Annotated in this window: 49 protein-coding genes and 2 pseudogenes (1 of these 51 only partly in view); 17 read left to right on the forward strand and 34 right to left on the reverse strand. The window is 75.5% G+C overall.

The genetic code is table 11. From position 1 onward, the window contains the following. Window positions 1–9: 9 nt before the first annotated feature. Window positions 10–1,350, reverse strand: a complete 1,341-nt coding sequence (locus tag LPA42_RS22985) for a hypothetical protein (protein WP_228986846.1) — start codon at window positions 1,348–1,350, stop codon at window positions 10–12. A gap of 209 nt (window positions 1,351–1,559) precedes the next feature. Here LPA42_RS22985 and LPA42_RS22990 point away from each other — a divergent pair, with 209 nt between their 5' ends. The 5 genes from LPA42_RS22990 to LPA42_RS23010 all read left to right on the forward strand — a co-directional run bounded on the left by LPA42_RS22990 (window position 1,560) and on the right by LPA42_RS23010 (window position 7,090). Continuing rightward, complete coding sequence (locus tag LPA42_RS22990) at window positions 1,560–1,919, forward strand: YraN family protein (RefSeq protein WP_043962354.1); 360 nt, start codon at window positions 1,560–1,562, stop codon at window positions 1,917–1,919. 13 nt (window positions 1,920–1,932) lie between these two features. Next, the gene (locus tag LPA42_RS22995; protein WP_077936641.1) at window positions 1,933–3,453 is read left to right on the forward strand and encodes a YifB family Mg chelatase-like AAA ATPase; all 1,521 of its coding nucleotides are present in this window, start codon (window positions 1,933–1,935) and stop codon (window positions 3,451–3,453) included. Then, entirely contained in the window at window positions 3,450–4,640 is a 1,191-nt protein-coding gene (locus LPA42_RS23000; protein WP_077936640.1) for a DNA-processing protein DprA, read from the forward strand. Before LPA42_RS22995 ends, LPA42_RS23000 begins: the two co-directional genes overlap by 4 nt. Before the next feature lie 142 nt (window positions 4,641–4,782). Then, on the forward strand, window positions 4,783–5,811 hold the full coding sequence (locus tag LPA42_RS23005) for a tyrosine recombinase XerC (protein WP_077936639.1): 1,029 nt from the start codon (window positions 4,783–4,785) through the stop codon (window positions 5,809–5,811). Window positions 5,812–5,908: 97 nt separating this feature from the next. Next, window positions 5,909–7,090: an aminotransferase class V-fold PLP-dependent enzyme gene (locus LPA42_RS23010; protein ID WP_077936638.1), complete on the forward strand. Its 1,182-nt coding sequence runs from the start codon at window positions 5,909–5,911 to the stop codon at window positions 7,088–7,090. Window positions 7,091–7,261: 171 nt separating this feature from the next. Here LPA42_RS23010 and LPA42_RS23015 read toward each other — a convergent pair whose 3' ends face one another. From LPA42_RS23015 to LPA42_RS23070, 12 genes are all read right to left on the reverse strand, one after another. Then, the gene (locus LPA42_RS23015) at window positions 7,262–7,954 is read right to left on the reverse strand and encodes a murein hydrolase activator EnvC (protein ID WP_077936637.1); all 693 of its coding nucleotides are present in this window, start codon (window positions 7,952–7,954) and stop codon (window positions 7,262–7,264) included. 304 nt (window positions 7,955–8,258) lie between these two features. Continuing rightward, window positions 8,259–8,582 carry a DUF2469 domain-containing protein gene (locus LPA42_RS23020; protein WP_007075222.1) on the reverse strand — a complete coding sequence of 108 codons (324 nt, stop codon included), beginning with the start codon at window positions 8,580–8,582 and terminating at the stop codon, window positions 8,259–8,261. Then, the gene (locus tag LPA42_RS23025) at window positions 8,579–9,391 is read right to left on the reverse strand and encodes a ribonuclease HII (protein WP_077936636.1); all 813 of its coding nucleotides are present in this window, start codon (window positions 9,389–9,391) and stop codon (window positions 8,579–8,581) included. The genes LPA42_RS23020 and LPA42_RS23025 overlap by 4 nt, the downstream gene beginning before the upstream one ends. After that, window positions 9,385–9,927 carry an NUDIX hydrolase gene (locus tag LPA42_RS23030; RefSeq protein ID WP_077936648.1) on the reverse strand — a complete coding sequence of 181 codons (543 nt, stop codon included), beginning with the start codon at window positions 9,925–9,927 and terminating at the stop codon, window positions 9,385–9,387. The genes LPA42_RS23025 and LPA42_RS23030 overlap by 7 nt, the downstream gene beginning before the upstream one ends. A gap of 71 nt (window positions 9,928–9,998) precedes the next feature. After that, on the reverse strand, window positions 9,999–10,634 hold the full coding sequence (gene lepB, locus LPA42_RS23035; RefSeq protein ID WP_043962347.1) for a signal peptidase I: 636 nt from the start codon (window positions 10,632–10,634) through the stop codon (window positions 9,999–10,001). After that, window positions 10,631–11,515: a signal peptidase I gene (gene lepB, locus LPA42_RS23040; protein ID WP_077936635.1), complete on the reverse strand. Its 885-nt coding sequence runs from the start codon at window positions 11,513–11,515 to the stop codon at window positions 10,631–10,633. The genes lepB (LPA42_RS23035) and lepB (LPA42_RS23040) overlap by 4 nt, the downstream gene beginning before the upstream one ends. 193 nt (window positions 11,516–11,708) lie before the next feature. After that, window positions 11,709–12,065 (reverse strand): 50S ribosomal protein L19, encoded by a 357-nt coding sequence (gene rplS, locus LPA42_RS23045; protein WP_043962345.1) that lies wholly within the window; start codon window positions 12,063–12,065, stop codon window positions 11,709–11,711. Between the two features lie 140 nt (window positions 12,066–12,205). Further along, window positions 12,206–12,994, reverse strand: coding sequence for a tRNA (guanosine(37)-N1)-methyltransferase TrmD (gene trmD / locus LPA42_RS23050; protein WP_043962344.1), 789 nt, complete (start codon window positions 12,992–12,994; stop codon window positions 12,206–12,208). A 19-nt stretch (window positions 12,995–13,013) separates the two neighbouring features. Continuing rightward, window positions 13,014–13,571, reverse strand: a complete 558-nt coding sequence (gene rimM / locus LPA42_RS23055) for a ribosome maturation factor RimM (RefSeq protein ID WP_043962343.1) — start codon at window positions 13,569–13,571, stop codon at window positions 13,014–13,016. Continuing rightward, complete coding sequence (locus tag LPA42_RS23060; protein WP_036374728.1) at window positions 13,571–13,804, reverse strand: RNA-binding protein; 234 nt, start codon at window positions 13,802–13,804, stop codon at window positions 13,571–13,573. The genes rimM and LPA42_RS23060 overlap by 1 nt, the downstream gene beginning before the upstream one ends. Before the next feature lies 1 nt (window position 13,805). Further along, complete coding sequence (gene rpsP, locus LPA42_RS23065) at window positions 13,806–14,267, reverse strand: 30S ribosomal protein S16 (protein WP_043962341.1); 462 nt, start codon at window positions 14,265–14,267, stop codon at window positions 13,806–13,808. A gap of 253 nt (window positions 14,268–14,520) precedes the next feature. Continuing rightward, window positions 14,521–15,168: a DUF402 domain-containing protein gene (locus LPA42_RS23070; RefSeq protein ID WP_077936634.1), complete on the reverse strand. Its 648-nt coding sequence runs from the start codon at window positions 15,166–15,168 to the stop codon at window positions 14,521–14,523. Between the two features lie 307 nt (window positions 15,169–15,475). On the opposite strand from LPA42_RS23070, the gene LPA42_RS23075 reads away from it, so the two are divergent. From LPA42_RS23075 to fxsT, 6 genes are all read left to right on the forward strand, one after another. Then, window positions 15,476–17,395, forward strand: a complete 1,920-nt coding sequence (locus LPA42_RS23075; RefSeq protein WP_158229387.1) for a trypsin-like peptidase domain-containing protein — start codon at window positions 15,476–15,478, stop codon at window positions 17,393–17,395. A 35-nt stretch (window positions 17,396–17,430) separates the two neighbouring features. Continuing rightward, window positions 17,431–18,441, forward strand: coding sequence for a MoxR family ATPase (locus LPA42_RS23080; RefSeq protein WP_077936632.1), 1,011 nt, complete (start codon window positions 17,431–17,433; stop codon window positions 18,439–18,441). Then, entirely contained in the window at window positions 18,441–21,830 is a 3,390-nt protein-coding gene (locus LPA42_RS23085; protein ID WP_228986847.1) for a tetratricopeptide repeat protein, read from the forward strand. The genes LPA42_RS23080 and LPA42_RS23085 overlap by 1 nt, the downstream gene beginning before the upstream one ends. Window positions 21,831–21,985: 155 nt before the next feature. Beyond that, window positions 21,986–22,222, forward strand: coding sequence for a hypothetical protein (locus LPA42_RS23090; protein ID WP_077936630.1), 237 nt, complete (start codon window positions 21,986–21,988; stop codon window positions 22,220–22,222). Further along, the gene (locus LPA42_RS23095) at window positions 22,219–23,553 is read left to right on the forward strand and encodes an FxsB family cyclophane-forming radical SAM/SPASM peptide maturase (RefSeq protein WP_077936629.1); all 1,335 of its coding nucleotides are present in this window, start codon (window positions 22,219–22,221) and stop codon (window positions 23,551–23,553) included. Before LPA42_RS23090 ends, LPA42_RS23095 begins: the two co-directional genes overlap by 4 nt. Beyond that, window positions 23,550–26,540 (forward strand): FxSxx-COOH system tetratricopeptide repeat protein, encoded by a 2,991-nt coding sequence (gene fxsT, locus LPA42_RS23100; protein ID WP_077936628.1) that lies wholly within the window; start codon window positions 23,550–23,552, stop codon window positions 26,538–26,540. The genes LPA42_RS23095 and fxsT overlap by 4 nt, the downstream gene beginning before the upstream one ends. A gap of 45 nt (window positions 26,541–26,585) precedes the next feature. On the opposite strand, the gene LPA42_RS23105 is transcribed toward fxsT, so the two are convergent. Together LPA42_RS23105 and proS are read right to left on the reverse strand one after the other, a co-directional pair. After that, a complete protein-coding gene (locus LPA42_RS23105; protein WP_077936627.1) occupies window positions 26,586–28,160 on the reverse strand; it encodes a chloride channel protein in 1,575 nt (524 codons plus the stop codon). A 284-nt stretch (window positions 28,161–28,444) separates the two neighbouring features. Then, window positions 28,445–29,851, reverse strand: a complete 1,407-nt coding sequence (gene proS / locus LPA42_RS23110) for a proline--tRNA ligase (RefSeq protein WP_077936626.1) — start codon at window positions 29,849–29,851, stop codon at window positions 28,445–28,447. A 405-nt stretch (window positions 29,852–30,256) separates the two neighbouring features. On the opposite strand from proS, the gene LPA42_RS23115 reads away from it, so the two are divergent. Continuing rightward, window positions 30,257–30,847, forward strand: a complete 591-nt coding sequence (locus LPA42_RS23115; RefSeq protein WP_077936625.1) for a TetR/AcrR family transcriptional regulator — start codon at window positions 30,257–30,259, stop codon at window positions 30,845–30,847. Window positions 30,848–30,887: 40 nt separating this feature from the next. Here the strand turns inward: LPA42_RS23115 and LPA42_RS23120 are convergent, their stop codons facing one another. From LPA42_RS23120 to ftsY, 8 genes are all read right to left on the reverse strand, one after another. Further along, on the reverse strand, window positions 30,888–31,967 hold the full coding sequence (locus tag LPA42_RS23120) for an amidohydrolase family protein (protein ID WP_043962330.1): 1,080 nt from the start codon (window positions 31,965–31,967) through the stop codon (window positions 30,888–30,890). A gap of 18 nt (window positions 31,968–31,985) precedes the next feature. After that, window positions 31,986–32,564, reverse strand: coding sequence for a Uma2 family endonuclease (locus LPA42_RS23125; protein ID WP_077936624.1), 579 nt, complete (start codon window positions 32,562–32,564; stop codon window positions 31,986–31,988). Window positions 32,565–32,633: 69 nt separating this feature from the next. Next, entirely contained in the window at window positions 32,634–34,190 is a 1,557-nt protein-coding gene (ffh, locus tag LPA42_RS23130; protein ID WP_077936623.1) for a signal recognition particle protein, read from the reverse strand. Between the two features lie 182 nt (window positions 34,191–34,372). Then, the gene (locus LPA42_RS23135) at window positions 34,373–36,694 is read right to left on the reverse strand and encodes a [protein-PII] uridylyltransferase (RefSeq protein ID WP_228986848.1); all 2,322 of its coding nucleotides are present in this window, start codon (window positions 36,692–36,694) and stop codon (window positions 34,373–34,375) included. Between the two features lie 14 nt (window positions 36,695–36,708). Further along, window positions 36,709–37,047 carry a P-II family nitrogen regulator gene (locus LPA42_RS23140; RefSeq protein WP_176734061.1) on the reverse strand — a complete coding sequence of 113 codons (339 nt, stop codon included), beginning with the start codon at window positions 37,045–37,047 and terminating at the stop codon, window positions 36,709–36,711. 25 nt (window positions 37,048–37,072) lie between these two features. Beyond that, window positions 37,073–38,482 carry an ammonium transporter gene (locus LPA42_RS23145; RefSeq protein WP_077936617.1) on the reverse strand — a complete coding sequence of 470 codons (1,410 nt, stop codon included), beginning with the start codon at window positions 38,480–38,482 and terminating at the stop codon, window positions 37,073–37,075. Window positions 38,483–38,664: 182 nt separating this feature from the next. Continuing rightward, window positions 38,665–39,528, reverse strand: a complete 864-nt coding sequence (locus tag LPA42_RS23150; protein ID WP_176734053.1) for an aminoglycoside phosphotransferase family protein — start codon at window positions 39,526–39,528, stop codon at window positions 38,665–38,667. Between the two features lie 7 nt (window positions 39,529–39,535). After that, the gene (gene ftsY, locus LPA42_RS23155; protein WP_077936616.1) at window positions 39,536–40,723 is read right to left on the reverse strand and encodes a signal recognition particle-docking protein FtsY; all 1,188 of its coding nucleotides are present in this window, start codon (window positions 40,721–40,723) and stop codon (window positions 39,536–39,538) included. Between the two features lie 149 nt (window positions 40,724–40,872). Here ftsY and LPA42_RS23160 point away from each other — a divergent pair, with 149 nt between their 5' ends. From LPA42_RS23160 to LPA42_RS23170, 3 genes are all read left to right on the forward strand, one after another. Next, a complete protein-coding gene (locus tag LPA42_RS23160) occupies window positions 40,873–42,591 on the forward strand; it encodes an alkaline phosphatase D family protein (protein ID WP_077936615.1) in 1,719 nt (572 codons plus the stop codon). Window positions 42,592–42,617: 26 nt separating this feature from the next. Beyond that, a complete protein-coding gene (locus LPA42_RS23165; RefSeq protein ID WP_052503669.1) occupies window positions 42,618–43,058 on the forward strand; it encodes a MarR family winged helix-turn-helix transcriptional regulator in 441 nt (146 codons plus the stop codon). Between the two features lie 127 nt (window positions 43,059–43,185). Further along, window positions 43,186–43,707 (forward strand): DinB family protein, encoded by a 522-nt coding sequence (locus tag LPA42_RS23170; protein ID WP_077936614.1) that lies wholly within the window; start codon window positions 43,186–43,188, stop codon window positions 43,705–43,707. Between the two features lie 65 nt (window positions 43,708–43,772). Here LPA42_RS23170 and LPA42_RS23175 read toward each other — a convergent pair whose 3' ends face one another. The 3 genes and pseudogenes from LPA42_RS23175 to LPA42_RS23185 all read right to left on the reverse strand — a co-directional run bounded on the left by LPA42_RS23175 (window position 43,773) and on the right by LPA42_RS23185 (window position 48,570). After that, window positions 43,773–44,393, reverse strand: coding sequence for an HAD family hydrolase (locus LPA42_RS23175; RefSeq protein ID WP_043962320.1), 621 nt, complete (start codon window positions 44,391–44,393; stop codon window positions 43,773–43,775). A gap of 101 nt (window positions 44,394–44,494) precedes the next feature. Then, window positions 44,495–48,064: pseudogene (gene smc, locus LPA42_RS23180) on the reverse strand (chromosome segregation protein SMC); the annotation flags it as partial. 311 nt (window positions 48,065–48,375) lie between these two features. Further along, complete coding sequence (locus LPA42_RS23185) at window positions 48,376–48,570, reverse strand: hypothetical protein (protein ID WP_036374707.1); 195 nt, start codon at window positions 48,568–48,570, stop codon at window positions 48,376–48,378. Window positions 48,571–48,926: 356 nt separating this feature from the next. On the opposite strand from LPA42_RS23185, the gene LPA42_RS23190 reads away from it, so the two are divergent. Together LPA42_RS23190 and LPA42_RS23195 are read left to right on the forward strand one after the other, a co-directional pair. Next, complete coding sequence (locus tag LPA42_RS23190) at window positions 48,927–50,219, forward strand: CAP domain-containing protein (protein WP_077936613.1); 1,293 nt, start codon at window positions 48,927–48,929, stop codon at window positions 50,217–50,219. A gap of 203 nt (window positions 50,220–50,422) precedes the next feature. Continuing rightward, window positions 50,423–51,301, forward strand: a complete 879-nt coding sequence (locus LPA42_RS23195) for an endo alpha-1,4 polygalactosaminidase (protein ID WP_077936612.1) — start codon at window positions 50,423–50,425, stop codon at window positions 51,299–51,301. A gap of 5 nt (window positions 51,302–51,306) precedes the next feature. Here LPA42_RS23195 and mutM read toward each other — a convergent pair whose 3' ends face one another. The 8 genes and pseudogenes from mutM to rsmD form a co-directional block, all read right to left on the reverse strand. Beyond that, window positions 51,307–52,164, reverse strand: coding sequence for a bifunctional DNA-formamidopyrimidine glycosylase/DNA-(apurinic or apyrimidinic site) lyase (gene mutM, locus LPA42_RS23200; protein ID WP_077936611.1), 858 nt, complete (start codon window positions 52,162–52,164; stop codon window positions 51,307–51,309). A 238-nt stretch (window positions 52,165–52,402) separates the two neighbouring features. Further along, a pseudogene (gene rnc, locus LPA42_RS23205) lies at window positions 52,403–53,122 on the reverse strand (ribonuclease III); the annotation flags it as partial. A 97-nt stretch (window positions 53,123–53,219) separates the two neighbouring features. Beyond that, entirely contained in the window at window positions 53,220–54,245 is a 1,026-nt protein-coding gene (locus LPA42_RS23210) for a phosphate acyltransferase PlsX (protein ID WP_077936622.1), read from the reverse strand. A 114-nt stretch (window positions 54,246–54,359) separates the two neighbouring features. Next, window positions 54,360–54,533, reverse strand: coding sequence for a 50S ribosomal protein L32 (gene rpmF, locus LPA42_RS23215; protein ID WP_043962315.1), 174 nt, complete (start codon window positions 54,531–54,533; stop codon window positions 54,360–54,362). A 5-nt stretch (window positions 54,534–54,538) separates the two neighbouring features. Then, window positions 54,539–55,102 carry a DUF177 domain-containing protein gene (locus LPA42_RS23220; protein ID WP_043962314.1) on the reverse strand — a complete coding sequence of 188 codons (564 nt, stop codon included), beginning with the start codon at window positions 55,100–55,102 and terminating at the stop codon, window positions 54,539–54,541. 109 nt (window positions 55,103–55,211) lie between these two features. Then, a complete protein-coding gene (locus LPA42_RS23225) occupies window positions 55,212–55,709 on the reverse strand; it encodes a hypothetical protein (protein ID WP_043962313.1) in 498 nt (165 codons plus the stop codon). A 270-nt stretch (window positions 55,710–55,979) separates the two neighbouring features. Then, a complete protein-coding gene (gene coaD, locus LPA42_RS23230; RefSeq protein ID WP_043962312.1) occupies window positions 55,980–56,468 on the reverse strand; it encodes a pantetheine-phosphate adenylyltransferase in 489 nt (162 codons plus the stop codon). After that, a protein-coding gene (gene rsmD / locus LPA42_RS23235) for a 16S rRNA (guanine(966)-N(2))-methyltransferase RsmD (protein ID WP_077936609.1) crosses the window boundary here: on the reverse strand, window positions 56,465–57,002 show its 3' portion. The gene runs 26 nt beyond the window's last position; only the last 538 of its 564 coding nucleotides appear in the window; its start codon lies beyond the right edge, outside the window; its stop codon occupies window positions 56,465–56,467. Before rsmD ends, coaD begins: the two co-directional genes overlap by 4 nt.

Below are 57,002 nucleotides of genomic sequence, written 5' to 3' on the forward strand. Positions count from 1 at the left end.
GGCGGCGGCTCAGCGGGCGGCGAGGGCGGCGGCGAGGAACAGCACCAGGCCCACCGTCAGGTACGCCGTCGGCGGGCGGAGCCAGCCCCGGCCGCCGTCGGTGAGCGCGAGACCGCCCGTGCGCAGCCCGTAGAGCCCGATGCCGAAGATCGGCAGCCCGCCGACCAGGAAGGTGCCCACCACGACGTCGGCCGCCGACAGCGGGTCACCGAGCAGGCCGTGGCGCAGCACCCGCAGGGCCGGGACCTCGAAGACCACCACCAGCACCGCGATCAGCACGGCGAGCGCCGGGCGGCGGGTGCGGTAGACGCCGTCGGAGGGCGCCGGGCCGGGTCGCCGCAGCCCGTCCGGGGCGTACGCCGGGTCCAGGCCTGCCGGCGGCAGGTCCGGACGGGGCGCCACCGGGGGCATGGGCCCGGTCGGCAGGTCCAGCGGATGCGGCGGCTCGGCGGGGCGGCCCGGCTCGGCGGCGCGCGCCGGCTCCGCCGCGCTGGCGGCGACCGCGGCCCGGTCGAGCGGGCCCCACTCCCCCGCGCCCCGGTCCGCCGGCCCGTCCGGGCGGCCGGGCTCGGCGTAGCGGCCCGACTCGCCGGTGCGACCCGGCTCGATGATCGGGTATCCGCCGAGCGGCTCCGGCCCGCGCCCCACCTGGTCGACGCCGAGCGGGTCCGCGTCGAGCGGGGCGTCCCGGGGACCCGCCTCGCGCGGCGGACCGGACAGCAGAGCGCCCTCGCGCGCCGGACCGGGCAGCGACCGGTCATCGCGCCCCGGAGCGGACAGAGCCCGGTCCTCGGGCGCCAGGCCGGGCAGCGACCGGTCGTCGCGCGCCGGGCCGGACGGGGAGCGGTCGTCGTGCCCCGGGGCGGAGACCGGCGTGGGGCGCTGGCCGATGGTCAGCGGGAACTCCACGGCCCGCTGGGCGGGCGGCAGCGGGAACTCGACGGAGTGCTGACCGGCCGGCAGCGCCGCGTCGGCGGACGGGGCCGGTTCGGCGGCCCGCGCCGCCCGGCGCGCCTCCCGCTCGGCGGCGAGTTCGTCCATCGACACCCCGAACGAGCCCGTGTCGGACCGGCGGGACCGCGCGGGACGGTAACTGTCCGTGTCGGGGTCGGTGGCCCCGAACGCGTCGTCCGCGCCGTGCCGCCCGGTCTCGCCGTACCGGCCCACGGGCGGGTCGGTCAACTCGTCGTAACGCCGCTCGCCCGTGTCGCCGCGCTGGTCAGGGACGCGGAACTCGTCCGCTCGATAGCGGTCGTCGCCCGCCGGACGCCAGTCCGACTCGCCGTACCCGCGCTCGCCGGGGTACCAACGCGACTCCTGATCTTCGGGAAAGCTCCGTCGTGCGTTCACGATCGGCACCGTATGTGACAGGCGCACCCCCGCGCCATCCGGACGGACGGCGCGTCGGCGGCGACAAACCGCAGGAGTACGCGGAAACGGACACCGCCCGGCCGTCCGCACATAGCACAGCAAGGGCATGATCGTCCGTTCGTCCACAACCGCCTCCGTCGTCCACAGGCGTACGGCGGAGGCGGCCCCGGTTCGGCATGGTGCCGCCCATGACGAAGCGGAACCAGGCCGTCGGCGCGTACGGGGAACGATGCGCCGTCCGGCACCTGATCGGAGCCGGGCTGCGCCCGGTCGCCCGCAACTGGCGCTGCCCCGCCGGTGAGATCGACATCATCGCCTGGGACGGCCCCGTGCTCGCCTTCTGCGAGGTGAAGACCCGACGCACCACCCACTACGGGACGCCGGCCGAGGCGGTCGTGCCGGCGAAGGCTCGGCGGCTGCGGGGGCTGGCGGCCCGCTGGCTCGCCGAGACCGGCACCACGGCCGGCGAGGTGCGCTTCGACGTCCTCTCCGTCGAGCTGCCCGACGCCGGCGCGGCCCGGGTCGAGCACCTCAAGGGCGCGTTCTGATGGGCGGCCGGGCGTGAGCTACGCGAAGGTGCTCTGCGTCGGCCTGGTCGGGGTGACCGGGCACGTGGTGGAGGTGGAGGCGGACCTCGCCCCGGGGCTGCCGGCCGTGGCGATCTCCGGGCTGCCGGACACCGCCCTGCACGAGGCCCGCGACCGGGTCCGCGCCGCGATCGTCAACTCCGGCCAGCGCTGGCCCAACCGGCGGATCACCCTCAACCTGCTGCCGGCCACGCTGCCGAAGTTCGGTTCGGCCTTCGATTTGGCGATCGCGGTGGCGCTGCTCGGCGGCTCCGGCGAGCTGCCGCTGCTGCCGCTGGAACGGGTGGTCGTGCTCGGGGAGCTGGGGCTCGACGGCACCGTCCGGCCGGTGCGCGGGGTGCTGCCCATGGTGGCCGCCGCCGCGCGGGCCGGGCTGCACCGGGTGGTCGTCCCGGTGGGCAACGCCGCCGAGGCGGCGGTCGTCCCGGGCGTCCGGGTGCGCGCCGTGGACACGCTGCACCGGATGGTCGACTTCGTCCGGGACGGCACGCCGCTGATCGAGCCGCCCGGCCCCGCCCCGGTGGAGGGGCCGGACGGGCCGGACCTGTCGGAGGTGGCCGGGCAGGCGCTGGGCCGGCGGGCTCTGGAGGTGGCCGCCGCCGGCGGGCACCACCTGGCGTTGTTCGGGCCGCCCGGCGCGGGCAAGACCATGCTCGCCGAGCGCCTGCCGTCGATCCTGCCCGCGCTGGACGACGACGCGGCGCTGGAGGTCACCGCGCTGCACTCGATCGCCGGGCTGCTGCCAGCCGGCGGTCGCCTGCTGCGCCGCCCGCCGTTCCAGGCCCCGCACCACACCGCCACGGTGGCCTCCCTGGTCGGCGGCGGGTCCGGGCTGGCCCGCCCCGGCGCGGTGTCGCTCGCCCACCGTGGGGTGCTGTTCCTCGACGAGGCGCCGGAGTTCGGCAAGGGTGCCCTGGAGGCGCTGCGGCAGCCACTGGAGCACGGCCGGGTGCAGCTCGCCCGCAGTCGGGGCGGCACCGAATACCCGGCCCGGACGCAGCTCGTGCTGGCGGCCAACCCGTGCCCCTGCGCGCGGCCGGCCGGCGACGCGTACTGCGAGTGCGCGCCGCTGGTCCGCCGGCGCTACCTCGGCCGGCTCTCGGGCCCGCTGCTGGACCGCATCGACGTGCAGGTGACCCTGCCGCCGCTGCGGGCGGCGGAGCTGATGGAGGCGGGGGCGACCGGCGAGTCGTCGGCCACGGTCGCGGCCCGGGTGGCGGCCGCCCGCCGGGCCGCGGCCGACCGCTGGGCAGGCAGCGGCTGGCGGGTCAACGCGGAGGTGCCCGGCCCCTGGCTGCGCCGGCCGCCGTGGCGGCTGCCCGGGCGGGACACCCGGGAGCTGCGCGGGCGGCTCGACTCCGGGTCGCTGTCGGCGCGCGGCTTCGACCGGGTCGTCCGGATGGCGTGGACGATCGCCGACCTCGACGGGCGGGACCGCCCGCACGCCGACGACGTCCGGGAGGCGATGCAGCTGAGGATGGGGGACGGGGCGTGAACGGCGACGACGACCGGCTGGCCCGGGTGGCGTTGACCTGGTTGGCCGAGCCGGGCACCCGCTCGGTGCACCGGCTGGTCGACGAGCTCGGCGCGGCCGGCGCACTGGATCTGCTGCTGCGCGGCGGGGCACCGGACGACCGGCTGCGCGCCGCCGTGGCCGCCCGCTGCCGGGACGGGGACGCCCGGGCGGTGGCGGCCGACGCCCTGGCCCGCGCGGAACGGCTGGGCGCCCGGCTCGTCACCCCCGGCGACGGGGAGTGGCCCGTCACCGTCGAGCACCTGCGCCGGCTGGCCCTGCCCGGCACCACCCGCCGGGTGGACGTCGAGACCGCGCCCCCGCTCTGCTTCTGGGTGCGCGGCGGGTGGCCGCTCGGCGACGCGCTGGACCGGGCGGTCTCGGTGGTCGGCGCGCGGGCCGCCACCCCGTACGGGGTGCACGTCGCCACCGAGCTGGGCTACGGGCTGGCCGACCGGGACTGGACGGTGGTCTCCGGCGGCGCGTTCGGCATCGACGCGGCGGCGCACCGGGGCGCGCTCAACGCGGGCGGGCTGACGGTGGCGGTGCTCGCCTGCGGGATCGACCGGCCGTACCCGATGGGCAACACCGCGCTGTTCGACCGCATCGGCGAGACCGGGCTGCTGGTCAGCGAGTGGCCGCCCGGGTCGGAGCCGCTGCGGCCCCGGTTCCTCATCCGCAACCGGGTGATCGCGGCGGCGACCCGGGGCACGGTGCTGGTGGAGGCGTCGGCCCGCAGCGGCGCGACGCAGACCGTCAACCGGGCCCTCGCCGCCGGCCGGCGCGCCATGGTGGTGCCGGGGCCGGTCACCTCCGCGATGTCGGTCGGTGCCCACGAGCTGCTCCGCGAGCACCCGTCGGCCCGGCTGGTCACCGGCGTGGCGCACGTGCTGGAGGAGGTCGGCCGGATCGGCGCCGACCTCGCCCCGCCCGCACGCGCCCCGCAGCGTCCCCGGGACCTGCTCGACGACGAGGCGACGCAGGTGCTGGAGTCGATGCCCCGCCGCGGGGCGGTCGGCGTCGACCGGTTGGCCGCCCGCGCCGGTGTGGACGTCCGGACCGCCCTGCGCAAGCTCTCCCTGCTGGAGGAGCTGGGCCTGGTGCGCCGGCGCGACGACGGGTACGCGCTGGCCACCAGCCCCGCCCGCGCCCCGGCGAGGCCCCGGTGAGCCGCCGGCGCCAGGTGCCGCCCGCCGCACCGACCCGGCCGCGTCGGTGCCCGGCCGGGCTCGCCGCGCGCTCGTAAGCTGAGCCGGTGCGAGGCCATGGACGGGTGCGGCGGCGGGTGGCGGGCGCGCGGGGCGGTCCCCGGTGAGCCGGGCCGGTCCCGACAGCAGGGCGACGCACGCGGCGCTGCCGACGCCGATGCGGGAGGCGGTCGACGACTTCGCCGACCACCTGGCCCGGGTGCGCAACCGCTCGGCGCACACCGTCCGCGCGTACGTCGGCGACCTGGTCTCCCTGCTCGACCACGCCGCCCGGATGGGCTGCGCCGAGGTGGCGGGCCTCGACCTGGGCGTGGTGCGCAGCTGGCTGGCGAAGCAGCGCACGACCGGGGCGGCCCGCACCACGATGGCGCGCCGGGCCGCCGCGGCGCGCGCCTTCAGCGCGTGGGCCCACCGCGCCGGGCTGATGCCGACCGACGTGGCCGCGCCGCTGGCAAGCCCCCGTGCCCACCGGGAGCTGCCGACCGTGCTCCGCGCCGACCAGGCGGCCGCCCTGATGCGGGCACCGGCCGGCCCCGGGGACCCGGGAGGCGGAGTGCCCCCGCAGGGGCCCGGTTCCGCCGACGTCCACCCGGCCGGCGGCGGGGAGCGGGAGGCGGCGGTGGCGCGCGGGGTGCTGCTGCGCGACCGGGTCCTGCTCGAACTGCTCTACGCCACCGGCGTACGGATCAGCGAGGCGTGCGGCCTGGACACCGCCGACGTGGACCACGGCCGCCGCGTGGTGCGGGTGCTCGGCAAGGGCTCCCGGGAGCGGTCCGTGCCGTACGGGGCGCCGGCGCAACGCGCCCTCGACGAGTGGCTGCGGGCCGGGCGGCCCGCGCTGGCCGGCCCGGGTTCCGGGGACGCGCTGCTGCTGGGGGCGCGGGGTGGGCGGCTGCACCCGACGACGGCGCGGCGGGTCGTCGCCGGGTACGCCGAGGCCGCCGGCCTGCCCCGGACCACCCCGCACGGCCTGCGCCACTCGGCCGCCACCCACCTGCTGGAGGGCGGCGCGGACCTGCGGGCGGTGCAGGAGCTGCTGGGGCACTCGTCGCTGGGCAGCACGCAGATCTACACCCACGTGTCGGTCGAGCGGCTGCGGGCCGCGTACCGGCAGGCCCACCCGCGCGCCTGAGCCGGACGGTCCCCACCCCGGCCGACGGGGGCCGACCCCGCGGCGGTCCGGTCCTCGTCGCAGGGCGCGGCCCACCGTGCCGGGCTACGATCATGCGATGAGCGCGCCGCAGCCGCCCGAACCCATCCCCGGCGCCCGGCTGCTCTTCTCGCTGGACCCGGCGGTGAGCCACCTCAACCACGGCTCGTTCGGCGCGGTGCCGGTCAACGTGCAGCGCGTCCAGCAGCGGCTGCGCGACGAGATGGAGGCGAACCCGCTGCGCTTCTTCGGGCTCAGCCTGGTGGACCGGATCACCCACACCCGCCGGCACCTGGCCGCCTTCCTCGGCGCCGACCCGGACGGCACCGCCCTGGTCGGCAACGCCACCACCGGCGTCGCCGTGGTGCTGCAGTCGCTGGGCCTGCGCCCCGGCGACGAGGTGCTCACCACCGACCACGGCTACGGCGCGGTCGGCTTCTCCGTCGACCGCGAGTGCCGGCGCACCGGGGCGACCCGGCGGACCCTGCCGGTGCCGTTGACCGCGACCGACGAGCAGGTCGTCGAGATCGTCCGCGCCGGGCTGCGCCCCGGCCGCACCAAGCTGCTCGTCGTCGACCAGCTCACCTCCGCCACCGCCCGCCTGTTCCCGGTCGCGGCGATCGTCGCGGCGGCCCGCACCCACGGGGTGCCGGTGCTCGTCGACGCCGCCCACGCGCCGGGCATGCTGGCGACCCCCGTGGCGAGCATCGGCGCGGACTTCTGGGTGGGCAACCTGCACAAGTGGGGGTACGCCCCGCGCGGCACCGCCGCGCTGGTGGTGGCGCCGCCGTGGCGGGACCGGATGGAGCCGCTGGTGGTCTCCTGGGAGCAGGATGCCGGCTTCCCGGGCAACGTCGAGTGGCAGGCGACCCTGGACTACACGTCGTGGCTCGCCGCGCCGGCCGGCGTCTGGACCCTGCGCAGCCTCGGCGTCGAGCGGGTACGCGCGCACAACGCCGCGCTGGCCGCGTACGGGCAGCGGGTGCTGGGGGACGCGCTGGGGGTGGCGCCGGCCGACCTGCCGGAGCCCGGCGGGCCGACGGTGGCCATGCGGATCGTCCCGCTGCCGGCCGGGCTGGCCACCACGATCGAGGCCGCCCGCGCGCTGCGCGAGCGGATCGCCGAGGAGCTGTCGGCCGAGGTGGCGGTGATGTCCTGGGACGGTCGCGGCTGGCTGCGGGTGTGCGGCCAGGTCTACAACGCGCCGCACGAGTACGAACGCCTCGCCGCCCGGCTGCCGGCGCTGCTCGCCCAGCGCTGACGACCGGCACGTGCTGGCCCCTGCCCCGCCAGGCCGGCGACATGGGGGGCATCGTGGGGCCGGGATGCCACCATGTGCAGCGGTGAGACGCCACCCGCAGGCGCGTGGCGTCGACTCGCCGACCGGGTGAGCGCGCCCGGGGCAGCCGAGCGGCCCGGGCCGGGGCGACGGTCAGAGCGGCAGCAGCCGGACGGGGCCGAGGCCGAGCAGGGCCGTCGGGTCCAGGTATTCCTCGCCCCGGCGCAGGCCCCAGTGCAGGCAGGCCCGGTCCGGGCAGCCCACGTGCCCGGGTTGCAGCCGGCCCAGCGGCGCCCCCGCCGCCACCGGGTCACCGGCCCGGACGCCGGGTGCCACCGGCTCGTAGGTGGTCCGCAGCCCGGCGCTGTGCCCGATGGTGATCACGGGACGCCCGGCGACCTGCCCGGCGAAGAGCACCACCCCGGTCCCGGCGGCGCGGACCACGGCCCCCGGCTCGGCGCTCAGGTCGACACCCCGGTGCCCGGGCAGCCATGGCTGCGGCGGCGGCTCGAAGCGGCGGGTGAGGCGCGGCGCCCCGTCGAGCGGCCACCGGAAGGCAGGTGATCCGGAACCGGAGTCGGAACCGACCGGGCCGGGACCGACCGGGCCGGGAACAGCCGAGCCGGGAGCGACCGGGCCGGGAGCGACCGGGCCGAAGCCGGAGGTGGCGGAAGCGACCGACGTGAAGCCGGAGGTGGCGGCGAGGAGGAACCCGCACAGGACGGTCCCGGCCGCCGCAGCCGAACGTGACCGGCTCAGGCCCGGCGAGCCACCGCCCGTGCCAGGGCCACCCGCGCCGGTGCTCCTGCCCAGGCCGGGTTCGCCCGGCGCGTGCCTCGTCCACATGCCAGGCAGCGTGCCGGAATCCCGGGGTGCCCGCCACCGCCCGCGGCTCGCCTGTGGACGACCGGCGTCGTTGTGGACAACCCCCGCCCGGCCCGATGATCTGCTATGCGCCGGTGGGCGCGGAACGCCTCCACACGGCGCCGGTGGAGGTGACCACCGTCGGCGGGCGACGTGAGGGCTGGATCCGGCGGGCGGTGGGCGGGGCGGCGGTGGCGCTTCGCGGGGCTGGCGCAGCCGGGAGGACACGTGCTGGGCGAGCCCGGGTGCCGGGCGGTGCGGTGCGGTGCCGGTGCGGGCCGGGCCGTCAGCCGCCGAAGCCGGAGTCGGCCGGCAGGGAAATGTCGGGCTTCTCCAGCTCCTCGACGTTGACGTCCTTGAACGTCATCACCCGGACATTCTTGACGAACCGGGCCGGACGGTACATGTCCCACACCCAGGCGTCGTGCATCTCGACCTCGAAGTAGACCTCGCCGTCGGAGTTGCGCACGTGCAGGTCCACCTGGTTGGCCAGGTAGAAGCGGCGCTCCGTCTCCACCACGTACGAGAACTGACGGACGATGTCGCGGTATTCCCGGTAGAGCTGGAGCTCCATCTCGGTCTCGTACTTCTCGAGATCTTCCGCGCTCATCGCACTCCGCCTTCCATGACCACATCCTCCCCCACCGGCGCGGGAGGTCGGGGCTGCTCGCCCAACGCCACGCCGACGGTACCCCTTGACGCCTCGAAACGCTCCATCGGCTCGACCGGCCGCGCACCCACCGGTCGGCGGGATCTGGGTGGCCGCCCGTCCAGGCCGGAAACGGCGGCCACATTGACGTACGAGAACCTGTGCTCCCGGCACGGGCCGCGCTCCCGCAGGGCCGCCGTGTGCTCCGCGGTGATGTAGCCCTTGTGCTCGGCGAAGCCGTAGCCGGGGAACGCCGCGTCCAGCTCGACCATCATCCGGTCCCGGGTGACCTTGGCGAGCACGCTGGCCGCCGCGACGCAGGCCGCCACCCGGTCGCCCTTCCACACCGCCAGCCCCGGCACGTCCAGGCCGTCGACGCCGAAGCCGTCGGTCAGCACGTAGTCGGGGCGGGTGGCCAGCGAAGCGAGGGCCCGGCGCATCGCGGCGAGGTTGCACACGTGCAGGCCACGGGCGTCGACCTCGTCGGCCGGGATCACCACCACCGCGTACGCGAGGGCGCGGGCGACCACCTGTTCGTAGACGCGCTCCCGGCTGGCCGGGGTGAGCAGCTTCGAGTCGGCCAGCCCGTCGATCTCGCCGCGTCGCCCCTCGGGCAGCACCGCCGCCGCGGCGACGAGCGGGCCCGCGCAGGCGCCCCGCCCGGCCTCGTCGGCGCCGGCCACGTGCCGGAAGCCCCGGCGTTGCAGGGCGCGCTCCAGCGCGTACAGCCCGGCCTCGCGGCGTACGACGGTGCGCGGTGGGGTCAGCACGGCGTACCCCCGGTGGTGGACCCGACGCCGGCGGACCCGGCGGGCGCGTCGGCCGGGGCCGGCGGGCCGGACGCCTCGGGGCGCGCGGCGAGCGCCCGGCGCAGCAGCGCCGGCAGGTCGGCCGGGTAGTAGCGCTCGGTCGTGGCCGCCAGCTCGTCGAGCGGCCACCAGCGGTGCCCGGTGATGCTGGCCCGCTCGACGGCGTCGAAGCCCGCCGTGTCGACCTCCCACCCGGGGACCCGGGCCAGGAAGAACTGCTGCTCCTGCTCGTAGTGGGCGGCGCCGAACGGGAACCGGATCCGCTCCTGCGCCACGGGCTCGCCCAGCTCTGCCGGGGTCAGCCGCAGGCCCGTCTCCTCGGCCAGCTCCCGGGCGGCGGCGGCCGCCGGGGACTCGCCCGGCTCCAGCCCGCCGCCGGGGGTCAGCCAGTATCGGTGGTCGGGCCGCGCCGGGTCGTGCCCGGCGAGGAGCAGCACCCGGCCGGCGGCGTCGACGAGCAGCACGCGCGCCGCGCGTCGGGGGGTGTAGACCGTCACCGTCCCAGCCTGCCAGACGCGGCTCCCGACGCCCACGCCCACCCGGGAGCCGCTGGGGTCGCGCGGGCGGGTCAGGGGTTCGGCACGTCGTCGAACGACTTCGGCACGGTGAGCCACGTGGCCCGGTCGACCGGCCAGAAGACGGTGAACGCCCGCCCGACCACCTGGTCCTCGGGGATGGTGGCGCTGTCGATGTTCTGGCCCGACTGCTGCCAGTGCTCCAGCGAGTCGCCGGACGCCGAGCGGTGGTCGCCCATCACCCACAGCCGCCCCTGCGGCACGGTGATGTCGAACTCCTGGTCGGCCGCCTTGTCCTGCTGGCCGTTGGCGGAGTAGATGTACGGCTCGTCGATCGGCTTGCCGTTGATCATGATCCGCTCCTGCGGGTCGCAGCAGACCACGTGGTCGCCGCCGACGCCGATCACCCGCTTGATGAAGTCCTCGCCGTCGGGGTTGCCGCTCCACTCGGTCGGTGCCTTGAACACCACGACCTCGCCCCGGTGCGGTGACCGGAAGTCGTAGACCAGCTTGTTGACCAGCACCCGATCGTTGATCTGGAGGGTGTTCTCCATGGACGGCGACGGGATGTAGAAGGTCTGGAGCACGAAGGCCCGCACCAGCACCGCTACCAGGATCGCCACGCCCAGGAGGATGGGCAGCTCTTTCCAGAAGGAGCCGCTCTTCTTGTCGGTCTGCTCGTCAATCACGGGTGGAGCCTACGTCGCCGCGAGCGCACCGGCCGACCGGAACGCGCGAGAACGGACAGCGCAGCCGACACCGGGACGAGCAGCAGCACACCACCCGTGCCGCTGGGCCGCACCGGGGCCAGGGGCTGCCCGGCCGCCGGGGTGGGCCCGGTGACCGTCGCGAAGGTCTCCGGCACCGGCAGCGACGCCCACCGCGACGACGGCCAGACCACCGCGAACGCCCGGCCGACGACGTTGTCGATCGGGACCGGGCCCTGGCAGCGGGCGTCCTGGGAGACGAGCCGGTGGTCGCCCATGACGAAGATCTGGCCGGGCGGTACGACCACCTCGTCGAAGCGCCGCGACCGGCACTCGCCGGGGTTGGGCGGCAGGTCCAGCGGCGAGTCGCGGACCACGTACGGCTCGTCGAGCGGGATGTCGTTGACGGTGACCCGGCCCTGGGCGTCGCAGCAGCGCACCCGGTCCCCGGGCAGGCCGATCACCCGCTTGATGAAGTCCTTCTCGCCGGGGCGGCTCACCCCGACCAGGTCGCCGACGGTGCGGCCGAACTTGCCGACGATCCCGGGCTCGGGCTCCTGGACCTCCTGGGCGACCCACTTGTCGGTGCCCCGGAAGACCACCACCTCGCCGCGCTGCGGGTCGCGGACGTCGTAGACGACCTTGTTGACCAGCACCCGGTCGTTGATGAGCAGCGTGTCCTCCATGGAGCCGGAGGGGATGAAGAACGCCTGGAGCAGGAACGTGCGGATCAACACCGCCAGGCAGAAGGCGACGATCAGCAGCAGCGGCAGCTCCTGCCACAGCGGCATCTGCCGGCGGGAACGTCTTTCCCGCCGACGCCACGGATCGACCGCGTCGCCCTCGTCAAGCGTGCGCACCATGCCACTCCCCGGTTCGCAGAAACGCCACTACCGCCCGGGAGCCTCGACGAGGCCCCACGGGCGGTAGTGGGACGATCCGCGACCGCGGCTCACGCCGCGACGCATCGATGCCCGCCTGCGCCCGTGCGACCAGCGTAACCGGGCCGGGCCCGTACGACATCCGCGCAGCTCAGGCGGCGTGGCGAGCGGGAAGTCAGCTCGGCTGCTTCTCGCGGCGCTCCTTGATCTTGGCCTTCTTGCCCCGCAGCTCGCGCAGGTAGTAGAGCTTGGCGCGGCGCACGGCGCCACGGGTCACGATCTCGATCCGGTCGATCGCCGGGCTGTTCACCGGGTAGGTCCGCTCGACACCCACGCCGAAGCTCATCTTGCGGACCGAGAAGGTCTCGCGCAGGCCGTCACCCTGGCGGCGGATGACGACGCCCTGGAAGATCTGGACCCGGGACCGGCTGCCCTCGACGACCCGCGCGTGCACCTTGACGGTGTCACCGGCGCGGAACTGGGGGATGTCGACCCGCTTCGACTGGGCGTCAAGGGCGTCCAGGATGTTCATCGCTGCGTCCTCGTGAGGCTCACGGCGCACCGTCAGTCGGTGCGCGAATGGGTGATTCTGATCCCCGGGTGGCGACCGCGGACGGCCCCGGTCGAGGATCCTCGCAGCCGCCCGCGGCGCGGGCGGTCACGGCAACCTCCCTACTTTGCCACATCCCCCGCCGGCAGCGGAAATCCGGCCCGGTCCAGGGCCGCCCGGTCCCGTTTGTCCAGGCTGGCCGGGTCGAGCGCGGCGAGCAGGTCGGGCCGGCGGGCGGCGGTACGGGTCAGCGCCTCGTCGCGCCGCCAGCGGGCGATCCGGCCGTGGTCGCCGGAGCGCAGCACCTCCGGAACCTCGTGCCCGCGCCAGGTCGCCGGCTTGGTGTACATCGGCGCCTCCAGCAGCCCGTGGGCGTGCGACTCCTCGTCCAGCGAGCCGGCGTTGCCGAGCACCCCGGGCAGCAGCCGGGTCACGGCCTCCAGGATCACCAGCACGGCCACCTCGCCGCCGAAGAGCACGTAGTCACCGAGGGAGACCTCGGTGACCCGCATCCGGGTCGCGGCGTGGTCGAGCACCCGCTGGTCGATGCCCTCGTACCGGCCGCAGGCGAAGAGCAGGTGCGACTCGGCGGCCAGCTCGTGCGCCATGGCCTGGGTGAACGGCTCACCGGCCGGCGACGGCACCAGCAGCCGGGGCAGGGTGACGCCGTCCGGGGCCAGCTCGGCCGGGGCGAGGGCGTCGAGCGCCTCGCCCCACGGCTCGGGCCGCATCACCATGCCGGGCCCACCCCCGTAGGGGGTGTCGTCGACCGTGCGGTGCACGTCGTGGGTCCAGCTCCGCAGGTCGTGTACGGCCAGCCGCAGCGTCCCGGCGGCCCGGGCCCTGCCGATCAGCGACAGGTCGAGCGGGGCGAGGTACTCGGGGAAGATCGACACGACGTCGACGCGCATGCGCGGGTGCTCCAGGGGCCTAGAGGTCGAGCAGGCCGCCGGGCGGGTCGACGACGACGCGACCGCCGGCGAGGTCGACCTCGGGCACGATCGCCCTGACGAACGGGATCAGCGCCGTGCGCCCCTCGGGGCGGCGCAGCACCAGCAGGTCGGACGCGGGCGCATGGTCGATCTTGACCACCTCGCCGAGGTGTTCGCCGGCCGGGGTGACCGCCGCCAGCCCGACGAGCTGGTGGTCGTGGAACTCCTCCGGGTCCTCCGGCGGGGCGACGTCGGCGCTGTCCACCCCCAGCAGGGTGCCGCGCAGCGCCTCGGCGACGTCGCGCTCTCCGATGCCCTCGAAGGCGACCAGCATCCGCCCCTGGTGCCAGCGGGCGGACTCCACGGTCAGCGCGGCCGGGACCCGGAACGGCACGCCGGGGCCGGGAGCGGGGTTGGCCGGCGGCGCCGCGCCCGGCTCGGTAGCGAGTACCGAACCGGGCGCGAAGCGTGCCTCGGGCTCGTCGGTGCGCACCTCGACGGTGACCTCACCGCGGATGCCGTGCGGCTTGCCGATCCGGCCGACGATGAGCCGCATCAGTACGAGTCGACGATGTCGACGCGCACGCCGCGCCCACCGATGGAGCCGATCACCTGGCGCAGCGCCTTGGCGGTCCGGCCGGACCGCCCGATCACCGTGCCGAGGTCCTCCGGGTGCACGCGGACTTCCAGCCGCTTGCCCCGACGGTTGTCGACCAGCCGGACCCGGACGTCGTCCGGGTGGTCGACGATGCCCTTGACCAGGTGCTCAAGCGCCGGACGCAGTGCCATGTCAGGCCTGCTCGCCGGCCGCGTCCGCGGCGGGCTGCTCCTCGGCCTTCGGCGCCTGCTCGGCGGCCGGGGCCTCGGCCTTGGCGGCCTTCTTGGCCGGCTTCGCCGGGGCGTCGGCCAGGCCGGCGGCGGCCTTCGCCTCGGCCTCGTACGCCGCCTTGCGGTCGGCGCGCTCGGCGGCGACCTTCAGCGGCGGCGGGGCCGGCAGGCCCTTGAACTTCTGCCAGTCACCGGTCAGCTCCAGCAGGCGCTGCACGGCGTCGCTCGGCTGCGCGCCGACGGACAGCCAGTACTGGACCCGCTCCGACTTGACCTCGATCACCGAAGGGTCCTCCTTCGGCTGGTACACACCGACGAACTCGATCGCGCGACCGTCACGCTTGGAGCGCGAGTCGGCGACGACGATGCGGTACTGCGGGTTGCGGATCTTGCCCATCCGCAGGAGCCGGATCTTTACGGCCACAGTTGTTTCGCTCCTGTTGCGATCTCACCGGCCCGGTCCGGGCGGTGCACGGGTGAGTGTCGACCGGCACAGTGGGGTTGGGCCGGAGACTGCTCGGTGGACTGGCGACGCGCCCGGGGTAGAGGGCGCCGGACGCGCGCCGGATACCAGCGACCCATTCTGCCAGATCGGGCCGGGATTCCTCACATCGGCCGGCCGGGCCGCCGCCCGACGGCGCCGAAAAGAGCACTTCGCGCCGTTTGGGTGATTCGTGTCAGCGGGCGGGCGGGCGGTCCCAGCCGGGCGGCAGCGCCCCGGGCACGTCCCACCCGGACGGCGGGACGAAGTCGCACCAGGTGCCGTCGAACGGGAACTCACCGGCCTCGGCGCGGGCGATCACCCGCTTCCCCTCGGCCCGGACCGCGGCCTCGTCGGCCACCCAGTAGTCGGCGGGGAAGGCCAGCCGCTCGGCGAACTCCTCCTCGTCCTTCCACTCCCAGGTGCGGTCGGGCCGGATCACCACGTCGAGGTCCTGGTCGACCATGTCCACCCCGGCCAGGTCACCGTCGTCCCAGCGCACGCCGGGCTCCTCCAGGTTGACGTACCAGTGGCTGAACCGGCCGGCGGCGTCGGAGAACCACCAGACGGAGTGCGCCTCGCCCACGGGCAGGAACTTCAGCAGCGCCGGCCCGTTCCACCGCCCGCGGGCCAGCCGGTACGACGAGGTGGCCCACTCGGTGAACGGCACCGCCCGCAGGCCGAGCCCCGCCGCGGTCACCTCGTTGGCCACCGGCGAATCGCGGGCGACGTAGACCAGCAGGCCGCGCTCGTCGTCGCTGACCACCCGCCCCGTCCGGGCCCAGCCGATCCGGCCGCGCCGGACGTTGCGGTGCACGATCAACCGGCCGGGCGCGAACCTCATGGCACCGACCCTATCGGGCGACGCTCCCGGCCCGCGGCGGCACCGGCGGCGGAGGCGGACGACGGGCGGCGGGCGGCGGGCGACAGGCGGCGGGCGGACGGCGGCCCGGGAGCCCATGTTCCGACACCCGATCGGCCGTTGCGGGCTGTCGATCCCCGTCGCTGAATCGCTACCGTGTGATGGACGCGCGTCGTCGAGGGAAGGACGGGCCTGTGTCGGAGGACGTGCGGGTCCCGCAGCCGGGCCGGCGCGGGGGCGGGGCCGTCCGCCCCGTGTCCGCCGGGGCGCACGACTGAGGGGCGACACCATGGGAGCTCCACTGGTCACCGACGGCTTCGACGATCTCGGCCGGGCCCTGCGCTCCACCGTGCTCGAGGTGCTTCCCGGCGCGGACGTCCCCGGCGGCACCGCCTTCTTCGTCGCCCCCGGCTTCGCCCTGACCTGCGCACACGTGGTGGGCGGCCGGCAGGGTGACGTGCTGCCGGTGCGCTGGGACGGGCGGGCGCTGACCGCGCAGGTGGTGCACGCCGCCCCGTCCTCACCCGGCGGCCAGCCGGTCTGGTCCCCGCCCGACCTCGCCGTGCTGCGGGTCGCCGACGCGCCCGCCGGGCACCCGTGCGTCTGGCTCGGCGAGCAGCCGCCGCCGGAGGGCACGCCGCTGCACACCGTGGGCTTCGCCGGGGAGCACGCCATGGCGGAGGCCACCCCCGCCTGGCCCCGGTCGGCGGGCCCGCAGGGCGTCCGGGGGGCCACCGCGCTGCGGTTGCGCGGCGACGAACTCGCCAAGGGCAGCCCCGGCAGCCCGGTGCTGGACCTCACCACCGGTGAGGTGTGCGCGATGGTGCAGACCCCCCACCGGCCGGGTGACGCGTACGGCGGGCTGGCCATCCCCCTGGTCGAGCTGCGCGGGCTGCCCATCGCCCTGCTGCGCGAGCTGTGGCGCGGGCACGATCGGCACCACGGGGCCGACGGCAGTTGGGCGTACGCCATCGACCGGCTGCGGGAGCGGCGCACCGAGACGGTCCGGCCCGAGGTCGCGGAGCTGCTCAACCCGGCGGCCCGGCTGCCGGTGCTGCGCGCCGCCGAGGAGGCGCGGCTGCGGGGGCTGCTGGCCCTGCTGCCGCCGGCCGAGGACGCGTACCAGCTCTACGAGCGGGCGTGCGGCGGGCCCGCCGCGCCGACGCCGGCGCAGCCGCTGCTGGACCGGCGCGACGTCATCGGCGCCCTTGACGACGTGACGCGGGCCCGGCGCGGGGAGCTGCACCCGCTGCTGGTCCTCGCCACCGAGCTGATCCCCCGCTGCCGGGACGCCGAGCGGGCCGTGCTCCGGGCCTGGATCGACGACCTGGCCATGCGCCTCGGCCAGCGGGCGCAGCTCGCGAGGCACACCACCGCGTGGACGCCGACGCCGGCGGAGCTGTCGTCCGTGCTGCTGGAGGTCACCCCGGCGGGCCACGACCAGCAGCGGTACCTGCTGTCGATGTCGGTCTACCGCAGCCGCGACGACGTCCGCTGCCTCGACCAGCAGGACGAGCCGATCCCCGTGCCGGAGCTGGAGGCGGCGCTGCGGCGGCTGCTGCGCCTCGGGCTGGGCCACCTCGGCTGGGGCCGCCGGGTGATGGTCGAGCTGACCCTGCCGCCGGAACTGCTGGACCTGCCGGTCGACGAGTGGATCCTCGACCACGACCCCGTCCCGCTCGGGTTGGTCCGGCCCGTGCTGGTGCGGCTCGCCGACGACGAGGAGTCGGGCTCCCGGCCGGAGGCCGAGGAGCACTGGGACGCGCTGTCGGCGGACGGGGACGGCATGTCGTTCGCCACCGTCGGCTGCGGGGTCGACGTCGGGCCGACCTGGTTCTACGCCCACCTCACCCGCACCAACCCGGCGGGCGTGCTGCTGCCCGGCCCGACCACGGACCGGGCCCGGCGCACCCTGCTGGAGGTCGCGTTGCGGGCCGGGACGCCGGTGGCGCTGTGGAGCCGGGTCGGCTGCGAGCGGCACGGCGGCCCGGGCGGCGCGGGCGCCTGCCGGGGCGAGGCGTTCCTCGCGGACCTGGAGCCCCGGCTGCGGCACCGGCCGATCGGGGCGCTGCCCCTGGACGTGCGGCAGCTGCGGGCCGCGGCGGTGGAGGCACGCGACGAGAACCACTGCGGGCACCGGCTGGTCCTGCTCTGGGACAACCCGTTCCGGCGTTTCCGGGACACCTCGACGCTCGACGCGCAGTGGTGAGACCGGCGCGGGCCGGCCGACAGGAGGGAAGAGACGTGCAGGACTGGTGGATCTACCGGGGCACGGGTCGGCCCCACTCCGGGATACTCCGGCTCCCGCCTCCCCCGCCCTGGCGGGTGTTCGACGGCACCCCCCTGGTGCCGCCGCCGTCGAGCCTGGACGGTGGCGTCGGGCGACGGCTCGGCGAGCAGCACCGGGCGGTGAGCTACCGGCCCCGCCCGGACGAGCTGGAGCTGATCAACGCCGCGCTCTATCTGCGCCGACCGTTGTTGATCACGGGCAAGCCCGGCGTGGGCAAGTCGACCCTCGCGTACGCGGTGGCGCACGAGCTGGCCCTGGGCCCGGTGCTGCGGTGGCCGGTCACCAGCCGGTCCACCCTGGCCGAGGGGCTCTACAGCTACGACGCGATCGGCCGGCTCCAGGAGGCCAGCCTGCACCACCAGCTCGGCACGACGGGCGACCTGCAGATCGGCCGCTACCTGCGGCTGGGGCCGCTGGGCACGGCCCTGCTGCCGTACGAGCACCCGAGGGTGCTGCTGATCGACGAGATCGACAAGAGCGACGTCGACCTGCCGAACGACCTGCTCAACATCTTCGAGGAGGGCGAGTACCCGATCCCGGAGCTGCAACGGATCGCCGCCAGCCAGCCCCGGGTGGAGCTGCCGGTCGAGGGCAGCGACGACCAGGTCGGGGTGCACCGGGGCGTGGTGCGGTGCAACGCGTTCCCGCTGGTGCTGATGACCAGCAACGGTGAGCGGGAGTTCTCCCCCGCGTTCCACCGGCGGTGCCTGCGGCTCGATCTGGGGCAGCCGGACGCCGAGCAGCTCGGCGCCATCGTGGCCGCCCACTTCGGCACCGAGCCGACGGCGGACACCGCCGAGCTGGTGGAGCTCTTCCTGGCCCGGCGCGAGCGCGGCACCCTCGCCACGGACCAGCTCCTCAACGCCATCTACCTCACCGTCCAGGCGCCCGACGGCGGGCCGCCCGACCGGGAGCGGCTGGCGGACCTGGTGCTGCGGCAACTCGACGCGGGACCTGATTCCTGATGCGCACGGCCCGGCTGGTGGAGGCGCTTCGCGGCGGCGGCCTCGACGCCCTGCCGAGGGAGGTCGCGGAGGCGCTCTGGCTGGCCCGGTTCCTCCCCGGGGACGGCGCGTCGCCGTCGCGGGGGGAACCGTCGGCGCATCCCCCGTCGGGCTCCACCCCGGGGTCGGCCGCACCCGGGGAGGCCGACCCGACGGAGGCGGCCGACCCGACGGCAGGGCCGGGGCCAGGCTCCCGCGTCCACCCGGGCGGGGGCGGGGTCGACCCGCCGCCGGGGCCCGGGGCGACCACCCCGCGGCGCTGGGTCGAGCTGCACCTGCCGGCCCCGGCGGCCCCCGGCGCGGGCGCGGGCCGCGGGGGCGGCGGGGGGCTGCCGGTGCGCGCCCCCGAGCCGCCCGCCCTGGACGCCCGCGCGCTGACCCGCAGCCTGCGGCCGCTGCGGCGGCGGGTGCCGGACCCGCGCGCCGTGGTCGTCGACGAGGAGGCGACCGCGACGCGGATCGTCGAGGAGGGCCTGTGGCTGCCCGTCCTGCGGCAGGTGCGCCGACCGTGGTTCGACCTGACCCTGGCCGTGGACGCCGGGGCGTCGATGGCCGTGTGGCACCCCCTGGTCGACGACCTGGCGGCGGTGCTGGCCCGGCTGGGGGCGTTCCGGCGCGTGGAGCGGGTACGGCTGCCGTCCGGGCCGGGGCAGCGGTTCGAGGTGGGGGCGGCCGGCGGCCCGGGCGTTCCCGGGCACTCGATGCGGGAGCTGCTCGACCCGAGGGGACGCCGGCTGATCCTCGTCGTCAGTGACTGCGCCGGGCCGCAGTGGCACGACGGTTCGATGTTCCGCACCCTGCAGGACTGGGCCCGGCGGGAGACGGTGGCCATCCTGCAACCGCTGCCGCAACGGATGTGGCGGCGCAGCGGCCTGGTCCCCGTGCGGGGCCGGCTGACGGCGACGGACGGCGGTGCCACGAACCGGCAGCTCCGGTTCACGCCCCGGCAGTGGCGGCCCGGCCGCGACCTGACCGGGATCGTGCCGGTGCCGGTGCTGCAGATCCAGCCGGACTGGCTGGCCGGGTGGGCCCGGCTGACCGGGACGGGAGCGGGTTCGATCGACGCCGTGATCACCCTGCCGCCGCAGCCCGGTCCGCCGGCCGCCGCCGAGCCGCCCGCCGGAGGAGGCCCGGAGGCGGCCGCCCACCGGCTACGCCGGTTCCGGGCCACCGCCAGCCCGGAGGCGCTCCGGCTCGCCACCCAGCTCGCCGAGCTGCCGGTCACCCTGCCGGTCATGCGCCTGGTGCAGCAGGCCTCGGCGACGCCGACCCACCCGGCGCACCTGGCGGAGGTGCTGCTCGGCGGGCTGCTCGTCCGCCAGCCCGGCCCTGCGGGCGACCTGCGGTTCGACTTCCACTCCGGCGTCCGGCCGATGCTCCGGGAGCTGCTGCTGCACACCGACCTGGTGCGGCTGCGGCACGAGATCGCCCGGTTCCTGGCCGGGCAGATGGGCATCAGCATGCGGGAGTTCGCCGCGGCGCTGAGCGGGCCGCCGGGGACGACCGGCCACGCGGCCCTCGGCGCGCCCATCGGCCGCCTCCCGGCCACCGTGCTGACCCGGCTGGGCGGCCGGCACCAGGAGCTGATCGCGTTCGTCGAGGACGGAGCCCCGGAGCCTCCGCACAAGGTCAACGGCACGCCCCCGACCGTCCCGCCCGCGTCCGGCGCGGCCGGGCAGGACCCGCCCGTGCAGGAGCGGGACCTCGCCGGCCTGGACGCGGCCATCGGGTCGCTGCGGCGGGCGACGGCCCGGGACCCGGCCCACGCGGACCTGCCGGAGCTGGCCCGCGCGTTACGGGCCCGATTCCGGCTGACCGGGGCCTCCGCCGACCTGCTGGAGGCGGCGTCCATCCTGGAGCAGGTGGTGCGCGGCGGCCGGGGGGTGGGCGACCCCGAGCTGGTGCTCGACCTCGCCGAGGTCCGGTTGGCACTGTTCGCCGAGCGCGGCACGGCGGGCGACCTGACCGCGGCGGTCGGCCTGTTCCGCGGCGTCGTCGCCGCCGGCGGGCCCGGGGCGGGGGGCTCGCGGGCCGCCGTCGGGTTGGCCCGCGCGCTGGTGGTGCGGGCCGACCGGCTCGGCGCGGCGGCCGACCTCGACGAGGCGGTGCAGCTCTATCTCGCGGCGGCCGGGACGGCCACCGGCGCGGACCGGGACGACCTGCGGCTGCGGGCGGTCGACGCGCTGCTGCGCCGCTTCGTGCTGACCGGCGACCGGGCCGCGCTGCACCGGGCCGACGCGGTGGCCGGTGCCGCCGCGGACACCCCGGCGCGGCTCAGCCGCCAGGTGCGCCTGGCCGACCTGCTGCGCCGGGCCGCCGACGGCGAGCCGGGCGTCCTGCACCGCGCGGCGCAGCTCTACGCGGAGGCCGCCGGCCGCGACGGCGACGCCCGGGTGCTGCGGGGCCTCGCCGAGACGCACAGCGAGCTGTTCGCCGCGACCGGCGACCCGGCCGAGCTGGACGCGGCGCTGGCGGCCGCGCGGTCCGCCGTGGCGGCCAGCGACGGGGACGACCTGGCGTACGCCGAGTGCCTGGCCACCCTCACCCGGGTGCTGCGGCCCCGCGCCGCCCTGGACCACCGCGGCGCCGACCTGGACGAGCTGGTCGACGCCGCCCGCCGGTTGCTCGACGCGGTGCCCGGCTCCCACCCGGACCGGCACCACCACCTCGCCACGCTGGGCGACGCCCTCCGCCTGAGGTACGGCGCGGAGGGCGACGCCGGCGACATCCAGGAGGCGTGCGCCCGGTTCGAGGAGGCGGTACGGGTCTCGCCGCCGACCGGCCCGGGGATCGCGGGGCTGCTCACCGACCTGAGTGACGCGCTGCGGGCACGGGCCGAGCGGTTCGGCTCCCGCGCCGACCTGGACGCCGCGCGTCTTGCCCTGGTGCGCGCGGTCGACGTGACGCCCGCCGCCGACCCCCGCTCGGCCGACCGGGTCCGGCTGCTGGCCGAGGTGCTGGTCGCGCTACGCGAACGCGCGGCGGCGGTCGCGTGCTACCGGCGCGCGGTCGAGCTGTACGGCCGCCGGCACGGGCCCGACGGCGACCGGACCGTGGAGGTGCGGGCCGCGTTCGGCGGGGCGCTGATCGACGCGGACCGGTTCACCGAGGCGCGGGACGAGCTGCGGGCGGTGGTCGACGTCCTGACCCAGCGGCTCGGGCCGGAGCACCGCCGTACCCTCGCCGCCCGGCACGCGGCGGCGCGGGCGCTGGTCGGGCTCGGTGACCTCGACGGCGCCCGCCGTGAGCTGCGGGAGGTGCTCGCCGGGCAGGCCCGCGGCGGGGGCGAGGACGACCCGGACGCGGTGGCGACCCGGGAGCTGCTGGACCGGCTGGCCGGGAGCGACTGACCCCACCGGCCGGGGCGGCGGGGCCGGGCGCCCGGCCCGCTCGGGCTCTTCGGCGGGCGCACAGGAGATATCCTCGGCTTCTGGCATCGAAGTTCATATCTTGGTCGCCCGTCGGAGCGCGGCCTGCGGCACTTGGCGGAAGGATGGCCGAGCGCATGAGGGAAGCCGAAGTCGGGCCCGCACCGACGATCCTGCCGGACGAACTCCTCGACGAGTTGGAACGCACCGGTCCCGACGTGCTCCGACACGCGATCCGGCGGGTCCGGGCCGAGGCGGCGGCCGGGGCCCTGGCCGTCGCCCGGTTCAACAACCAGAACGGCGGGGTGCCCACGGTCGCGCACACGGCGGGCCGGGGCGACCCGACCGCCGGGCCCGACGAGCACCGGCGGTGAGGGCCGACGGCCCGCAGGACGCGCCGGTGCCGTTCCAGGAGTTCGTGCTGAAGGTGCACAGCCGGTGCAACCTGGCCTGCGACTACTGCTACGTCTACGAGATGGCCGACCAGAGCTGGGCCCGCCGGCCCCGGGTGATGAGCACCGCGGTGGTGCGGCGCACCGGGGAGCGGATCGCCGAGCATCTGCGCGGGCACGGGCTCACCGCGGCCAGCGTGGTGCTGCACGGCGGGGAGCCGCTGCTCGCCGGGGCGCACCGGCTGGAGCAGTTGGTGACGGAGCTGCGCCGGCTGGCCGGGCCACGGATCACGCTCTCCTTTGTGGTGCAGACCAACGGCACCCTGCTGGACCGGCGGATGCTGGAGCTGTTCCGGCGGCACGACGTCCGCGTCGGGGTGAGCCTCGACGGCGACCGGGCCGCGACGGACCGGCACCGCCGCCGGCCGGACGGCGACAGCAGCCACCCGGCGACGGTCCGGGCCCTGGAGCTGCTGACGGGGCCGCGTTACCGGCCGCTCTTCGCCGGTCTGCTGGCCACCGTGGACCTGGCCACCGACCCGGTACGCGCCTACGAGTCGCTGCTGGAGTTCGCCCCGCCGACGGTCGACTTCCTCCTGCCCCACGGCACCTGGTCGACCCCGCCGCCGGGCCGACCCGCCGATCCGGCCCGCACGCCGTACGCCGACTGGCTGATCGCGGTCTTCGAGCGCTGGTATGCCGCGCCGCGCCGGGAGACCGGGGTGCGGATGCTGGAGGAGATCCTGGTGCTGCTGCTGGGCGGGGCGAGCCGGATCGAGTCCGTGGGGCTCTCCCCGGCGGCGTACGTGGTGGTGGAGACCGACGGCGAGATCGAGCTGGTCGACACGCTCAAGGCGGCCTATCCGGGCGCTGCCGCGACCGGGCTGACCGTGCACGCCGACCGGTTCGACGCGGCCCTGGCGCACCCGGCGGTGCGGGCGGGCCAGCGCGGCGCGGCCAGGCTGCCCACGGCGTGCCGGGTCTGCCCCGCGCAGCGGGTCTGCGGCGGCGGCCTGTACCCGCACCGGTTCCGCGCCGGGCGGGGCTTCGACAACCCGTCGGTCTACTGCCCGGACCTCTACCGGCTGATCGACCACCTGGCCCGGCGGGTCGCGGGCGCGGCCGCGCCGGGTGCCGCCCGTCGTCCGGACCGACCCGGCGGGCCCCGGGCGACGCCCGAGCGGCCCGCTGTCGGGTTCCCGATAGGACGGACGGGCGCTGCGGTGGGGACGACGGAAACTATCCTCGGAGCTCCGGACCGCGCCAACCGGGCCGCGGTGCGCCCGACGGCCGGCACGGGGGAGGCTCGATGACCGCTCAGCGCAGCGCCGCCGAAGGCCGGCGACGGATCGTCGTGGCGCACGTCGGCACGGACCGCCTGTGGGCGGAGTGGCTCTGCGAGCAGCTCGAACGCGGCGGGGCCGACGCCGTCGCGCGGCGGATCGAGCCCCGGGCCACCGACGATCCCGCCGCGCTGCTGCGCGACGCCACGGGCGACGACGCCGGCCTGCTGCTGGTGCTCAGCGACGCGCTGCTGCGCGGGGGCACCGGGCCGGCGCCCGGGTGGGCGGAGGCGGTGACCGCGCTGCGGGCGGAGCGGGGCGACGCGTTCCGCCCGGTCTCGGTCGGCTCCCGCCGGCCGGCGTTCCTCACCCCGGCGCAGTGCCCGGTGCTCGGCACGATGGACGAGGCCGACGCCCGGGGCGAGGTCCTCGCCCTGTTCGGGCTGGCCGCCCCGGAGCAGCAGCGGCCCTCCGGCACACCCTGGCCGCCCGACCAGCCCCGGCACTGGAGCCAGCCCTTCCCGTCCCGCAACCCGCACTTCACGGGGCGGGAGGAGCCCCTGACGGAGCTGCGGGACCGGCTCACCGAGGGGGTGACGTCGGTGGTGCCGACCGCCGTGCTGGGCACGGCCGGGGTCGGCAAGACCCAGCTCGTGATCGAGTACGCCTACCGCTTCGCCGCCTGCTACGACCTGATCTGGTACGTGCGCAGCGAGCAGCTCGCCACCGTGCGGGCCGACCTCGCCGGGCTGGCCGCCTCGCTGGGCCTGCGGATCAGCGACGACCTCGGGGTGACCGCCGACACCGTGCTGGACGCGTTGCGCCGCGGCGAGCCGGTACGCGACTGGCTGCTGATCTTCGACAACGCGCCGACCCCGCAGGAGCTGACCCGGCTGCTGCCCACCGGCCGCGCGCCCCGGGGGCGGTGCCACGTGCTGGTGACCTCGCGGGACGAGGGCTGGCGGTCCAGCGCCGACGTGCTGGAGCTGGACGTCTACCGGCGGGCCGAGAGCGTCGAGTTCCTGCGCCGGCGCGCGCCCCGGCTGACCGAGCCGGACGCGGTCGAGCTGGCCGACCGCTTCGGGGACCTGCCGCTCGCCCTGGACGCCACCGCCGGCTACCTGTCGACCTCGCACCTGCCCGTGCGCGACTACCTCGCCGAGAGCGAGCAGCGGATGACGGCGCTGCTGAGCCAGGCCCGGGTCGCGGCGTACGAGCGGCAGGTGGTGATGGCCTGGGTGCTGCCGATGAACCGGCTGCGGGAGCGCCGCCGGTCGGCCGCCCAGCTGCTGCGGCTGTGCGCGTTCCTCGGCCCGGAGCCGGTGCCGCTGACCCTGCTGCTGGGCCCGCCGGGCGGCAGCCGGCCGGCCGTCGAGCTGCCCGCCCCGCTCGACGAGGAGATCGGGGACGTGATGTCCCGGGGCGACATCTTCCGGGAGATCAGCGCCTGCGGGCTGGCCCGCATCGGCGAGCGCGACGGCCGGGAGACGGTGCAGCTGCACCGGGTCTTCCAGCAGTTCCTCCGCGAGCAGCTCACCGAGGCCGAGCGCCGGATGTACGCCCGGGCGGCCCGCCGGCTGCTCGCCGCCGCCGATCCGGGCGAGCCGGACCAGATCGCCCACCGCCCCCGGTACGCCGACCTGCTGGTGCACGCCGAGGCCGCCGACGTGGCCGCCGCCGCGGACGACCCGGCCGTACGCGCCCTGGTGATCAACCTGTGCCGCTACCTCTTCTCCCGGGGCGAGTACACCGCCTGCCAGCGCCTGGGCAGCCGGGCGCGGGCGGCCTGGGTGGAGGTGATCGAACGCAGCCACCCCGACGTGGTGGCGCTGAGCGTCACGCTGGCCAACGCGCTGCGCAGCCGGGGTGAATACCGGGCCGCCCGGGCGCTGGACGAGGCGAACCTGACCCGCGCCCGCACGGAGCTCGGCGAGGGGCACCCGGAGACGCTCGGCGCGGCGAACGGCCTGGCGGCCAGCCTGCGCCGGCTCGGCGACTGGCGGAGCGCGTACGACCTGGATCGGCAGGCCCACGGGCAGGCGCTGCGCGCGCTCGGCCCGGACCACCCGCGGGCGCTGCTCACCGCGCACAACCTCGCGGTGTCGCACCGGATGATGGGCGAGTTCCCCCAGGCGCTGGAGCTGGACCAGGAGGCGCTGCGCCGCTACCGGATCCGGTTCGCGGGTGAGGAGAACCGGTCGACCCTGTTCTCCGCCAACAACGTCGCGCGAGACCTGCGCGAGTGCGGCGAGTACGCGCGGGCGTGGGAGATGCAGGAGGGCGTCTACCAGCGGTACGGGGTGTTCTTCGGCCCCGACCACCCGGACTCGCTGCGGGCGATGAAGAACCTCGCGGTCACCCGACGTAAGGCGGGACAATACCTCGACGCGTACCGGCTGGCCAGCAGCTGCCTGGCGCGGCACCGGCACCGGTTCGGGCCGGACTACGCCGAGACGCTGGCGGCGGCCACGAACCTCGCCAACGACCTGCGCTGCCTGGGCGAGGTGCCGGGGGCGCGGGCCCGCGCCGAGGAGGCCGTGCACCGGCTGCGCGCCACCGCCGGGGACGAGCACCCGTACACCCTGTGCGCGGCGGTGGACCTGGCGATCTGCCTGCGGCTGACCGGGGAGCCCGAGGAGGCCCGCCGGCTCGACGAGCGCACCCGGGCGGGGCTGGCGGAGGTGCTCGCCCCGGACCACCCGTACACCCTGGCCTGCGCCACCAACCTGGCCAGCGACCTGCGGGCGCTGGGCGAGGTGGGCGCGGCGCGGCGGCTCGGCGAGGAGCTGCTGGAGCGCCTGCGCCGGGTGCGCGGCGCGACGCACCCGTACACCCTGGCCTGCGCGTCCAACCTGGCCGACGACCGGCGGGCCGACGACGACCACGAGGGGGCCCGCGAGCTGCTGCGGGAGACCATGGCGGGCTACGAGCGGACGCTGGGGGTCGGCCACCCCGAGGCGGAGGCGGCGGCGGCCCGCACGCGGCTGGACTGCGACGTGGAGCCGCCGCCGACCTGAGCCGGGCGCGCCGGTCCGGCCCGGCAGGTCAGCCCTCGCGGCCGGTCAACCCTCGCGGCCGGTCAGCTCGCCGGCCCGGTCGGCGGGGTCGGGCGGCGGGTAGCGCCTGGCCGTCCAGCGGCGCGGCACGCGGGCCGTCCCGGCGGGTTGGCGGTCGCGGGGCCGGCCGGCCGCGCGGCGCGGCGGGCGTCGCCCGGACGGTGCCGGGGCCCGGCCGGCGGGTGGCCCGGAGGCCGGCGCCCGCGGCCCGACGACGGCGGGCCCGCCAAGGGCGCTGCCGGGGGCCGGTGGGTCCTCCGAGCGGTCCCGCAGCTGGCTGCGGTAGAGGGTCCGGTCGCCGACGACCAGGCAGGCGATGCCGGTGGCCAGCATGGCCGGGAAGAGCAGGCTCAGGTTGCCGGTGGTCTCGGCCGCCATCACGACCAGCGCGAGCGGCGCGTGGGCGATGGAGCCGAGGCACGCCGCCATTCCGATGATCACGTACGGGGCCGGGGAGCCGGGGGCGAGCCCGAGCGGTTCCAGCAGCCGCCACACCGCCGCCCCGGCGGTCGCGCCGATCACCAGCCCCGGGCCGAAGATGCCGCCGGAGCCGCCGGAGCCGACCGACAGCGAGGTGGACACGATCTTGACGAGCGGGATCGCCAGCAGCACCCACACGGAGGTCGACAGCATCGCCTCGGCGTCGAAGGCGCGCTGGGCGGTGCCGTAGCCGGTGCCCAGGACGCCCGGCACGGCCAGCCCGATCGCCCCGACCACCAGGCCCGCGAGGGTGGGCCGCAGCACGCGGGGCAGCCGCCGCATCCGGGCCGAGGAGAAGAAGCCCGCCGTCGCGTAGAACGCCCAGGCGTAGAGCCGGCCGAGCAGGCCGGCGAGCAGGCCCAGCAGCGGAACGACCAGCCACTGGGCCGGATGGTCCCACCCCGTGCCGGCGACCGTGCCGAAGATCGGCTCGAAGCCGTGGAACAGCCCGAACACCAGGAAGGACACTGCCGAGGCGAGCAGCGCCGGCACGACCACGCCGGCCGCGACGTCGGCCCGGTAGAGCAGCTCCGCCCCGAGCAGCGCCCCGCCCAGCGGGGACCGGAAGATGGCGCCCACGCCGGCCGCGAGGCCCATCGCCACCGTGATGCGGGCCTGCTCGTAGGTCAGCCGGGACCGCCGGGCCACGACCGACGCCAGGGCGGCGGTGATCTGCGCGGTGGGCCCCTCGCTGCCGCCCGAGCTGCCGGAGCCGATCAGCACCGCGGAGGCGAGCATCTTGACCGCCGGCACCCGGGCCCGCATGCCGGTCGGGTCGTGGTGGGCGGCGTGGATCGCCGCGTCCGTGCCGTGCCCGCTGGTCTCGGGCGCGACCCAGACGACGAGGGCGGTGGCGACGAACGCGCCGGCGGCGACGAGCAGGGGGATGAGCAGCGGGGTCGGGAAACCGCCCGCCTCGGCCGGGCCGCCCTCGCCGGCCAGGCCCGGCACCTCGTGCCCGCCGATGCCGCGCAGCAGCAGCTCGTTGCCGAGGTGCAGCAGCTCGGCGAACGCGGCGGCGGCCAGGCCGGAGAGCGCGCCGGTGAGCGTGGCCAGGGGAAGCCACCGGCGCAGGGCCCCCGGCCCGCCCCTACCGCTCATCGGCAAACTCCATCACCAGCGCGCCTCGGAGCACGAGGCGGTGCGTCGCCCGCCTCGTCGAGCAGCTGGCAACCGAACGTGTGCCGGGGTGACCGTCCATCGTCGACCGCCACTCGCGTGCCCGATGATAGCGACCGATCCGTTGCCGCGTGACCCGCTCGACGAGTCGGCATCCCGACCGGACCAACGCGCGCCGCCGCGCCCGGGTGACGCCGGCCCGCCGGCCGGAGACACGCCGAGGGGCGGCCGGCGGGTGCCGGCCGCCCCTCGGCGGAAGCGGTGGGTCAGTAGGCGCGGGCCAGGATCGCGACCAGCTCCGGCTCGTCCTCCGAGTCCGGGACGGAGCCGTCGGCGCGCAGCAGGCAGCGCACCGTCACGCCCTGACCGTTCGCCTCGGCCTCGCCGGCCACGCCGACCGCCGACCACGGCACGCGGGCCCAGCCGGTGGCGGCCGCCTCGATCGCCTCGGCGAGCGTGGCCACCTCCACGGTGCGGGACTGGCGGTGGGCCAGCGCCTGGTCGTGCAGGGCGCGCTGGTCGGCCTCCAGGGCGGCCAGGACCGCGCCGACCACGTCGGCGACCGGGGTCGGGGACTTCGAGCCGTCCGTGCGCCGGACCACGACCGCGTTGCCGGCGGCCAGGTCGCGGGGGCCGACCTCGACGCGTACCGGATAGCCGCGCAGCTCGGCGTCGACGGCCCGGCGGCCGAACGCGGTGTCCGTGCGGTCGTCGAGCGCGACCCGGACCCCGGCGTCGCGCAGGCCGTCGCGCAGCTTGGCCGCCGCCTCGCCGACGCCCTCGCCGTCCTTGACGATCATCACGTACGCCTGCACGGGCGCCAGCTTCGGCGGGACCCGCAGGCCGTTGTCGTCGCCGTGGGCCATGATCAGGCCGCCGAGCATCCGGGTGGAGGTGCCCCAGGACGTCGTCCACGCGTGCTCCCGGCCGCCCTCGGCCGAGGAGTAGCAGATGTCGAACGCCCTGGCGAAGTTCTGCCCCAGCTCGTGGCTCGTGCCGAGCTGGAGGGCCTTGCCGTCGCCCATCATGCCCTCGCACGTGTACGTGGCGGTGGCCCCGGCGAAGCGCTCCCGAGCGGTCTTGAGGCCCACCACGACCGGGATGCCGAGCACGTTGACCATCAGGTCCTCGTACGCCTCGTGCAGGATCTTGCGGGCGTACGCGCGGGCGTCTTCACGGGTGGCGTGGGCGGTGTGCCCCTCCTGCCAGAGGAACTCGCTGGTGCGCAGGAAGATCCGGGGGCGCAGCTCCCAGCGGACCACGTTCGCCCACTGGTTGAGCAGCAGCGGCAGGTCCCGGTAGGAGTCGATCCACTTGGCCATGAACTCGCCGATCACCGTCTCGCTGGTGGGGCGCACCACCACCGGCTCGGCGAGCTGCTTACCGCCGCCGTGGGTGACCACCGCCAGCTCCGGCGAGAAGCCCTCGACGTGCTCGGCCTCGCGCTTGAGGTAGCTCTCCGGGATGAACAGCGGGAAGTACGCGTTCTCCGCGCCGGCCGCCTTGATCCGGGCGTCCATCTCGGCCTGCATCCGCTCCCAGATGGCGTAGCCGGCCGGTCGGATGACCATGGTCCCCCGGACCGGGCCGTTGTCGGCCAGCTTCGCCTTGGCGATCAGGTCCTGGTACCAGCGGGGAAAGTCCTCCGCCCGGGGAGTGAGCACGCGTGCCATGACCGCACATCCTATGCGCCCCGCCCCGCGACGCCGTCATCGGGCGCGCTCCCGCCCCGCGCCGTCCCGCCGGGGCTGGATCGTCACCCCGCACGGCAGGGCTCGTTCGTAGCCCGTGACGCGGCGCAACCCCACCCACCGGCAGCACCACCGACCAGCGAACCCCTTTGCTCTGCACCCATATATGCAACGGTTCACGCAGCGCGACGCGACCTCACGCACCTCCGCCCGCCGCATTCCTGCATCCACCCTGTTGGGACAAGGTGTTGCGCCGGTGGGTGCAGAGCAAAGGGGAGCACGGACGCCCTGCACCGCCAGGCCAGCATCACGGACAGTAGTGGCGGCCGCCGCGCTCGGCCGCGCGGGCGACGACACCACTCAGGCCGGCCGTAGACTTCGACCACCATGGGTGAAGTGAGGGACGCCGCCCGGCAGCGGCTGCGGGACAGCATCGTCGACGCCGCCCGGGCGCAGACGATCGCCGGGGGCTGGGACGGCGTGCGGATGGGTGGGGTCGCCGCGGCGGCCGGGGTGAGCCGGCAGACGGTCTACAACGAGTTCGGCACCAAGGCGGGGCTGGCCGAGGCGCTGGCCCGGCGCGAGGTGGACCGGTTCGTCACCGACGTGCGGGCCCGCCTCGACGAGCACGGCGACGACCTGCGGGCGGCGGCGTACGCGGCGATCGCGCACACCCTCGCGGCGGCGGCCGACAACCCGCTGATCAAGGCGATCCTGACCAGCGCCCGGGGCGGGTCGGACGAGCTGCTGCCCTACCTGACGACGCGCGCTGAGCTGGTGCTCACCGAGTCGACCGCCGTGCTGCTGGAGTGGGCCGCCGGCCACCTGCCCGTCGCCGACCCGGCCGCGCTGGCGTTCGCCGCCGACACCGTCGTCCGGCTGGTGGTCAGCCACATCGTGCTGCCCCGCTCCCCCGTCGAGCAGACCGCCGACGCCCTCGCCACGCTGGCCACCCGCCTCTTCGCCCCGCTCCCCTGACCACCGCGGCCCTGACCACCGCGGCGGGGCGGGGCGGCGGTCAGCGCAGCACCCGGCCGCGCAGGACGATGCGGCTCGGGGTGCGCACCACGCTGAGGTCGCGGCGGGGGTCGGTCGGGTAGACCGTGAGGTCGGCGAGGCCGCCCTCGACCAGGCCGGGGAAGCCGAGCCACTCCCGGGCCCGCCAGGAGGCGGCGGCGAGGACGTCCACCGCCGGCATGCCGGCCTGGGAGTGCAGCAGCAACATCTCCTCGGCGGCCAGCCCGTGGTCGATGCCGCCGCCCGCGTCCGTGCCGACGTAGATCGGCACCCCCGCCTCGTACGCCGACCGGACCACCTCGGGGAAGCGGTCGCGCAGGGCGAGCATGTGGTCGGCGTACCCGGGGAACTTCGCGCGGGCCTGCTCGGCGATCCCGCCGAAGGTCCGAATGTTGATCATCGTGGGGACCAGGGCGGTGCCCTGCCGGGCCATCAGGTCGATGAGGTCGAGGCTCAGCCCGGTGCCGTGCTCGACGGAGTCCACCCCGGCCCGCACCATGATCTCGACGCCCGCTTCGGAGAACGTGTGCACCGCCGCCCGGGCCCCGGCGGCGTGCGCGGCGGCGACGGCGGCGGTCATCGTGTCGGCGTCCCAAGCCGGCGCGAGGTCGCCGGTGCCCCGGTCGATCCAGTCGCCGACCAGCTTGACCCAGCCGTTGCCGGCGGCTGCCTGCGCGGCGACGGTGGCGGCCACCTGCGGCGCGTCGACCTCGACCCCGATGTCGCGCAGGTAGCGGCGCGGCGGGGCGACGTGCCGGCCCGCGCGGGCCAGTCGCGGCAGCCCCGGGTCGTCGTCGAGCTCGGGGTACGGGTACGGCGAGCCCGCGTCCCGGATGGCGAGGACCCCGGCGTCGACGTCGACGTGGGCCGCCGCGCGGGCCTGGTCGAGGGAGGTGATCGGGGCGCCGCCCCGGGCGATGCCGAGGTGGCAGTGGGCGTCGGTCAGCCCGGGGAGCACGAAACCGCCGTCGACGACCGTCTCCGCGCCGGGCACCGGGTCGAAGGTGACCCGGTCGCCGACCAGCCACAGGTCCCGGACCTCGTCGTCGGGCAGGAGCACACCGCGCACATGCAGAGCCATGCGCACAGTCCTACCCGATCACTTCTTCGTCCGCGCGAGGACCTCCTGCCGGCGCTGCGACCACGCCGGAAGGTCGAGCGTCACCTTCCAGGGCCGGTCGATGGTGACCAGTCCGTCGGTTTCCACACTGGGCTCGTAGCCGCCCTTGGGACTCAGGAGCAGCTCGGTAAAGGTGATCTTCTCGCGCAGCGGATCGATGACCCAGTAGGCCCCCACTCCGGCATTGGCATAGAGGCGGACCTTCTCGTGCCGGTCGCGGATGGTGGAGTCGGGAGAGATGACCTCGACGGCGAGCAGGGCGTCCTGGACCGGCACTGGCGAACGATTGGCCTTCTCGACCCGGATGACCACCACGTCCGGTCGTGGTTCGTTGCGACGGTCGATCGACAGGGACTGGTCCATGCTGACGAAGAAGTCGTCCGGGCAGTGCAGTTCGAGGGCGAACATCACCCGAGCACAGACAAACTGGTGCAGCGGCGTCGGCGACGGCACGATCAACCTTCCGTTGATCAGTTCGTACGGAAGGTCCTTCGGCAGGTCGCCGAGGTCGTCGACCGTCCACTCGTGCCGTTCGGGCAGGATGGGCGCTGCGGTCATGACATCTCCTCCCAGGGGGCGACGACCACCCTAAGCGCCGAGGCCGTCGCCCGCCGTCACCGACACGCGTCAGCGGGGCCGGTTGTCGCCCTTGCCGAGCTTGTTGAAGTCGATCTTCGGAAGCTTGAAGCCCGGGGGCAGTCCCTGGCCGCCGGCCAGGTCGCCCGGGTCCAGGCCCGGCGGGAGCTGCGGCATGCCGCCCGGGAACCCGCCCGGCATCCCCGCGCCCGCCCCGGTACGCGGCCGGTTGCCGCCCTTGGTGCCCTTGCGCTTGTTCTTCGGCGACTTGGTCGCCTTGCGCCGGCCGCCGCCGGGCAGGCCCATCATGCCGCCCATCTGCTTCATCATCTTCTGCGCGTCGGCGAAGCGGTTGAGCAGCTGGTTGACGTCCATCACGGTGACGCCCGAACCGTTGGCGATGCGGGCCCGGCGCGAGCCGTTGATGATCTTCGGGTTGGTGCGCTCCGCCGGGGTCATCGACCGGATGATCGCGGTGACCCGGTCGAAGTGCTTGTCGTCCAGCTCGGCGAGCTGGTCCTTCATCTGCCCCATGCCCGGCATCATGGCCAGCACGTTGGCGATCGGGCCCATCCGGCGCACCGCGATGAGCTGGTCGAGGAAGTCCTCCAGCGTGAACTGCTCGCCGCCCATCAGCTTGGCGGTCATCTTCTCCTTCTGATCGGAGTCGAAGGCCGCCTCGGCCTGCTCGATCAGAGTGAGGACGTCGCCCATGCCGAGGATCCGGCTGGCCATCCGGTCGGGGTGGAAGACGTCGAAGTCCTCCAGCTTCTCGCCGGTGGAGGCGAACAGGATCGGCTGCCCGGTCACCTCGCGCACCGACAGCGCGGCGCCGCCCCGGGCGTCGCCGTCGAGCTTCGACAGCACCACGCCGGTGATGCCGACGCCGTCGCGGAACGCCTCGGCGGTGCGGACGGCGTCCTGACCGACCATCGCGTCGATGACGAAGATGACCTCGTCGGGGTCGACCGCGTCACGGATGTCGGCGGCCTGCCGCATCATCTCGGCGTCGATGCCGAGCCGGCCGGCGGTGTCGACGATGACGATGTCCCGGGCGGCCCGCTTCGCGTGCTCGATCGAGGCGCGGGCCACCTGCACGGGGTCGCCGGTGCCGTTGCCGGGCTCCGGGGCGTACACCTCGACGCCGGCCCGGCCGCCGAGCACCTGGAGCTGCCCGACGGCGTTGGGGCGCTGGAGGTCGGCGGCGACCAGCAGCGGCTGGTGGCCCTGCGCCTTGAGCCAGCGGGCCAGCTTGCCGGCCAGGGTGGTCTTGCCGGAGCCCTGGAGGCCGGCGAGCATGATCACCGTCGGCGGCTGCTTGGCGAACTGGAGCCGCCGCCCCTCGCCGCCGAGGACGTTGATCAGCTCCTCGTTGACGATCTTGACGATCTGCTGGGCCGGGTTGAGCGCCTGGGAGACCTCCGAGCCGCGCGCCCGCTCCTTGACGTTCGCGATGAAGCCCTTGACCACCGGCAGGGCGACGTCGGCCTCCAGCAGCGCCAGGCGGATCTCGCGCGCCGTGGCGTCGATGTCGGCGTCCGTGAGCCGGCCCTTGCCGCGGAGCTTGGTGAAGATCCCGGAGAGGCGGTCACTCAAGGTGTCAAACACGCGAACATCCCGTTTGTCAGTGTTTCGGCGGGCACAACGCGACCGGGCGCAGGTGTCCGGCCATGGCTAGGGTAGCCCGCCGGCCGCACCCGCGCTCCGGCCCGCCCAGCACCCGCGCTCCCGGCGGCGGTGGTTAACAGGGGGCCCTTCCTATACCGAAAGCGTTAACAGGGGGCCCCTCCTTACACGGCGGCGAGGACCGCGGCCTCCAGGCGGGCCCGCTCGTCGTCCGCCGGCCAGCCGCCCACCAGGTAGAACGCGTCCACCACGTCCCCGCCGAGGGTCGAGATCCGGGCCGCGCGCACCTGCGCGCCGGCCTCGTCGAGGGCGCAGGTCACCCGGTAGAGCAGGCCGGCCGCGTCGGCGGCGCGCAGCTCCAGCAGCACCGCGTCGGTGGCCGCGTCCCGGTGCCACACGACCCGGGGGGCCGCGCCGGAGCCGCGCGCGGCGAGCGCCCGGCCGCGCAGCCGCTGGGTGACCGAGACGTCCCCGGCGACCGCCCGGCGCAGGTCGCCGCCGAGGGCGATCGGGTCGGGCGGCAGACCGTAGCGAGGCTGCACCCGGCACTCCACCAGGGCCCGGCCGTCGACGGTGGAGGCGTCGGCGGAGAGCACCTCCAGCCGGTGCAGGGCCAGGCAGCCGGCCACCGTCGCGAGCAGGCCGCGCCGGTCGGCCGCGGCCACCGCCACCCGGTCCCCCGTCAGGTGTACGACCGGCAGCGGCCCGTCGAGCAGCGCCGGGTCGGGGGCGGGCGGGGCGGGCAGCACTCCCGTGTCCAGCGCGGTGCGGACCCGGGCGACGAGTTCGGCGACGAGGCGGCCCTTCCAGTCCGACCAGGCGGCCGGGCCGGTGGCCGCCGCGTCGGCGCGCACCAGGGCGTGCAGCAGGTCCAGGGTGGTGCCGTCGCCGACGGCCTCGGCGACCCGGGCGATGGTCACCGGGTCGGACAGGTCGCGGCGGGTGGCCACGTCGGGCAGGAGCAGGTGCAGCCGGACCAGCGTGCCGATCAGCGCCGCCTCCGGCCCGGGCAGGCCGATCCGGGCCGCCACGGCCTCGGCCAGCGGCGCGCCGACGGTGCTGTGGTCCCCGGCCAGGCCCTTGCCGATGTCGTGCAGGAACGCGCCGAGCAGCAGCAGGTCCGGCCGGTCCACGTCGCGGGTGTGCCGGCTCGCCTCGTACGCGGTCTGCACCAGGTGCCGGTCGAGGGTGTAGCGGTGCACGGGGTTGTGCTGGGGCAGGCTGCGCAGCCGGGTCCACTCGGGCAGCCAGCCGTCGATCAGCCCGTACCGGTCGCAGGTCTCCCAGGCGGGGACGAGGCCGGGCCCCGCGCCGAGCAGGGTGATGAGGGCGGCGCGGGCGGCCGGCGGCCAGGGCGACGGCAGCGGCGGACAGTAGGCGGCCAGCCACTCGCAGGTGGCGCGGGCGATGGGCAGCCGGGTGGTGGCCGCGGCGGCGGCCATCCGCAGGGACAGGCTCGGGTCGGGGCGCGCGCCGATGGCGGTGCGGGCCAGCACCAGTTCGCCGTCGTGCTCGACGACGTCCCGGGCGACCGGGCGGCGCACCGGGCGGGGGTCGGACCCGCGGCGGCGGGAGCGGAGCCGGTCGGCGGCCCGCCAGGCGTCGTCGAGGGCGTGGCTGACGGTGCGGGCGTCTCCGGCGACGCGGCGCAGCAGCACGTCGCCGTCGTGCGGGGCCACGGCCCCGGAGGTGGCGTCGCCCGCCGGCTGGCGCAGGCCCAGCCGGGCGGCGACGCCGTCGCGTTCCTGGGCGACCAGCCGGTCGACGCGGCGGCCGGCCTGCTCGTGCAGGGCGTCGCGGGTGTCGAGCAGGCGCAGATGGGCGGCCCGGACGGCGGGGCGCAGCGCGTCGGTGATGCCGGCGGTGGCGATGGCGCGCAGGATGCCCACGTCGCGCAGCCCGCCGGCCGCCTCCTTGAGGTCGCCTTCGAGCAGGAAGGCCAGCTCGCCGTGGGCCTGCCAGCGGGCCTCGGTGATCTCCCGCAGGGCGGGCAGCTGGCGGACGGCGGTGCGCCGCCAGTGGTCGGCGGCGGTGCGGGCCAGGGTGTCGGCGAGTTCCCGGTCGCCGGCGACGTACCGGGCGTCGAGCAGGCCGAGGGCGACCTTCACGTCGTCCTGGGCCACGGACAGGGCCTCGGCCAGGGTCCGCACCGAGTGGTCGAGCCGCAGGCCGGCGTCCCAGATCGGATACCACAGCTGGGGGGCCAGCTCGTCCATGCCGGGCACCCCGGCGTGCACGAGCACCAGGTCGAGGTCGCCGTACGGGGCGCACTGCCGCCGCCCGAGCCCGCCCACGGCGACCAGCGCGATGCCGGGCCGGTCCGGCAACAGCGGCACCAGCCACCGCTCGAACGCGGCGGCCCGCGCCCTGCGCGCCGCCTCCCCGATCCCCCTGGGTACGCCGACGACCTCGTTGATCAAGAGGTTCGCGTCGCCGTCGCCGTCGCCGGCGTTGCCCGACGCGTTCCCCTTGATCAACGAGGTCATCTGGTCGGGCCGGCCTAGAGGGCGTCCAGGCCGCGTTCGCCGGTGCGGACCCGCACGACGTCCTCGACGCCGGTCACCCACACCTTGCCGTCGCCGATCTTGCCGGTCCGGGCGGCGCCGACGATCGCGTCGACGATCTTCTCGACGTCGATCTCGTCGGTGAGCACCTCGACCCGGATCTTCGGCAGGAACTCGACCGTGTACTCGGCACCCCGGTAGACCTCGGTGTGCCCCTTCTGTCGGCCGTAGCCCTGGACCTCGCTGACGGTCAGCCCGGCCACGCCGAGGGCGTGCAGGGCCTCCTTCACCGCGTCCAGCTGGTACGGCTTGATGACCGCGGTCACCAGCTTCATGTCCAACCCCTCCATCCCAGGAACGTTAACCGGCGACCTTCTCGCTGACCGGCTCGGACTCGTCCGAGGCCGGCTTGGTGCCGGCGGCGCCCGCCGGCGTCCCGATCCCGGCGAGCGCGAACGCGCTGCCGCCGCCGCTGCCACCGGCCACGGAGAGGTCGTAACCGCTCTCGGCGTGCTCGGCGAGGTCGATGCCCTCGACCTCGGCCTCGGGCTTGAGGCGGAAGCCGATCGTCTTCTCGATCGCGAAGGCGAGCAGCCAGGCGACCCCGAAGGACCAGACCGTCACGATCAGGCCGGCGATGGCCTGGCGGCCGAGCTGGGTGACCCCGCCGCCGTAGAACAGGCCGTCGGAGGCGCCGACCACGTCGGTGATCGCGGAGTTGACCGAGTTGGTGGCGAACAGGCCGAGCCAGAGCGAGCCGATCCAGCCACCGACGAAGTGCACGCCGACCACGTCGAGGGAGTCGTCGTAGCCCAGCTTGTACTTCAGGGCGATGGCGAGCGCGCAGACCGCACCGGCGACGATGCCGAGCAGGACCGCGGCCCAGGGGGCGATGAAGCCACAGGCCGGGGTGATGGCGACCAGACCGGCGACCGCGCCGGAGGACGCACCGACCATGGTCGGCCTCTTGTCCTTGATCCACTCCACCGCGAGCCAGCCGAGCACCGCCGCGGCGGTGGCGAGCTGGGTGTTGATGAAGGCGAGGCCGGCGACCGAGTCGACGGTCAGCTCCGAGCCGGCGTTGAACCCGAACCAGCCGAACCAGAGCAGGCCCGCGCCGAGCGCGACCAGCGGGATGTTGTGCGGCTTCATGCCCTCGCGGGGCCAGCCGAGCCGCTTGCCGAGCACCAGCGCCACGGCCAGGGCCGCCGCGCCGGCGTTGATGTGCACGGCGGTGCCACCGGCGAAGTCCAGCGCGTGGATGTCACCGCCGATGATGCCGCCGCCCCATACCCAGTGGGCGACCGGGAAGTAGACCAGCGTGGCCCACCCGAAGGCGAACAGCAGCCAGCCGCCGAACTTGGCCCGGTCGGAGATCGCGCCGCTGATCAGCGCGACGGTGATCACCGCGAAGACCATCTGGAACGCCATGAACACGTAGAGCGGGACCCCGATGCCGCTGGGGTTCTCCGCCGTGGCGCCCCACAGGTCGGTCTCGGCCAGGAAGGTCTTGGTGCCGAGGTACGCCCCCGGGTCGCCCCAGAAGCCGTTCACGTCGGTCCCGAAGGCGACGCTGAAACCGTAGAACCACCACAGAACAGAGATGAGCCCAATGGCGGAGAAGCTCATCATCATCATGTTGAGCACGCCCTTGGCCCGGTTGAGCCCGCCGTAGAACAGCGCCAGTCCGGGCGTCATGAGCAGCACAAGCGCGGTCGAAACCAGCAGCCAAACGGTGTTGCCGCCGTCGATCGTCGGTGCTTCAGGCACGCTGGCCTCCTAAAGGTGAAGTTCCCTCCTTCGCGGCTTCCGGGGCAGCGTCGCCCGTACGCCGGTTGCGCGGAAGCTTGGTCGCCTCCTGTTTCCTTCAGCGTCACCACGCGATTTCCGGCCCGTGACGCTGTGTTTCGGACGTGTGAAGAAAACCTCACGACCGCCGGACGGGGCGGGGCTCAGCGCAGCGCGTACTCCAACGCGTGCCGTTCGTAGTCCAACAGGCGCAGATCGCGCATCGGGCGGCGGAGGTGACCCTTGTGCACGATCCGGACGAACGCCGGCTCACCCGCGGCGGCCATCCGGCGGATCCCCTCCACGTGGTCCACGACGCGCTTGCGGATCGTGCGCACCAGCCGGTGCCGGTCGCGCGGGATCAGCCCGTACGCGTCGGCGAACAGCCGCAGCCGGCGCGGCCGGTCCGGGTGCCGCCAGCCGAGCGTGATCGAGTCCCGGTCGGAGAAGATCGGCACCCAGGTCCACGCCGCGTACGCCACGTCGTAGATCCGCGCGCCCGGCGAGGCGAGGTCGAAGTCGATCAGCCCGAGGGTGCCGTCCGGCCGCCAGATCACGTTGTGCGGGGCGGCGTCGTGGTGGCAGATCACCTCGGTGTCCGGCGGCGGCGGGCCGAACGAGCGCCACACCGCCCCGGGCGGCGGGGCGAAACCGTACTGGGCGTCGTGGAACATCCGCAGCATGGTGGCGACCGTCACCAGCGCCTCGTCGGTGACCCAGTGCGGGGCCAGCGGGTATTCCCCGCACTCCCCCTCCAGGTACGACAGGACCTCCCGGTTGCGCTCGTCCATGCCGAGCGCCCGGGGCGCGCCGGTGAACCCGACGTACTCCAGGTGGCGCAGCAGGGCGTGCACGGACGGCGTCCACGGGCCGGCGTTGCGCCGGACGGTGTCGCCGACCCGGACGACGGTGCTGACGTTCCCGCCGTGCAGCGGGATCTCCTGCGAAGTCACGTACGGTCTCCCGAGGCCCGGCGCGGGGTGGCGGTCCTCGCGCCACCCGGCGTAGGCGCGATCGTCACTGGTCACTGCGAGGTTACGCGTCGCGGGCGAGCGGCTCGGTGCCGAGCAGCGCGTCGACGAACTGCGCCGGGTCGAACGGGGCGAGGTCGTCCTTGCCCTCGCCGAGCCCGACCAGCTTGACGGGGATGCCGAGCTTGCGCTGCACGGCGATGACGATGCCGCCCTTGGCGGTGCCGTCGAGCTTGGTCAGCACCACGCCGGTCACGTTGACCACCTCGGTGAAGACCCGGGCCTGCTCCAGGCCGTTCTGGCCGGTGGTGGCGTCGAGCACCAGCAGGGTCTCGTCGATCGGCCCGTGCTTCTCCACGACCCGCTTGACCTTGCCCAGCTCGTCCATGAGGCCGACCTTGTTCTGCAGCCGGCCGGCGGTGTCGATCAGCACCGTGTCGACGCCGGTGTCGATGCCGCGCTTCACCGCGTCGAACGCCACGCTGGCCGGGTCGGCGGCCTCCGGGCCGCGGACGGTCTCCGCGCCGACCCGGCCGCCCCACGTCTCCAACTGGTCGGCGGCGGCGGCGCGGAACGTGTCGGCCGCGCCGAGCAGCACGCTGCGGCCGTCGGCGACCAGCACCCGGGCGATCTTGCCGCAGGTGGTGGTCTTGCCGGCCCCGTTGACGCCGACCACCAGCACCACCGCCGGCACCCCGTCGGACGGCGCGGTGCGCAGCGACCGGTCCAGGGTCGGGTCGAGGGCGTCGACCAGTTCGGCGGCGAGCAGGGCACGCAGCTCGTCGACGGTGCGGGTGCCCAGCACCCGGGTCCGCTCCCGCAGCCGGTCGACGATCTGGCGGGTCGAGTCGATGCCGACGTCGGCGGTGATCAGGCTGTCCTCGATCTCCTCCCAGGTGTCCTCGTCGAGCCGGTCCCGGCTGAGCAGGCCGAGCAGGCCCTTGCCGAAGGCGTTCTGCGAACGGGACAGCCGGGACCGCAGCCGCACCAGCCGGCCGGCGGTCGGCTCGGGCACCTCGACGGCGGGCGGCGCCTCCACCACGGGCGGGGGCTCGACCAGGATCCCCGTGGCGAGGTCCGCCTCCGGCGCCTCGACGGGCGGCCCGGCGAGGTCCTGCCCGGCCCGGGTGTCCACCTCCGTCTCCGGCAGCGGCGGTTGCGGGCGCCGGCGCAGCCGCGGCACCACCAGCCCGAGGCCACCGAGGATCAGCACGCCGAGCAGGGCGAGCGCGATGAGGAGGTATTCCGTCATGCCGAAATCCTGTCAGATGCCGGCGACGACGTCCCAGCCACCGCTACCGACGGGGGTGCGAGCTGCGGGTACGCTCGCGGCGGCCAGGGGTGGCGCGACGGCCGACCGGGTAGAAATGATGAGATCGTCTCGTCTCCTGGAGGTTCCCCATGCCGGCTCCCCGCCTGCTCATCGGCCCGCTGCTGCGCCGGGTCGTCGGCACGCGGGCCACCGTCTGGGTGGAGACCAGCGCGCCCGCGACGGTCCGGGTCCGCACGGCCGACGGCGCCGAGGGGGTCGCGACCACCTTCTCCGCGTACGACCACCACTACGCGCTCGTCGTCGTCGAGGGGCTCACCCCCGACAGCGCGACGACGTACGAGGTGCTGGTCGACGACGAGGTCGCCTGGCCGGAGCCCCGGTCCGCCTTCCCGCCCAGCGTGATCCGCACCCGCGCCGCCGACGACCGGGACCAGCCGGTGCGCCTGGTCTTCGGCTCCTGCCGGGAGACCACCCAGCACTCGACCGCCCGCAAGCTCCCCCCGGACGCGCTCGACGCGTACGCCCGGCGGTTGATGGCCGACCCGGGCCGGGCCGACGCCCAGCCCGACCTGCTGGTGCTGCTCGGCGACCAGGTCTACGCCGACGAGACCTCGCCGACGGTGCGGCGGCTGCTCAAGCGGCGTCGCAGGCGGCCGGAGGGCGCCCCGGCGACGCAGGTGGTCAGCTTCGACGAATACACCAAGCTCTACCTGGAGTCGTGGCGCGACCCGGAGATCCGCTGGCTGTTCTCGACCGTGCCCAGCGTGATGATCTTCGACGACCACGAGGTGATCGACGACTGGAACACCTCCGCGTCGTGGCGCGACGACATGCGCGCCCAGCCCTGGTGGGCCGAGCGGATCGGCAGCGGCCTGGCCTCCTACTGGGTCTACCAGCACCTGGGCAACCTCGACCCCGACGAGATCGCCGCCGACCCCGTCTACCGGAAGGTCACCGCCGCCGCGTCGGACGCCACCGAGGTGCTGCGCGAGTTCGGCGCCCGGGTCGACAGGGAGGCCGACGAGGCGCACGACACCGAACGCTGGCGCGCGGTGCAGTACCAGTGGAGCTACGCCCTGGACCTGGGGCGCACGCGGCTGGTGATGCTCGACAACCGGTGCAGCCGGGTGCTGGAGCGGGGCAACCGGGCGATGCTGCCGCCCGGCGAGTGGTCCTGGTTCCTCGACCGGGCGCACGGCGTCTACGACCACCTCGTCGTCGGCGCGTCGCTGCCCTGGCTGCTGCCGCCGGGCATCCACCACGTGGAGGCGTGGAACGAGAAGCTCGCCGACTCCCGGCACCGCTGGGTGGCCGGGTTCGCCGAGCGGCTGCGCCGGGCGCTCGACCTGGAGCACTGGGCGGCGTTCCGCCGTTCCTTCGACGCCCTCGGCGCGCTCTTCGCGCGGCTGGGCAGCGGCCCGGCCGGGCACACCGGCGACCGGGTCGGCGCGGGGCCGGCGTACCCGCCGCCGGCGTCGATCAGCGTGCTGTCGGGCGACGTGCACCACTCGTACGTGGCCCGGGCCCGTTTCCCCGACCCGGCGGTGCACACCCCCGTGCACCAGCTCACCTGCTCGCCGATCCACAACCAGGTGCCGGCGGCGATGCGCCCGCTGATGCGGCTGGGCTGGTCGCCGGGGCCGGCCGGGGCCACCCGCGCGCTGGCCCGCTGCGCCGGGGTACGCCGCCCGAGCGTGCGCTGGCGCAAGCTGGCCGGCCCGTACTTCGGCAACGCGGTGGCCACCCTCGCCCACACCGGACGCACCGCCGACGTGACGATCGAGGGCACCACCGGCGACGGGCACCTGCGAACGGTGTTCCGAAGGCGGCTCGCCTCCGAGGGCTGAGCCCGTCGCGCCCGTACCCTTGCGGCGTGGACGATCATTCCCCGGAGATCCTGCGGTTCGTCGAGCACGAGTTGACCGCGCTGCTGCGCCGGGGCCGCTCGCTCTCCTTCGAGGTCGCCCGCGAGGTGCACCCCGACCTGGACCAGAACGCGTACGGGCTGCTGCTGTGGCTGCGCCGGTCGGACGCGACCCGGCTGACCGACCTGTCGGCCCGGCTCGGGATCAGCAAGGGGACGCTCAGCCGGCAGATCAACGGCCTGGAGGCGCTCGGGCTGGTGCGCCGGGAGCCCGAGCCGGAGGACCGCCGGGCGTGGCGGCTCACCCTGACCGAGGAGGGGCAGCGCCGGTTCGACGCCGCCCGGGCGACCCGGCTGGCCATGTTCCGGCGCATAGTGGAGAGCTGGTCGAGACGGGACGTGGAGGACTTCGGCCGCCTGCTGCGCCGCTTCAACGACGCCCTCGACTGAGGTGCAAGGAAGGGCCCCCTGTTAACGCTTTCTGTATAGGAAGGGCCCCTTCCTAACACCCCGCGTCGCGCCGGACGGCGGCGCAATGCGGTGGCCCGCTGTCGGGGGTACCCGCCAGGATGGGCGGATGACCTGGAGAGCACCGCAGACCACCCGCAGCGACGCCCCGTTCGTCGGCGACGAGCGCACCATGCTCGACGGCTGGCTGGACTACCACCGGCAGACCCTGCTGCTCAAGTGCGCCGGGCTGACCGCCGAGCAGTTGCGCACGCCCAGCGTCGAGCCGTCCGGGCTGAGCCTGCTCGGCCTGGTGCGGCACCTGGCCGAGGTGGAGGCGTGGTGGTTCCGGGAGTGCTTCGCCGGGCAGCGCGTCGACTACCCGTACTTCACGCCGGAGAACCCCGACGCCGACCACGACGTCAGCGCCGCCGACGCCGAGGCCGACCTCGCCGTCTACCACCGGGAGGTCGGCCTCGCCCGCGCCGCCGCGGCGGGCCGCTCCCTCGACGAGACGTTCACCGAGGTCGGGCCCAAGAAGCGCACGTTCAGCCTGCGCTGGGTCTACCTGCACATGATCGAGGAGTACGCCCGGCACAACGGCCACGCCGACCTGATCCGGGAACGCATCGACGGCGTGACCGGCGAGTGACGGCCCCCGGGGCCGGCGAGTGACAGAACCCGGGGCCGGCAGCCCGCCGGCCCCGGGACGACCGCTCAGTACGCCAGGGCCGCCCGCAGGTAGCGCAGCCCTGACGGCCCGTCCCACCGGTACGCCGACAGCCCGGCCGCCCGCGCGCCCCGGATCGCCCAGTCCTCGTCGTCGACGAACAGCACCCGGGCCGGCGGGGTGTCCAGCGCCGCGCAGGCGGCCTGGAAGTATTCCTTCGCCGGCTTGTGTACCCCGACGACGGAGGAGTTGACCACCACGTCCAGCTCGTCGGTCAGGCCCAGCGCGGCGAGATCGGTGTCGAGCAGGTCGGTGCCGTTGGTGCCGAGCCCGACCCGTACGCCGGCCGCCCGCACCTCGCGCACGAACGCCAGCACGTCGGGGTCGACCTCGCCCCGGTAGCGCTGCCACTGCTCCACGGCGGCGCGGGCGCGCTGCTCGCCGCCGGCCGAGTCGGCCAGCGCGTCGGCGACGCTGGCGACCCAGTCGGCGTGGCTGACCTGGCCGGTGAGCACCGGCTGGAGGCGTCCCCAGTGCATGGCGATCTCGGTGAGCACCCCCTCGGCTAGGCCGTAGTCCCGTTCCACGCCGGCGGCGACCGCCGGGTCCCAGCGCCGCAGCACCCCGTCGAGATCCACCAGGAGCGCCGTCGCGCGTTCCCGAGCCACTACTGTTTCTCCTCGCCGCGGCCGTGCCGCTGGTCGTCGTCGCCGTCCCGCACGGTGCCGCCGTCGACGGCGGCGCGGGCGGGCGGCCCCTGCTCACCCTCGGCCCGGTTGAGCCGCTGGCTGATCACCTGGGTGACCCCGCTGCGCATGGTCACCCCGTAGAGGGCGTCGGCGATCTCCATCGTCCGCTTCTGGTGGGTGATGACGATCAGCTGACTCTTCTCCCGCAACTGTGCCAGCAGCGTGATCAACCTGCCCAGGTTGACGTCGTCGAGGGCCGCCTCGACCTCGTCCATGATGTAGAAGGGGCTGGGCCGGGCCCGGAAGATCGCCACCAGCATCGCCACGGCGGTCAGCGACCGCTCGCCGCCGGAGAGCAGCGACAGCCGCTTGATCTTCTTGCCGGGCGGCCGGGCCTCCACCTCCACGCCGGTGGTGAGCAGGTCCTCGGGGTCGGTGAGGATCAGCCGCCCCTCGCCGCCGGGGAAGAGCACCGTGAAGACCTGCTCGAACTCCCGCGCGGTGTCGGCGAACGCGCTGGCGAAGACCTCCAGGATGCGCTCGTCGACGTCCTTGACCACGGTCAGCAGGTCCCGGCGGGTGGCCTTGAGGTCCTCCAGCTGCTCGGAGAGGAACTTGTAGCGCTCCTCCAGCGCGGCGAACTCCTCCAGCGCCAGGGGGTTGACCTTGCCGAGCAGGGTCAGCTCGCGTTCCGCCTTCGCGGCCCGCTTCTCCTGCACCGGCCGCTCGTAGCGGACCGGCTCGGGCACCGGCAGCCCGTCCCGCTCGGCCGCCGCCACGTCGGCCTGGGTCGGGGGTACGGGCTGCGTCGGGCCGTACTCGGCGAGCAGCGTCTCCACGTCGAGGCCGAAGTCCTCGGCGGCCTTGGCCTCCAGCTGCTCGATGCGCAGCCGCTGCTCGGCGCGGGCCACCTCGTCCCGGTGCACCTGGCTGGTCAGCCGCTCTAGCTCCGCGCCGAGGCGCTTCGCCGCGCCGCGTACCTCGGACAGCTCGGCCTCGCGGGCGGCCCGCTCGCGCGCCACGGCGTCGCGGTGCTCCTCGGCCCGCGCGATCGACACGGCGAGCCGGGCCAGCGCCTCGCGGGCGCCGCCGGCCACCGCGCGGGCGATGGTCGCGCCCCGGGCGCGGGCCGCGCGCCGGGCCGCCGCGCGTTCCCGCGCGGCCCGCTCGGCGGCGGCCTGCCGGCGCAGCGAGTCGGCCCGGCCGGCGATCGAGGAAACCCGCTCCTCGGCGGTACGCACGGCGAGCCGGACCTCCATCTCGTTCTGCCGGGCCTGCGGCACCATCGCGGCGAGCTGGTCGCGTTCGTCCGTGGACGGCTCGGCGTCGATCGGGGTGGCCTCGGCCAGCCGCAGCCGCTCCTCCAGCTCGGCCAGAGCGGCGAGGTCCCGTTCCCGGGCCGCCTCGGCGCGGGCGCGGGACTCGCCGAGCCGGTCGGTCTCCGCCTTCGCCGACCGGGCGGCGGCGCCCAGCTCCGCCAGCCGGCGGGCGGCGGCGTTGCGGTGGCTCTCGGCCTCCCGCTTCGCGGCGGCGGCGTGCTGCACGGCCTCCTTGGCGGCGGCGACCTCGGCGCGCGCCTCGACGAGTTGCTCGCGCAGCTCGGCGGCGGTGCGCTCGGCGGCGAGCCGGTTGCCCCGGGCCTCCTCGACTGCGGCCTGCACCTCGATGAAGCTGGGTGCCTTCGCCGACCCGCCGGCCGCCGCGTACGCCCCGACGACGTCGCCGTCGGGGGTGACCGCGCGCAGCTCCGGGTTGTCGGCGACCAGCTCGGCGGCGGCGGCGAGGTCGTCGACGACGGCCACGTCGCGCAGCGCCCGGTGCACGGCGGGGCGCAGCTCGGCGGAGCACTCGACCAGGTCGGGGGCCCAGCGGGCGTGCGCGGGCAGCTTCGGGCGCAGGGCGTCGGCGCCGCCGGTCATGCCCGGCCCGGCGGGGCTGCCGACGAGCAGGCCGGCCCGCCCGGCGTCGGAGATCTTGAGCAGCCGCATCGCCTCGACGGCCTCGTCGACGCCGGTGACCGCGACCGCGTCGGCGAGCCCGCCCAGCGCGGCGGCGAGCGCGGCGGAGTGGCCGGGGGCGACGGTGAGCAGCCCGGCGAGGCTGCCGAGCAGGCCGGGCACCTCGCCGGCGCGGGCCAGCAGCGCCCCCGCGCCGTCCTTGCGGCGCAGGCCGATGGCGAGCGCCTCCTCGCGGGCCTTCTGCGTGGCGGCTTCCTTCTCGGCGGCCCGTTCCGCGTCGGCGAGCGACCGGGCGGCGGCCTGCGCCCGCTCCTGGGCGGCGACGGCCTCGGCGTGCCGGTCGTCGAGGTCGGCGTTGTCCCGGTCGGCCTCGGTGGACTGCTCGGCGACGGCGTCCAGGTCGGCCTGCGCCTGCTCGGCGCGGGCGAGGGCGTCGGCGTGCGCGGCGGCGAGCCGCTCGATTTCCTCCCCCGCGCTGGTGGTGCGGGCGCGGGCGGAGTTGACCTGGCCGGTGAGCCGGGCCAGCCCTTCGCGCCGGTCGGCGATCGCCTTCGCGGCGGCGACCAGCTCCCGTTCGGCGGCGGCGAGCTGCCGTTCCAGCTCCTGCCGCTGTTCGACGGCCTCAGCGAGGCGGATCTGGTCGTCGGTGAGCGCGCCGCGCAGCTCCTCCTCCTGCTCGCGGACCCGCTCCGCCTCGGCGTCCAGCTGGTCGGGGTCGCGGCCGGGGCGCTCGTCGTCGGGCGTGGCGGTGAGGTGGCGCAGCCGCTCGCGGGCGAGCTGCTCGACGGAGCGGAACCGCTCGGAGAGCGCGGAGAGCTTGTACCAGGTGTCCTGGGCAGCGGCGAGCAGCGGCGCGTCCTCGGCGAGGGCGGCCTCCAGCTCGCCGAGCCGGCCCTGCACCTCGGTGTGCTCCGCCTCGACCTCCTGGCGTCGCTCCCGCGCGGCGCTCTCGTCGGCGATCTCCCGGTCCAGGGTGGCGCGCAGGGTGTGCAGGTCGTCGGCGAGCAGCCGCAGCCGGGCGTCGCGCAGGTTGGCCTGGATCGCGGCGGCGCGGCGGGCCACCTCGGCCTGCCGGCCCAGCGGCTTGAGCTGGCGGCGCAGCTCGGCGGTGAGGTCGGTCAGGCGGTTGAGATTGGTCTGCATCGCGTCGAGCTTCCGCAGCGCCTTCTCCTTGCGCTTGCGGTGCTTGAGGACGCCGGCCGCCTCCTCGATGAACGCCCGCCGGTCCTCCGGCTTGGCGTGCAGCATCCCGTCGAGGCGGCCCTGGCCGACGATGATGTGCATCTCCCGGCCGATGCCGGAGTCCGACAGCAGCTCCTGGATGTCGAGCAGGCGGCAGGAGTCGCCGTTGATCTCGTACTCGCTCTCGCCGGAGCGGAACATCCGGCGGGTGATGGAGACCTCGGTGTACTCGATGGGCAGCGCGCCGTCGGTGTTGTCGATGGTGAGGGTGACCTCGGCCCGGCCCAGCGGGGCCCGCCCGGCGGTGCCGGCGAAGATGACGTCCTCCATCTTGCCGCCGCGCAGCGCCTTGGCGCCCTGCTCACCGAGCACCCAGGCGATGGCGTCGACGACGTTGGACTTGCCGGAGCCGTTCGGGCCGACCACGCAGGTGATCCCCGGCTCCAGCTTCAGCGTCGTCGCGGAGGCGAAGGACTTGAACCCCTTCACCGTCAGGCTCTTGAGATACACCTTCTCGATCCTCGTCCGGTGGCCGCCGAGCGTCGTGGGCTGCGCGGACCTGGTGAACCCGCAGACTAACCCGGTCTCGCCGGCGCTCGGGCACGCGACCCGCCCCGGGCCGGCGTCGGCGGCCGGCCGGGACGCCGCGTGCCGGTTTTCCCGGTACGGATCGGACGGCCTCGGCCGAGGCAGAGCTTGATCAATTATTCAAGATCAGAAAATGGTAGGGGAAATTGCCCCGGACATGGCTGCGCGCCGGCACATAAGTGTCGGCGCGCGATTTCTGCGTGGTGCGATTCAGTTGTCGGACCTACTGGAGATCAGGTCAGCGCCGGCTCGGCCAGACGGAGGAGGTCGTCCGCCTCCGCCGCAGCCGCCGCAAGCCGATCGTTCTCGGCGCGCAGGCGCGTGATCTCGAACTCCAGAGCCTGAACCCTGGACCGCAGTCGGGTGACCTCGTCGAGCAGACGCCGATCGGGCGCTGCACCTACGTGGCCGTAGAGGGCCTTCGCCATGCTGACTCCTTGATATGCGCTGCCGGAAAGGCCGGACCAACGCGCGCCCACTCGTTCGCGGCTGTCATTCCCAGCGATTCTGGGCACGACCGGGCGCGACTGGCGACACCTACATATTGAGCCGACAACCCCTCATTCGTCAAGTTACCGCAGGCCGTAGATCATCTTCACGTCGGCCGGGCCGCTTGTCGGTGGCTGCCACAAGGCGCGGACACGCTCTGTCCGGACGCGTTAACTGTACGCCCGGGAACAACGGAACTCACCCCACGCGAACCGCTTTCGTCTTAACTCTTTCTTAGCCACGTTGCCGCAGCTTGCGGCGCGCCCGTACGGTCACCCCGGCCCGCAACCGACCCATGGAGGCGACAGGCGTGTACGGCTGGACCGACCCGAACGACCCGGAGGGCGCGCGGTGGCGCCAGGAGCCCCCGGCCGACGAGCCGGCCTGGCTGACCGACCGCCCGGCACCACGGTCGACCTACCTGTTCGGGGACGAACCGGACCAGCCGAGTGACCAACGGCACACCGACCAGCCCCCTGCGCCGCCGGCCGACCGGCCGTGGGCGGGCGAACCCACCGCCCGGTGGCACTCGCCGGAACAGCCGAACGGGCAATGGCACGCACCGGAACGGCCGAGCGGGCAATGGCACTCCCCGGAACAGCCGAGCGGACAGTGGCAGTCGCCGGAACCACCGGGCGATCGGTGGCACGCGCCGGAACGGGCCTCCGACCAGTGGTATCCGGCCGGCCAGCCGGTCCCGGCGGCCGAGCACACCCGGGCGCTCCCGATCGTCGAAGGCCCGGTCGTCGCCGGCCCGGCCGTGGGCTCGGCCACGCCGGCCGCCGGGCAGCCGGCCGACCTCGCTGCCCGCCGCGCCGACACCGCCGCGGGCAGCGGCGAGGGGCGGCACCGGCCCGCCCGTCGGCTCCCGCGCCCGCTGCTGATCGGTGGCGCCGCCGCAGCGGCCACCCTGGTGGTGAGCCTCGGGGTCGGCGCCCTCGTGCTGCCCGGCGGGGACGCCCCACGGACCGACCCGGCCGCGGCCGACGCGCCGGTCGCCGCGCCCGCCGACCCGGCCGACCCGACCTCGGCCGGCCCGTCGCCGACGCCCTCGCCGAGCGCCTCGCCGACCAGCGCCAGCCCGTCGCCGTCGCCGAGCCGGACCGCCAAGCCGACCCCGAAGCCCAGCCGGACCACCGCCGCGTCGCGGAGCAACCAGCGCAGCAGCGCCCCCGCCACGCCCCGCGTCGCCGCCGCGCCGGGCGTGAGCGCGCAGGCGCAGGAGGTCGTCAACCTGGTCAACGCGGAGCGGGCCAAGGCCGGGTGCGGTGCCCTGAAGATCGACGACAAGCTCATGGCGGCGGCCCAGGCGCACAGCCAGGACCAGGCCGACCACCGGAAGATGACGCACGACGGCAGCGACGGCAGCGACGTCGGCGAGCGGCTCGACCGGGCCGGCTACGCCTGGCGCGCGTACGGCGAGAACGTCGCGTGGAACCAGCAGACCCCGGCCGCGGTGATGGACGCCTGGATGAACAGCCCGGGGCACCGCGCCAACATCCTGAACTGCTCCTTCACCGAGATCGGCGTCGGCGTCGCCAACAGCAACGGGCCGTACTGGACGCAGGACTTCGGCACGCCGCGCTGACCCGGGCCGGGCGTGGCCCCCGGGACGGGGAGAGGCGAGTCGTCCCGGGGGCCACGCTCGTTTGACCCGGTGAGGCGCGCCGGGGCGGTGCCCTGGGCGGCGGGTTCGCCTCGGGGCGACCGGCGGCCGGTCCGCTGCGGGCGGCCGGTGGGCGCACCCGCCTCCGGGCGGTTCGACGCCGCCCGCGACCTGCGGAGCTGCCGATGCGGATCGGGCCGCCGTCGCCCCGCGTCGGGCGCGCGTCGCGCCGACTGCTGCGCCTGCTCGTCGCGCTGACGCTGCTGACGACGGCGTACGGCTGCCGGGCCGTGGTGACGCCGCCGGGCGCGCCCACCCCGTGGCCGCCCGGCCAGGCCCGGCACTGGCGCTGGCAGTGGCAGCTCAGCGGCCCGCTCGACACCACGGTCGAGGCGGACGTGTTCCTGCTCGACCCGGTGCGTACCACGAGCACCGAGACCGCGGCGCTGCGCGGCCGGGACCGCCGGCTGGTCTGTCAGGTCGGCGTCGGGACGTACGCGCGGACCGACCCGGACGCCGACCGGTACCCGCCGGAGGTCGGCGGCGCGGCCGGCCGGTCGCCCGGCACCCGGTGGGTGGACGTGCGGCGGTGGGACGTGCTGGAGCCCATCCTGGCCGACCGGCTGCGGCTGTGCCGGGGCAAGGGCTTCGGCGCGGTGGCCCTCGCCGACGCCGACGGCTACGCCCACCCCACCGGCTTCGACCTGGACTTCGACGACCAGCTGCGGTTCAACCGGCGGGCCGCCGCCCTGGCCCGCTCACTGGAGTTGTCCCCCGGCCTGCTCGGGGACGTGGCGCAGGTGACCGCCCTCGCGCCGGACTTCGACTTCGCCGTCAACGAGGAGTGCGTCCGGCTGCGCCAGTGCGCGAAGCTGCTGCCGTTCGCGGACGCCGGCAAGCCGGTGTTCCACGTCGAATACACGGGCGACCCGGACGAGTTCTGCGTGACCACCCTCGGCTACGGCTTCGCCTCCATCCAGAAGCGGCGCGAGCTGGACGCGTGGCGGGACGCCTGCCCGGACGCCCCGCCGGCCCCGGCGCGGGGCGGGACCGGCGGCCCCTGAGCGGGTCAGCCCCGCAGCGCGGCCCGGGGCCGGGGCTGGCAGCGGGGGCAGCTGTACGAGGAGCGGTTCATGAACGCCTCCCGGCGCAGCGGCGCGCCGCACCGCGGGCACGGCTCGCCCTCCCGCCCGTACGCGTTGAGCGCCCGGTCGAAGTAGCCGCTCTCGCCGTTGACGTTGACGTAGAGGGCGTCGAAGCTGGTGCCGCCCTCTTTGATCGCCTCGCCGAGAACGTCCCGGACGTGGCCGAGCAGCCGCTGCGCGACGGGCGCGGTCAGCTGGTCGGTGGGCCGGGCCCCGTGCAGCTTCGCCCGCCACAGCGCCTCGTCGGCGTAGATGTTGCCGACCCCGGAGACGAGGGTCTGGTCGAGCAGCGCCCGCTTCACCTCCGTGCGCCGCCGGCGCAGGGCGGCGACGAAGGCGCTGTCGGAGAACTCCGGGTCCATCGGGTCCCGGGCGATGTGCGCGATCTCGGGCGGCAGCTCGGCCCCGCCGGAGGAGACCGCCAGCCCGCCGAACGTGCGCTGGTCCACGAAGCGCAGCTCGGGCCCGTCGTCGGCGAACCGGAACCGGACCCGCAGGTGCAGCTCGTCGGCCGCCGTCGCCGGCTGGAGCAGGAGCTGACCGGACATGCCGAGGTGGCCGACGATCGCGTCGCCGCTGTCCAGCGGCAGCCACAGATACTTGCCGCGCCGCCGCACGTCGAGCACCGTCCGCCCGGCGAGCACGTCGGCGAAGTGCGCCGGCCCGGCCAGGTGCCGGCGCACCGCCCGGGGATGGCGCACCTCGACGCCGACGATCCGGCGGCCGGTGACCCACTGGGCCAGGCCCTGCCGGACGGTCTCGACCTCGGGCAGCTCAGGCACGGTTCGCCTCGCCGGCCGCCGGGGCGTCGGCGGGCCCGCCGGTCGGGGCGTCCGCGGGCTCACCGTCGGCGGCGACCAGCGCCGACGCACCCACGGCGCCCGCCGCGTCGACCTCGACGACGCCCACGACGTCCGTGCCGTTGACCGCGCCCGGCTCGACGGGCCCGTCCGACGCCTCGGCGGCGACCCGCTCCCGTTGTGCCGCCTCGGCCCGGTCCCGCTCGGCCTGCTCGGCCCGGTCCCGTTCGGCCTGGGCGGTCAGCTCCCGCCAGGCCGACTCGGCGGCCCGCTGCTCGGCCTCCTTCTTGCTGCGCCCCTCCGCCCCGCCGTACCGGTTGCCGGCGACCACCACCCAGGCGGTGAACGTCTTGAGGTGGTCCGGCCCGGTGCCCTCGATACGGTATTCGGGCACGCCCAGCCCGAGGGCGGCCGTCAGCTCCTGGAGGCTCGTCTTCCAGTCCAGCGCGGCACCCCGCCCGGCCGACTCGGCCATCAGCGGGTCGAACAGCCGGTGGATCACGATCGCGGCGGTGTCCAGGCCGTACTGGAGGTAGATCGCGCCGAGCAGGGCCTCCAGGGTGTCGGCGAGGATGCTCGCCTTGTCCCGGCCGCCGGTGCTCTCCTCGCCCTTGCCCAGCAGCAGGTACGCGCCGAGCCCGTCCGGGCCCAGGCCCCGTGCCACGTCCGCGAGCGCCCGCATGTTGACCACACTCGCCCGCAGCTTGGCGAGCTGGCCCTCCGGCAGGTCGGGATGGTTGTGGAACAACGCGGTCGTGATCACCACGCCGAGGACCGAGTCGCCGAGGAACTCCAGCCGCTCGTTGGTGGGCAGGCCGCCGTTCTCGTACGCGTACGAGCGGTGGGTCAGCGCCCGCTCCAGCAGCTCCGCGTCCAGCGAGACCCCGAAGGCGGCCTCCAGGTGACCGATGGGCGCACGCCGCCGCTTGTCGATGGTCATGATGCGGTTACCTCTCGGTTCACGACCGGGCGGCGCGCGCCGGGCGCACCCGCCGGTGCCGGCGCGCCGACGCGGCCGGTCGGGACGGTACGGGCGGTCACAGGCTCACCTCGGTGTCGGTGGTGCGCTCGGTGTGGTCACCGGGCTGTGCGGAGGTCTCCGGGGCCACCCCGGCCGGGCCGGCGCCGCCGGGGACGCCGAGCAGCACGGAGACGGTGTCGGTGGCCCGCCGACGCCACAGGTGGGCGGCCAGGGCGATGCCGGAGGCGACGTCCTGGCCACGGGCCGCGCCGTGGCAGACCACCACCGTGCCGGCCACCCCGAGCAGGGCGGCGGCCCGGGGGGCACCGCCGCCGGGCGGGGGCCCGCCGGCCATCGCGTACGCGCCCTCGATCGCCTTCAGCAGCACGTTGCCGGTGAACCCGTCGGTGACCACCACGTCGGCGCGCAGGCCGGAGGCGATGTCGTACCCCTCGACGAGGCCGACGTAGCGCGCGGCGCAGGGCAGCGGCGCGGCGGCGAGCGCCGGGTCGGCGCTGCGGCGCAGCCGGTCCCCCTTGCCCGCCTCGGTGCCCACCGACAGCAGCCCGACGCGCGGCTCGACCACGCCGTGCGCGACGGCCGCGTAGGCCGCGCCGAGCACGGCGTGCCGCGCGAGGGTGGCGGGGCCCGGCTCCAGGGAGCCGCCGACGTCGAGCAGCACCACCGGTCCGGCGACCGCCGGCAGGGTCGCGACCAGGGCTGGCCGGCGCACGTGCGGCCACCGGCCGAGGCCGAGCGCCGCCGCGGTGACGGTCGCGCCGGTGGAGCCGGCGGAGACCATCGCGTCGGCGAGGCCGTCGCGGACGGCGGTGGCCGCCGTGCGTACGGTGCTGTCGGCGCGGGCGGCGACCGGGTTCTCGGCCATGCCGACGGCGGCGCGCACCGGCCGGACCGTGACCCGGGCGCGTTGCGCCGGATCGAGCGCACCGATCAGCTCGTCGGCCACCTCGGCGGGGCCGACGAGCAGAAGGTGCAGGTCCGGGTCGGCGCGCATGGCCCGCAGAGCGCCGTCAACCACGACGGCGGGAGCATCGTCCCCGCCGAGGAGGTCAACGGCGATCCGCGCGGTGCCCGGCTCCAGCGGGACACCGGCCGGAACGGGCCGGCCGGCGACGGCGGGAGCCGGGGCACCGGGCGATCGCCAGGATGCGCGCGCCACCCGACCGGGGGTCGGGGGCGTCACTCGGCGTCCAGGTCAGACCTCGAGAACCTGGCGGCCGTTGTACGTGCCACAGACGGAGCACGCGGCGTGCGGCAGCTTCGGGGACTTGCACTGCGGGCAGGCGGTGGTCGCCACCACGGTCGCCTTCCAGTTCGCCCGGCGGGACCGGGTGTTGCTGCGCGACATCTTGCGCTTCGGGACGGCCACGGTTCCTACTCCTCTGTACGGTTCAGTTGCGACAGGCCCGCCCAACGCGGGTCGATCTGCTCGTGACTGTGGTCGGCCGGCAGATCGTCCCAGTGCACCCCGCACTCGGGGCACAACCCTGGGCAGTCCTCCCGGCAGAGCGGGTTGGTCGGCAGCATGAGCACCACCGCGTCCCGCAGCGCCGGCTCCAGGTCGATCAGATCGTCCTGCATCCGGCCCACCTCGTCCTCGTCGGTCGTGGCGTCCGTGGTGCTGTTCTCGTACGCGTACAGCTCCTGGACGGGCACGGCCACCGAGTCGTCGATCTCACGCAGGCAACGCCCGCACTCGCCCTTGACGCGACCGCTCACGGTCCCGGAGACGAGCACCCCCTCGGACACCGACTCCAGCCTCAGGTCGAGGTCGAGGTCCGCGCCCTCCGGCACGCCGATCAACTCCACGCCGAGGTCCTTCGGTGCCGGGACGACCCGCCGGAGCGTACGCAACGCGCCAGGGCGACGCGGCAGGTCCCTCGTGTCGAGGACCAGCGGCGCCTTGGGGTTGAGTGATGAAGGCGAGTGTTTGGGCATAGTCAGACTCCGGCCGGTGAGAGGCCGACAAAAAAGGTTACCTGGACGACCGCCGGACCGTCGAACCGGGGGCGACGCCCGCCCCGCCTGTCGGCTGCTGAGGTGCCGCTCAGAAGGGTAACGGGCGCTCCGCCTCGTCCCCACCGAAGGTGCCGATCTCGCGCAGCGCGTGCATCTTGTCCCGCCCGCGCTCGATGGAGGCCAGCGCCCGGGTGAGGAACTGCTCGAAGTTGGCCAGCGCGGTGTCGACGTAGTCGTCGACCTCCTCGCGCAGCCGCTGCGCCTCGGCGCGGGCCTCGGCGATGATCCGGGCGCCCTCGTGCTCGGCCGAGACCGTGATCTCGTTCACCGACACCAGGCGGGCGTGTTCCGCCTCACCCTCGCTGATGATCCGGTCGGCCTCCCGCTTGCCGGCCTCCATGATCTTGTCCCGCTCCCCCAGCAGGGCCGCCGCCCGGCGCAGATCGGCGGGAAGGTCGGCGCGCAGCTCGTCGAGCGCGGCGATCATCTCGCCCCGGTCGACCATGCAGTTGTTCCGCGACATCGGGACGGAGCGGGCCTGCTCCACCATGGCGATCAGTTCGTCGATGCGGTCGAGCGGGTCCACCGGTACCTCACTCCTGTCGTCGTCGGCCGACCTACATGATGCGGGCTACGGCCGGGTTCCCGCTCGAACCATCATGTCGCGCCCCGGCCACCGCCCGCCGATCCACCCCGCCCGGCGCGTCGTGTCGCGGCCGGTCAGGGCGCCGTGTCGCGGCCGGGCGGGGTCTTCACACCCCGCCGTCCAGGTCGCCGGCCGGCGGCCGAACCGGTCGTCACGCCCCGCCGTCCAGGTCGTCGGCCGCCGGTCGGGCCGGGGTCGTCGCTCCGCCGGTCAGGGGCGCGGCGGCGGGCCGAGCCGGACCTGGAGGGCCTCGCGGACCAGGTCGGGGACGTGGGCGGAGACGTCGCCGCCCCACTTCGCCACGTCCTTGACCAGGCTGGAGGAGAGGAAGGAGTAGAGCGGGTTGGTCGGCATGAACAGCGTCTCGACGCCGGCCAGGCCGATGTTCATCTGGGCCATCTGCAGCTCGTAGTCGAAGTCGCTGACCGCCCGCAGGCCCTTGATCAGGACGCTGGCCCGCTGGGCCCGGCAGAAGTCGACCAGCAGGCCCCGGAAGGACGCGACCCGCACGTTGTCGTACGAGGAGGTGACCTCGCGGAGCATCTCGATCCGCTCCTCGACGGTGAACAGGCCGCTCTTGGACTGGTTGACCAGCACGCCGACGATCACCTCGTCGAAGAGCCGGGCGGCCCGCCCGATGATGTCGAGGTGTCCATTGGTGACCGGGTCGAAAGAGCCGGGACACACCGCACGTCTCATGATCGGCGACCGTACCAAAGGGTGGTCTCGCCGTAGCGGCGGCTGCGCTCGGCAGTGACGCCCTCCACCCAGCCGACCGGGCCACTCCGGCTGGAGCGCTCCACCACCACGAGGGCGTCCGCCGCCAGCCAGCCGCCGTCGACCAGCGCGGCCAGCATCGCGGTGACGTCGGCATCGGGTACGGCGTACGGAGGGTCGGCGAAGACCACGTCGTATGGCCCGCCGTCCGGGCCGGCCGCCAGCACGGTGGCGACCTTGCCGGTGACCAGCCGCGCGGCCGGGGCGGCCCGCAGCGCGGCGATGTTCTCCCGCACCACGCGGGCGGCGCGCGGGTCGGACTCGACCAGCAGGACGTGCGCCGCCCCCCGGGACAGCGCCTCCAGGCCGACGGCGCCGGATCCGGCGTACAGGTCCGCGAAGCGCGCCCCGGCCAGGTCGACGTCGGCCTGCACGGCGCTGAACAGCGCCTCCCGGACCCGGTCGGAGGTGGGCCGGGTTCCGGCGCCGGGTGGCGCGGCGATGCGCCGGCCGCCG

Source organism: Micromonospora sp. DH13 (assembly GCF_020873825.1).
Lineage (GTDB): Bacteria > Actinomycetota > Actinomycetes > Mycobacteriales > Micromonosporaceae > Micromonospora > Micromonospora haikouensis.

Bases quoted from the DNA above. Each gene is read 5' to 3' on its own strand.
- LPA42_RS22990 (WP_043962354.1), top strand. From the start codon at position 1,560: ATGACGAAGCGGAACCAGGCCGTCGGCGCGTACGGGGAACGATGCGCC.
- LPA42_RS23010 (WP_077936638.1), top strand. From the start codon at position 5,909: ATGAGCGCGCCGCAGCCGCCCGAACCCATCCCCGGCGCCCGGCTGCTC.
- LPA42_RS23015 (WP_077936637.1), bottom strand. From the start codon at position 7,954: ATGTGGACGAGGCACGCGCCGGGCGAACCCGGCCTGGGCAGGAGCACC.
- LPA42_RS23020 (WP_007075222.1), bottom strand. From the start codon at position 8,582: ATGAGCGCGGAAGATCTCGAGAAGTACGAGACCGAGATGGAGCTCCAG.
- lepB (WP_077936635.1), bottom strand. From the start codon at position 11,515: ATGGTGCGCACGCTTGACGAGGGCGACGCGGTCGATCCGTGGCGTCGG.
- rplS (WP_043962345.1), bottom strand. From the start codon at position 12,065: ATGAACATCCTGGACGCCCTTGACGCCCAGTCGAAGCGGGTCGACATC.
- trmD (WP_043962344.1), bottom strand. From the start codon at position 12,994: ATGCGCGTCGACGTCGTGTCGATCTTCCCCGAGTACCTCGCCCCGCTC.
- rimM (WP_043962343.1), bottom strand. From the start codon at position 13,571: ATGCGGCTCATCGTCGGCCGGATCGGCAAGCCGCACGGCATCCGCGGT.
- LPA42_RS23060 (WP_036374728.1), bottom strand. From the start codon at position 13,804: ATGGCACTGCGTCCGGCGCTTGAGCACCTGGTCAAGGGCATCGTCGAC.
- LPA42_RS23070 (WP_077936634.1), bottom strand. From the start codon at position 15,168: ATGAGGTTCGCGCCCGGCCGGTTGATCGTGCACCGCAACGTCCGGCGC.
- LPA42_RS23075 (WP_158229387.1), top strand. From the start codon at position 15,476: ATGGGAGCTCCACTGGTCACCGACGGCTTCGACGATCTCGGCCGGGCC.
- LPA42_RS23085 (WP_228986847.1), top strand. From the start codon at position 18,441: ATGCGCACGGCCCGGCTGGTGGAGGCGCTTCGCGGCGGCGGCCTCGAC.
- LPA42_RS23090 (WP_077936630.1), top strand. From the start codon at position 21,986: ATGAGGGAAGCCGAAGTCGGGCCCGCACCGACGATCCTGCCGGACGAA.
- fxsT (WP_077936628.1), top strand. From the start codon at position 23,550: ATGACCGCTCAGCGCAGCGCCGCCGAAGGCCGGCGACGGATCGTCGTG.
- LPA42_RS23105 (WP_077936627.1), bottom strand. From the start codon at position 28,160: ATGAGCGGTAGGGGCGGGCCGGGGGCCCTGCGCCGGTGGCTTCCCCTG.
- proS (WP_077936626.1), bottom strand. From the start codon at position 29,851: ATGGCACGCGTGCTCACTCCCCGGGCGGAGGACTTTCCCCGCTGGTAC.
- LPA42_RS23115 (WP_077936625.1), top strand. From the start codon at position 30,257: ATGGGTGAAGTGAGGGACGCCGCCCGGCAGCGGCTGCGGGACAGCATC.
- LPA42_RS23120 (WP_043962330.1), bottom strand. From the start codon at position 31,967: ATGGCTCTGCATGTGCGCGGTGTGCTCCTGCCCGACGACGAGGTCCGG.
- LPA42_RS23125 (WP_077936624.1), bottom strand. From the start codon at position 32,564: ATGACCGCAGCGCCCATCCTGCCCGAACGGCACGAGTGGACGGTCGAC.
- LPA42_RS23135 (WP_228986848.1), bottom strand. From the start codon at position 36,694: ATGACCTCGTTGATCAAGGGGAACGCGTCGGGCAACGCCGGCGACGGC.
- LPA42_RS23140 (WP_176734061.1), bottom strand. From the start codon at position 37,047: ATGAAGCTGGTGACCGCGGTCATCAAGCCGTACCAGCTGGACGCGGTG.
- ftsY (WP_077936616.1), bottom strand. From the start codon at position 40,723: ATGACGGAATACCTCCTCATCGCGCTCGCCCTGCTCGGCGTGCTGATC.
- LPA42_RS23160 (WP_077936615.1), top strand. From the start codon at position 40,873: ATGCCGGCTCCCCGCCTGCTCATCGGCCCGCTGCTGCGCCGGGTCGTC.
- LPA42_RS23170 (WP_077936614.1), top strand. From the start codon at position 43,186: ATGACCTGGAGAGCACCGCAGACCACCCGCAGCGACGCCCCGTTCGTC.
- LPA42_RS23185 (WP_036374707.1), bottom strand. From the start codon at position 48,570: ATGGCGAAGGCCCTCTACGGCCACGTAGGTGCAGCGCCCGATCGGCGT.
- LPA42_RS23190 (WP_077936613.1), top strand. From the start codon at position 48,927: ATGGAGGCGACAGGCGTGTACGGCTGGACCGACCCGAACGACCCGGAG.
- LPA42_RS23195 (WP_077936612.1), top strand. From the start codon at position 50,423: ATGCGGATCGGGCCGCCGTCGCCCCGCGTCGGGCGCGCGTCGCGCCGA.
- LPA42_RS23220 (WP_043962314.1), bottom strand. From the start codon at position 55,102: ATGCCCAAACACTCGCCTTCATCACTCAACCCCAAGGCGCCGCTGGTC.
- coaD (WP_043962312.1), bottom strand. From the start codon at position 56,468: ATGAGACGTGCGGTGTGTCCCGGCTCTTTCGACCCGGTCACCAATGGA.